The sequence below is a fragment of the Gelidibacter sediminis genome (genome assembly GCF_004364975.1).
In the GTDB taxonomy this organism is placed as follows: Bacteria; Bacteroidota; Bacteroidia; order Flavobacteriales; family Flavobacteriaceae; genus Gelidibacter; species Gelidibacter sediminis.
Genome location: NZ_SOBW01000010.1, coordinates 115,344 through 173,014, shown reverse-complemented (window position 1 = coordinate 173,014; position 57,671 = coordinate 115,344). Strand labels below are relative to the sequence as shown.

At 38.6% G+C, this 57,671-nt stretch carries 56 protein-coding genes (2 of these 56 cut by a window edge); 9 read left to right on the top strand and 47 right to left on the bottom strand.

What is annotated here, in order from left to right; translation table 11 throughout:
* From BXY82_RS14670 to BXY82_RS14635, 8 genes are all read right to left on the bottom strand, one after another.
* Positions 1-624: the 5' portion of a porin gene (locus BXY82_RS14670; protein WP_133758988.1), read on the bottom strand. 744 nt of this gene lie to the left of the window's left edge; only the first 624 of its 1,368 coding nucleotides appear in the window; the start codon lies at positions 622-624; the stop codon falls past the left edge of the window.
* A gap of 4 nt (positions 625-628) precedes the next feature.
* Positions 629-1,078 carry a DMT family transporter gene (locus BXY82_RS14665; protein ID WP_133758987.1) on the bottom strand — a complete coding sequence of 150 codons (450 nt, stop codon included), beginning with the start codon at positions 1,076-1,078 and terminating at the stop codon, positions 629-631.
* Positions 1,079-1,159: 81 nt separating this feature from the next.
* Positions 1,160-1,573, bottom strand: coding sequence for a DoxX family protein (locus BXY82_RS14660; RefSeq protein WP_133758986.1), 414 nt, complete (start codon positions 1,571-1,573; stop codon positions 1,160-1,162).
* A gap of 81 nt (positions 1,574-1,654) precedes the next feature.
* Positions 1,655-2,179, bottom strand: a complete 525-nt coding sequence (locus BXY82_RS14655) for a YceI family protein (RefSeq protein ID WP_133758985.1) — start codon at positions 2,177-2,179, stop codon at positions 1,655-1,657.
* A 58-nt stretch (positions 2,180-2,237) separates the two neighbouring features.
* Complete coding sequence (locus tag BXY82_RS14650; RefSeq protein ID WP_133758984.1) at positions 2,238-2,672, bottom strand: DoxX family protein; 435 nt, start codon at positions 2,670-2,672, stop codon at positions 2,238-2,240.
* Positions 2,673-2,686: 14 nt separating this feature from the next.
* Positions 2,687-4,486, bottom strand: a complete 1,800-nt coding sequence (locus BXY82_RS14645) for an amidohydrolase (RefSeq protein ID WP_133758983.1) — start codon at positions 4,484-4,486, stop codon at positions 2,687-2,689.
* Between the two features lie 59 nt (positions 4,487-4,545).
* Entirely contained in the window at positions 4,546-5,235 is a 690-nt protein-coding gene (locus tag BXY82_RS14640) for a hydrolase (protein ID WP_133758982.1), read from the bottom strand.
* A 56-nt stretch (positions 5,236-5,291) separates the two neighbouring features.
* The gene (locus BXY82_RS14635; protein WP_208293712.1) at positions 5,292-6,008 is read right to left on the bottom strand and encodes a pirin family protein; all 717 of its coding nucleotides are present in this window, start codon (positions 6,006-6,008) and stop codon (positions 5,292-5,294) included.
* 344 nt (positions 6,009-6,352) lie between these two features.
* On the opposite strand from BXY82_RS14635, the gene BXY82_RS14630 reads away from it, so the two are divergent.
* A complete protein-coding gene (locus BXY82_RS14630; RefSeq protein ID WP_133758980.1) occupies positions 6,353-8,461 on the top strand; it encodes a sigma 54-interacting transcriptional regulator in 2,109 nt (702 codons plus the stop codon).
* 178 nt (positions 8,462-8,639) lie between these two features.
* Here the strand turns inward: BXY82_RS14630 and BXY82_RS14625 are convergent, their stop codons facing one another.
* From BXY82_RS14625 to BXY82_RS14590, 8 genes are all read right to left on the bottom strand, one after another.
* Entirely contained in the window at positions 8,640-8,801 is a 162-nt protein-coding gene (locus BXY82_RS14625; protein WP_317128599.1) for a (4Fe-4S)-binding protein, read from the bottom strand.
* 2 nt (positions 8,802-8,803) lie between these two features.
* Positions 8,804-9,379 carry a TMEM175 family protein gene (locus tag BXY82_RS14620; protein WP_133758979.1) on the bottom strand — a complete coding sequence of 192 codons (576 nt, stop codon included), beginning with the start codon at positions 9,377-9,379 and terminating at the stop codon, positions 8,804-8,806.
* A complete protein-coding gene (locus BXY82_RS14615; protein WP_133758978.1) occupies positions 9,376-10,269 on the bottom strand; it encodes a pirin family protein in 894 nt (297 codons plus the stop codon). Before BXY82_RS14615 ends, BXY82_RS14620 begins: the two co-directional genes overlap by 4 nt.
* A gap of 27 nt (positions 10,270-10,296) precedes the next feature.
* Positions 10,297-10,581, bottom strand: a complete 285-nt coding sequence (locus BXY82_RS14610; protein ID WP_133758977.1) for a GNAT family N-acetyltransferase — start codon at positions 10,579-10,581, stop codon at positions 10,297-10,299.
* A 44-nt stretch (positions 10,582-10,625) separates the two neighbouring features.
* A complete protein-coding gene (locus BXY82_RS14605) occupies positions 10,626-11,555 on the bottom strand; it encodes a DUF5996 family protein (RefSeq protein WP_133758976.1) in 930 nt (309 codons plus the stop codon).
* 117 nt (positions 11,556-11,672) lie between these two features.
* Positions 11,673-12,551 (bottom strand): pirin family protein, encoded by an 879-nt coding sequence (locus tag BXY82_RS14600; RefSeq protein WP_133758975.1) that lies wholly within the window; start codon positions 12,549-12,551, stop codon positions 11,673-11,675.
* A 107-nt stretch (positions 12,552-12,658) separates the two neighbouring features.
* Positions 12,659-13,168, bottom strand: coding sequence for a YceI family protein (locus BXY82_RS14595; protein WP_133758974.1), 510 nt, complete (start codon positions 13,166-13,168; stop codon positions 12,659-12,661).
* 185 nt (positions 13,169-13,353) lie between these two features.
* Positions 13,354-13,947 carry a Crp/Fnr family transcriptional regulator gene (locus BXY82_RS14590; protein WP_133758973.1) on the bottom strand — a complete coding sequence of 198 codons (594 nt, stop codon included), beginning with the start codon at positions 13,945-13,947 and terminating at the stop codon, positions 13,354-13,356.
* A 206-nt stretch (positions 13,948-14,153) separates the two neighbouring features.
* On the opposite strand from BXY82_RS14590, the gene BXY82_RS14585 reads away from it, so the two are divergent.
* Positions 14,154-15,821 carry a formate--tetrahydrofolate ligase gene (locus BXY82_RS14585; protein WP_133758972.1) on the top strand — a complete coding sequence of 556 codons (1,668 nt, stop codon included), beginning with the start codon at positions 14,154-14,156 and terminating at the stop codon, positions 15,819-15,821.
* Positions 15,822-15,996: 175 nt separating this feature from the next.
* Here BXY82_RS14585 and BXY82_RS14580 read toward each other — a convergent pair whose 3' ends face one another.
* From BXY82_RS14580 to BXY82_RS14545, 9 genes are all read right to left on the bottom strand, one after another.
* Complete coding sequence (locus BXY82_RS14580; protein WP_133758971.1) at positions 15,997-16,560, bottom strand: outer membrane beta-barrel protein; 564 nt, start codon at positions 16,558-16,560, stop codon at positions 15,997-15,999.
* Positions 16,561-16,778: 218 nt separating this feature from the next.
* Complete coding sequence (locus tag BXY82_RS14575; protein ID WP_133758970.1) at positions 16,779-17,594, bottom strand: SDR family oxidoreductase; 816 nt, start codon at positions 17,592-17,594, stop codon at positions 16,779-16,781.
* 13 nt (positions 17,595-17,607) lie between these two features.
* A complete protein-coding gene (locus tag BXY82_RS14570) occupies positions 17,608-18,096 on the bottom strand; it encodes a hypothetical protein (RefSeq protein WP_133758969.1) in 489 nt (162 codons plus the stop codon).
* Between the two features lie 229 nt (positions 18,097-18,325).
* On the bottom strand, positions 18,326-18,553 hold the full coding sequence (locus tag BXY82_RS15540) for a GNAT family N-acetyltransferase (protein ID WP_208293709.1): 228 nt from the start codon (positions 18,551-18,553) through the stop codon (positions 18,326-18,328).
* A 6-nt stretch (positions 18,554-18,559) separates the two neighbouring features.
* Entirely contained in the window at positions 18,560-18,772 is a 213-nt protein-coding gene (locus BXY82_RS15535) for a hypothetical protein (protein WP_208293708.1), read from the bottom strand.
* Positions 18,773-18,855: 83 nt separating this feature from the next.
* Entirely contained in the window at positions 18,856-19,569 is a 714-nt protein-coding gene (locus BXY82_RS14560; protein WP_133758968.1) for an AAA family ATPase, read from the bottom strand.
* A 247-nt stretch (positions 19,570-19,816) separates the two neighbouring features.
* Positions 19,817-20,611: an endonuclease/exonuclease/phosphatase family protein gene (locus tag BXY82_RS14555; RefSeq protein WP_133758967.1), complete on the bottom strand. Its 795-nt coding sequence runs from the start codon at positions 20,609-20,611 to the stop codon at positions 19,817-19,819.
* Positions 20,612-20,682: 71 nt separating this feature from the next.
* Positions 20,683-21,537, bottom strand: a complete 855-nt coding sequence (locus tag BXY82_RS14550; protein WP_133758966.1) for a hypothetical protein — start codon at positions 21,535-21,537, stop codon at positions 20,683-20,685.
* Positions 21,538-22,030: 493 nt separating this feature from the next.
* Complete coding sequence (locus BXY82_RS14545; protein WP_133758965.1) at positions 22,031-22,516, bottom strand: hypothetical protein; 486 nt, start codon at positions 22,514-22,516, stop codon at positions 22,031-22,033.
* Between the two features lie 487 nt (positions 22,517-23,003).
* Here BXY82_RS14545 and BXY82_RS14540 point away from each other — a divergent pair, with 487 nt between their 5' ends.
* On the top strand, positions 23,004-23,927 hold the full coding sequence (locus BXY82_RS14540) for a DUF302 domain-containing protein (protein WP_133758964.1): 924 nt from the start codon (positions 23,004-23,006) through the stop codon (positions 23,925-23,927).
* Between the two features lie 11 nt (positions 23,928-23,938).
* On the opposite strand, the gene BXY82_RS14535 is transcribed toward BXY82_RS14540, so the two are convergent.
* A complete protein-coding gene (locus BXY82_RS14535) occupies positions 23,939-24,895 on the bottom strand; it encodes a tRNA dihydrouridine synthase (protein WP_133758963.1) in 957 nt (318 codons plus the stop codon).
* 323 nt (positions 24,896-25,218) lie between these two features.
* On the opposite strand from BXY82_RS14535, the gene BXY82_RS14530 reads away from it, so the two are divergent.
* Complete coding sequence (locus BXY82_RS14530; protein WP_133758962.1) at positions 25,219-25,605, top strand: cupin domain-containing protein; 387 nt, start codon at positions 25,219-25,221, stop codon at positions 25,603-25,605.
* A gap of 182 nt (positions 25,606-25,787) precedes the next feature.
* On the opposite strand, the gene BXY82_RS14525 is transcribed toward BXY82_RS14530, so the two are convergent.
* From BXY82_RS14525 to BXY82_RS14495, 8 genes are all read right to left on the bottom strand, one after another.
* Positions 25,788-27,545, bottom strand: a complete 1,758-nt coding sequence (locus tag BXY82_RS14525) for an N-acyl-D-amino-acid deacylase family protein (protein WP_133758961.1) — start codon at positions 27,543-27,545, stop codon at positions 25,788-25,790.
* A gap of 119 nt (positions 27,546-27,664) precedes the next feature.
* Positions 27,665-29,131: an FAD-dependent oxidoreductase gene (locus BXY82_RS14520; protein WP_133758960.1), complete on the bottom strand. Its 1,467-nt coding sequence runs from the start codon at positions 29,129-29,131 to the stop codon at positions 27,665-27,667.
* 352 nt (positions 29,132-29,483) lie between these two features.
* Positions 29,484-30,011: a hypothetical protein gene (locus BXY82_RS14515; protein ID WP_133758959.1), complete on the bottom strand. Its 528-nt coding sequence runs from the start codon at positions 30,009-30,011 to the stop codon at positions 29,484-29,486.
* 10 nt (positions 30,012-30,021) lie between these two features.
* A complete protein-coding gene (locus tag BXY82_RS14510; protein ID WP_133758958.1) occupies positions 30,022-30,234 on the bottom strand; it encodes a hypothetical protein in 213 nt (70 codons plus the stop codon).
* 189 nt (positions 30,235-30,423) lie between these two features.
* Entirely contained in the window at positions 30,424-31,353 is a 930-nt protein-coding gene (locus tag BXY82_RS14505) for a TolB-like translocation protein (RefSeq protein WP_133758957.1), read from the bottom strand.
* 19 nt (positions 31,354-31,372) lie between these two features.
* Positions 31,373-31,675: an SGNH/GDSL hydrolase family protein gene (locus tag BXY82_RS15635; protein ID WP_243835861.1), complete on the bottom strand. Its 303-nt coding sequence runs from the start codon at positions 31,673-31,675 to the stop codon at positions 31,373-31,375.
* A 10-nt stretch (positions 31,676-31,685) separates the two neighbouring features.
* On the bottom strand, positions 31,686-32,006 hold the full coding sequence (locus tag BXY82_RS15630; RefSeq protein ID WP_243835860.1) for a hypothetical protein: 321 nt from the start codon (positions 32,004-32,006) through the stop codon (positions 31,686-31,688).
* 51 nt (positions 32,007-32,057) lie between these two features.
* Positions 32,058-32,882 carry an alpha/beta hydrolase gene (locus BXY82_RS14495; protein ID WP_133758956.1) on the bottom strand — a complete coding sequence of 275 codons (825 nt, stop codon included), beginning with the start codon at positions 32,880-32,882 and terminating at the stop codon, positions 32,058-32,060.
* Positions 32,883-33,348: 466 nt separating this feature from the next.
* Here BXY82_RS14495 and BXY82_RS14490 point away from each other — a divergent pair, with 466 nt between their 5' ends.
* Positions 33,349-33,816 carry a lipocalin family protein gene (locus BXY82_RS14490; RefSeq protein ID WP_133758955.1) on the top strand — a complete coding sequence of 156 codons (468 nt, stop codon included), beginning with the start codon at positions 33,349-33,351 and terminating at the stop codon, positions 33,814-33,816.
* Positions 33,817-34,116: 300 nt separating this feature from the next.
* Complete coding sequence (locus BXY82_RS14485; protein WP_133758954.1) at positions 34,117-34,971, top strand: hypothetical protein; 855 nt, start codon at positions 34,117-34,119, stop codon at positions 34,969-34,971.
* Positions 34,972-35,108: 137 nt separating this feature from the next.
* On the opposite strand, the gene BXY82_RS14480 is transcribed toward BXY82_RS14485, so the two are convergent.
* Entirely contained in the window at positions 35,109-35,471 is a 363-nt protein-coding gene (locus BXY82_RS14480) for a nuclear transport factor 2 family protein (RefSeq protein WP_133758953.1), read from the bottom strand.
* Between the two features lie 40 nt (positions 35,472-35,511).
* Positions 35,512-35,679, bottom strand: coding sequence for a hypothetical protein (locus tag BXY82_RS15625; protein ID WP_243835859.1), 168 nt, complete (start codon positions 35,677-35,679; stop codon positions 35,512-35,514).
* 516 nt (positions 35,680-36,195) lie between these two features.
* Between BXY82_RS15625 and BXY82_RS14470 the strand changes: the two genes are divergently transcribed.
* On the top strand, positions 36,196-38,295 hold the full coding sequence (locus BXY82_RS14470; protein WP_133758952.1) for an amino acid carrier protein: 2,100 nt from the start codon (positions 36,196-36,198) through the stop codon (positions 38,293-38,295).
* A gap of 140 nt (positions 38,296-38,435) precedes the next feature.
* On the opposite strand, the gene BXY82_RS14465 is transcribed toward BXY82_RS14470, so the two are convergent.
* The 11 genes from BXY82_RS14465 to BXY82_RS14415 all read right to left on the bottom strand — a co-directional run bounded on the left by BXY82_RS14465 (position 38,436) and on the right by BXY82_RS14415 (position 53,863).
* Positions 38,436-40,163 carry an efflux RND transporter periplasmic adaptor subunit gene (locus BXY82_RS14465; protein WP_133758951.1) on the bottom strand — a complete coding sequence of 576 codons (1,728 nt, stop codon included), beginning with the start codon at positions 40,161-40,163 and terminating at the stop codon, positions 38,436-38,438.
* A 118-nt stretch (positions 40,164-40,281) separates the two neighbouring features.
* Complete coding sequence (locus tag BXY82_RS14460) at positions 40,282-40,773, bottom strand: DUF305 domain-containing protein (RefSeq protein ID WP_133758950.1); 492 nt, start codon at positions 40,771-40,773, stop codon at positions 40,282-40,284.
* A 19-nt stretch (positions 40,774-40,792) separates the two neighbouring features.
* On the bottom strand, positions 40,793-43,519 hold the full coding sequence (locus BXY82_RS14455; protein ID WP_133758949.1) for a heavy metal translocating P-type ATPase: 2,727 nt from the start codon (positions 43,517-43,519) through the stop codon (positions 40,793-40,795).
* Positions 43,520-43,716: 197 nt separating this feature from the next.
* Positions 43,717-44,172 (bottom strand): heme-binding domain-containing protein, encoded by a 456-nt coding sequence (locus BXY82_RS14450; protein WP_133758948.1) that lies wholly within the window; start codon positions 44,170-44,172, stop codon positions 43,717-43,719.
* Positions 44,173-44,760: a DUF3347 domain-containing protein gene (locus BXY82_RS14445; RefSeq protein ID WP_133758947.1), complete on the bottom strand. Its 588-nt coding sequence runs from the start codon at positions 44,758-44,760 to the stop codon at positions 44,173-44,175. It lies immediately after the preceding gene.
* Between the two features lie 54 nt (positions 44,761-44,814).
* Complete coding sequence (locus tag BXY82_RS14440; protein ID WP_133758946.1) at positions 44,815-45,201, bottom strand: DUF302 domain-containing protein; 387 nt, start codon at positions 45,199-45,201, stop codon at positions 44,815-44,817.
* Between the two features lie 41 nt (positions 45,202-45,242).
* Positions 45,243-47,654, bottom strand: a complete 2,412-nt coding sequence (locus tag BXY82_RS14435; protein WP_133758945.1) for a multicopper oxidase domain-containing protein — start codon at positions 47,652-47,654, stop codon at positions 45,243-45,245.
* Between the two features lie 64 nt (positions 47,655-47,718).
* Positions 47,719-48,285, bottom strand: coding sequence for a helix-turn-helix domain-containing protein (locus tag BXY82_RS14430; RefSeq protein ID WP_133758944.1), 567 nt, complete (start codon positions 48,283-48,285; stop codon positions 47,719-47,721).
* 2 nt (positions 48,286-48,287) lie between these two features.
* The gene (locus BXY82_RS14425) at positions 48,288-49,517 is read right to left on the bottom strand and encodes a TolC family protein (RefSeq protein WP_133758943.1); all 1,230 of its coding nucleotides are present in this window, start codon (positions 49,515-49,517) and stop codon (positions 48,288-48,290) included.
* Positions 49,517-53,311 carry an efflux RND transporter permease subunit gene (locus BXY82_RS14420; protein WP_133758942.1) on the bottom strand — a complete coding sequence of 1,265 codons (3,795 nt, stop codon included), beginning with the start codon at positions 53,309-53,311 and terminating at the stop codon, positions 49,517-49,519. Before BXY82_RS14420 ends, BXY82_RS14425 begins: the two co-directional genes overlap by 1 nt.
* Before the next feature lie 132 nt (positions 53,312-53,443).
* Positions 53,444-53,863 (bottom strand): HYC_CC_PP family protein, encoded by a 420-nt coding sequence (locus BXY82_RS14415; protein WP_133758941.1) that lies wholly within the window; start codon positions 53,861-53,863, stop codon positions 53,444-53,446.
* Positions 53,864-54,153: 290 nt separating this feature from the next.
* Here BXY82_RS14415 and BXY82_RS14410 point away from each other — a divergent pair, with 290 nt between their 5' ends.
* Positions 54,154-56,082: a M1 family metallopeptidase gene (locus BXY82_RS14410; protein ID WP_133758940.1), complete on the top strand. Its 1,929-nt coding sequence runs from the start codon at positions 54,154-54,156 to the stop codon at positions 56,080-56,082.
* A 691-nt stretch (positions 56,083-56,773) separates the two neighbouring features.
* On the top strand, positions 56,774-57,671 hold the 5' portion of the coding sequence (locus BXY82_RS14405; protein ID WP_133758939.1) for a Gfo/Idh/MocA family oxidoreductase. Its footprint extends 518 nt past the window's final position; the window shows 898 of its 1,416 coding nt (coding positions 1-898); the start codon lies at positions 56,774-56,776; the stop codon falls past the right edge of the window.

Here is a 57,671-nt window from a genome sequence, read left to right as displayed (position 1 = left end):
GCCTTCTTTTTGTTGTACCGGGATGGCATAAAATCCAGTTACAGTTGAAATTTGGTTTTTATATTGCAATTGCGCCATATCAAAGGAGAGTCGGACGTTTGGGCCTTCGCGCACATCTATTAATCTCCCAATTCCGTATCGCATATTCTGACGGCCAATGAGCAGGTTGAGATGGTCATTAAAATAATAGCGTGCAAAAAGCTGGTTGATGTTCAGTATGTCCTTATCTACTGGAGCTATATTTTGTTTGCTCAACACGGTGCTAGAATTCAGCTCAGAAAAAATTTCAAAGTTGTTGCCCAATTTTAAATGGGCGTGCAACATGCCGCGGTGTAAATACCAAGCATCGGACTGGTTTTTAGTTTTGTCAAACTGTTCATTAATAAACGCTTCTGTTTGAAAACGGTAGCTGCCGCCAAAACTTAATGAATTAGCTGACTTTAATGGGCTTGATTTTATGCGTTGATAGAAATCTTTTGGTTCAGTAATGGCGATGCTGTCGTTTTGACGAAGAAGTTTAAATTCCAGAATGTTTGCATCAGGAGGTGTAGTTGTTTGTGCTGACAATGGCTGATATAGCGTGCCAATATAAAATAAACCTAAAAAGAATGTCCAGCTTTTCATAGTCTTAAAATTTCCGTATCAGCAAAACACCAACCACCAAAAAAGCCACACCAAGCAAGCGTTGCCAGTTAATTTGTTTCACTGGCAGGCCTAACAAACCGTAATGATCTAGAACCAACGAAACCGTCATTTGTCCTGCAACTACCAATACAAATGTTAATGCGGTGCCCAGTTTGGGTGCAAGGATAATTACAGCTGCAACATAAAAAGCACCCAATAGTCCAGCAATCCAGACAACAGGCGATACAGTTTTGGTTTGCACTATGGTTGAAAAATCGAATTTTAATATAAAAAGATAGATTAGCAAACCTATGGTTCCAATTAAGAAAGAAGCAAATGCTGCAAAAATGGGTTGATGGACAGATTTCCCTAGTTGTACATTGAGGCCGGCTTGTAAGGGCAAAACAGATCCTGCTAGGACTGCTAAAATAATATATAGAAGTTGTGGTTTCATCTGATCATTAAAATTTGAAAAGCAATTAAAATTAGCAATGACAAAAAATTGATTAAGTCATTGGTGTTGCGTTATCATAACTTATTTAAAAAATTTGTGATCTAAACTGTACTTACCAGCGCCCATATAGGCTATAAAACCGAATACTATAGAGTAAATAATGGGTGTGTCTTGGATATTAGCAGGGTCATGTAAGTGGATTAAAAGCAAACCTGATAATGTGAGTGTAATGATGAAAAAAGCAGCAAATCGTGTTAAAAAGCCAAAAGCTACACATAAAGCGCAAATCACGTTGGTGAAGATGGCGTAATAGGTAGAAAATGTGCCTCCGAAACCTAAGGGGTCTGGGATGTGTGCTATAGAAGCTTGAATGTCTAAAAGCTTTGGTAAGCCATGCGCTTTGAGCAAAGCACCTGCCGCAAGTATTCGAAAAACTAGAAGTCCGACATCTACATCAGCTTTACGTATGACAATTTTTTTTAATAAGGACATCATAAGATTTGATTTAAGCTATTATTAAAATTGGGATTGATCAATAAAAATGAGACCAACCCCAATTCAGCTATTAATACTTGCTTATGCTTTAATAAACTGCAAGTCGATAAGAAGTTTCACAGTATCACTTACTACAATACTGCCTGCCTCAGTTACGGCACTCCAAGTAAGGTTAAAGTCTTTTCGGTTAAGACTTCCAGTAGCTTCAAATCCTGCCTTGGTCTGTCCGTAAGGGTCTACTGCAATACCATTGAAGTCGACATCTAATTTGATTTCTTTAGTCACATCTCTGATGGTAAGATCTCCTACTAAAGTGTTGCCGTCAAATGATTTTGATTTAAAAGTCATTTCAGGGTATTTCTCTGCATTAAAGAAATCATCAGATTTTAAATGTGCATCTCTATCTTTATTAGAAGTGTTGATAGATGCTGTTTTTGCTGTAAAGCTGAAATCTGCATTGATAAAATCTTCATTTTCCGTTTCAACTGTTGCATCAAAATCTGTAAAGTGACCAGTCACTGTAGAAATCATCATATGCTTCACTTTAAAGCTGATTTCAGAATGTGCGGTATCTATATTCCATTTTGTTTTTACTGTTGTTTCCATTTTTTTTTATTTTAATGTTGAATAATTATTTTATTTCTATCTGTTTATTTATGCTCGCCTAATGCTTTACTTTATTAAAAATCATTGCATCAATTGAGTACTTACCAGCTCCTAAAACTGCAAGGGCTATATATATGGCAGAGTATAAAAGCGGAAGTTCCTGTTTGCCTAACCCATCGCTACTGTGTATAACAAAGGTTACAATTAACATGGTAATAAGCAGAGGTACGGCCGCTACTCGAGTAGTTAAGCCAAATATCAATAGTATTGAGCAAACAAATTCTGCAAAAACTGTAAGCGCAAGCGATGCTGGTGCACCTACCCCTAGAGGATCGGCAAACTGAATAGGATCGCTGCCAAACAATCTCTCTAATTTACCATAGCCATGAGTGAGCATCAAGATACCTGCAGTTAGGCGAAGTATTAAAAGTGTTATGGCAATTTGGTTACTGTATGCCCCGGGATTAAAAAGGATGTTATTTATTGATTTCATTGACAACTTCTAAATTAATTCTTTTGGTAGCCGCCATAATATTTAATTGGCGACCAATCTGGGGTTATTTCTGGTAATGTTGGACTCAGGTTTTCGTATTCGTTAGAAACATATACAACTTTTCCGCCAACAACGGTTAACACCGATTTGATATTATTGATTTCTTTTTCTGGAACTGTAAAATAATCGTCAGATAAAATGGCGAAATCTGCAAACATGCCGTTTTCTAAGGTTCCTTTTACATTTTCTTCTTTAGATACCCAAGCACTCCCTTTTGTATAAAGGTGTAAGGCTTCTTCTCTGGTCAATTTATTGGCAGCTTCAGCCAATTGGAAATCGCCTACAGTCTTGCCGGTAATTAACCAATACAATGCCGGCCACGGATTGTAGCTTGCTACACGAGTACCATCAGTACCTGCTCCTACAGGGAGGCCCATCTCCATCATCTTTTTAACAGGCGGAGCTTGTTTTGCTTTATCTGCACCATAGCGCTCTACAAAAAATTCTCCTGCATAGGCCATTCTCGCTTGTATGGCAACGCCGCCATTTAAAGCTTTAATACGCTTTAAATCCGCTTCGCTTACCGTTTCGGCATGGTCAAACATCCAACGTTCTGACGCTAATTTTCCATTCGTTTCTGTATTGACTTCTTCAATTACATCTAACATATGACCAATAGTTTCGCCATAGGTAGCGTGAATTCTGAAAGGCCATCCTTTATCAACATGTAATCTTAGGATCTTTTTTAAATCTTCTCTCCAAGTTGGGCGTTCTTCCAACATGGGTTGAGGTGCCAAAAAGTTTTCGAAATCTCCAGCACTCCAAGCTAAAAACTCACCACCGCCTTCTAGTTCATAACCGTGATCTAAATGGATTTCGCCATTGTGACCCACCTCGTTATTTGCCATCCATTCTTGAAACTCGGCATATTCTTCCCCTTTATTTTGTGGAAATAAATAGTAAGATAATCGGATAGGCATTTCTCCTGCCTCAGCCAATACTTTTGTGCCTGTATAATCTTTAGGAAATTTATGGCCTCCACCTCCAGCATCAATGCCGCTGGTAATGCCTAAGCTATTGAGTTCTCTATAAAAATGTTTGGTTCCATTTACCATATCGTCTTCTGATAATGCAGGTAAGGCTCCAATTCTTGCGTATAAAATGCCAGGATTAGGTTCTGCAAGAAGTACACCGGTCAGTTTGCCATTAGGTCCTTTTTCAAAAGAGCTGCCTTCTGGAGCTTTGGTGTTTTCGTCAATATTTAAAGCTTTTAAACCTGCTTGGTTTAGCCAACCTCTACTATACAGAAATAATACAAATGTAGGTACATCTCCTGTGGCTTCATTGATTTCTTCAGGGGTAGGGAAGCGTTGTTCTTCAAATTGGTAAGGGCTCCAGCCACCGATAACTCTAACCCATTGACCTTCAGGTGTTCTTTCGGCCTGTTCTTTCAACAGTTCTAACGCTCGTTTCAAGGTTTTTACACCATCCCAACGCAATTCAGCATTATAAAAACGTCCTCCTCTGGTAAGGTGAAGATGCGAATCATTTAAACCAGGAATAAGTGTTCTACCTTTGGCGTCAATCACTTTTGTATCGTCTGTTTTATACTTCAAAATCTCATCGTTAGATCCTGTAGCTAAAACTTTTCCATCCTTTACAGCAATGGCTTCTGTAGTTGTTCTATTAGCATTCATAACCGCTACCTTTGCATTGGTAACAATTAGATCTGCTGATACGGTATCTTTTTTTGCTTCCTCCTTGCAAGAGGCCAACGTAACCGCAAAAATTAATAGTGCTAAGAGTTGTTTCATTTCATTTAAGTTTAAAAAGCGCTTCACTTAAACTAAGTAAAGCGCTTTGTTAGTTGTTTTTAGTGCTTAAGCATTTTTCTAGCATATTGGATACCAAGACCGTATCCTCCACCAAAACGCATTGCTAATTGGTTAACTGCTTCATAAGTTTCGCCTCTAGCCCAATCACGTTGTAACTCTAGTAAATATTGCATAGAGGTGATAGGTTTAGCGCCAACTTGAATCATTCTTTGTACGGCCATATCATGCGCTTCCTGAGAAATGTCTCCAGATGCATCTGTAATGATATATACCTCATAACCTTCAGCAATAGCAGACATTGCCGGTCCAACTATACAGACACTCGTCCAAAGTCCTGCCATAACAATTTTTTTCTTGTTTTTGCCTGTAATTGCTTTGTGGGCGTTTACATCTTCCCAAGTGTTCATGGTCGTTCTGTCAACATATTCCGCTTCATTAGGGTAAAATTCAGAAATTTCCGGAAAAACTGGCCCAGAAAATGACTCGGCGGCCACTGTTGTCACTACTGTTGGGATGTTGAAGATTTTTGAAGCTCCAGCTACCAAACCAACGTTGTTGCGCAATTGTACCGGGTCTATGCCATTAACTGCAAAGCCCATTTGGCCTTCGTGGTCAATCAGTAATAGGGAATGGTTGGTTGGGGTTAAAAGTTCAGCACTTGGTTTTTGAGCAAAAACACTAGTGGTCATTGCTAAAAGTAATACGAATGTTAATTTAATTGTTTTCATTGTTTTAGTTGTTTAATTTGTATCATTTCTGACGTTTATATTTGGTTAAAAATTACTTACATTGTCATTGGTACTTCCATCAATAGAATTTCAGTATCACTGTCTGCTTTAATATCTAAAGACTCTACTTCCCAGATACCAAGGCCATCCCTTTCATTGAGTGCTTGTCCGTTAATGGTGACATCACCTTTTAAAATAAAAGCGTAAACACCATTTTTTTGTGCATCATTTAACTTGTATTGAAGTTCTTTGCCGTTTTCTAAATTGGTCATATTAAACCAAGCATTTTGGTGGATCCAAACCCCAGCATCAGCTTCGTTAGGCGATAACACTTGTTGTAACTTGTTTTTACGGTCCGCTGTTTCTAGGGTGATTTGATCGTAACGTGGTTTTACATTCTGTTTATTTGGAATTACCCAGATTTGTAAAAATTTTACCGGTTTGTCAGGATTGTTGTTGTATTCAGAATGCATGACGCCTGTTCCGGCACTCATCACCTGAATGTCACCTTCTCTGATTACGGTTTCATTGCCCATATTATCTTGATGCTTAAGATCGCCTTCCAGTGGAATGGAGATTATTTCCATGTCTCTATGCGGATGTGTTCCAAAGCCTTGATTCTCCGAAACCATATCGTCATTTAAAACTCTTAAAACGCCAAAGTTCATACGCTCTGGGTCGTGATAATTTGCAAAACTAAATGTGTGTCTGGATTTTAGCCATCCGTGGTTCGCATTTCCTCTTGTATCTGATTTGTGAAGTACTGTTTTCATAATTTGTCTTTCTTTATTTAGTGATGTTGCCCCTTTATTAGGCAATGTTGTGTTTATATTTTCGTTACGAGTAATTCTTTTTATATTTGAAACACTTGCAAAGGTTGTAGCACCAATAACTGTTAGTGCGCCTCCTGCAATTGCTTTTCTTATAAATTCTTTACGTTTCATTTTTGTAGCATTTGACATATACTAAGCTAATCTTGTGCCAATGATATAAGTTGCTGTAAATCAATTATTTAAATTATAAAAATGGAGATTATATATTCTTAATTAATAGAAATTTCTATTATATGAGAAAATTTATATATATTTTTACGGGGTTAAACAAATGCTAAACTGTTATGTTGCAAGAGACGTTGGTAAAAGATTGGTTGGTGGAAACCTTACCTTATGAGGTTATGTGGTTGGATGAAACAGGAAAACTGTTGTACGCAAACGAAAAATTTCGCAATCGGTTAGGCTATAACAAGGCTGAACTATTGAAGCTATCCATATTTGATATCAATCCTACGGTTACTCAGGAGAGTTGGGCTAAACATTGGGCTACTGTTAAACGTGAACAGACCTATTATTTTAAGGGCTCTCATAAAAGTAAAAGTGGAAAGTTTTACGAAGTTGAGGTTTTTACGCAGTTTTTCTCAAATAACAGAAATAATATCATCTGTGCCATTGTTAATGATATTTCACATTCCAGTTTTTATAAAAGTTTGATGGACAGTACCCAGGATATTGCCAATGTTGGGGGTTGGAAGTTGAACTTACAAGATGGGTCTATCATAGCCACTACTGAAGCCTTGAAAATTTTTAATGCCGAAGATTCTGAAGCACTCACCCCCGCAAATATTATACATCAATTTAAAGATCCAGAAAAAATTAAAAACCTGCTCCGTGGCGTTATGAGAACCTCTGCTGCTTATGATGAAGTCTTGGAAACCAAAGGGCACCCTTCTAAATTTATTAGAGCTGTTGCCAAACCGGTGTTAAAAGGCGATAAGGTCTATAAAATTGTTGGTGTTTATCAGGACATTACCGAACGACAATTAAAGGAAAACAACCTTCAGCTCTTTAAGGAAGTGATCGATAATGTTGAAGATTTAATTTATGTATTCAATAGAAAAGGTGAATTGATCCATTACAGTGTGTCTGTAATGAATCAGTTGGGATATAGCAAAAAGCAATTGGAATCCATCACGATATTTAAATTAGATCCTACAATTACTGAAAAATGGTGGAAAGAGCATTTTAATGAAATTGTGGACAAGGGCTTACTCAGATTTGAATGGTTGGCCCTTAAAACCGATGGCACCAAGTTTCCTGTTGAGATATCAGCAAACCATTTACGCTATAATGGAGAAGACTATAATTGCGCGGTTATCAGAAATGTGACAGAGCGTAAAAAGCGTGATTTAAAATTATATGAGGCCTTAGAAGAAATAAAATCTTTAAAGGAGCGCCTCGAACATGAAAATGAATATTTACAAGAGGAAATTAGCGATAAAATTAATGCGGATAATATTGTATGCAAGAGTGAAATTTATTCCAAAGTTTTAGAACAAGTACACCTTGTAGCTCCTACCGATACAACCGTTTTGATTACAGGGGAGTCTGGTACAGGTAAAGAGTTGTTGGCCAGTGCAATCCACACCAACAGTTTGGGAAAAAACAGAGCGTTAATAAAGGTGAATTGTGCTACCCTGCCAAAAGAACTGATTGAAAGCGAATTGTTTGGTCATAAAAAAGGTGCTTTTACGGGCGCCGTAACGGACAAGGTCGGGAAATTTACCTTGGCAGATGGTGGGACCATTTTTCTTGATGAAATTGGCGAAATGCCCATAGACTTACAATCTAAGTTATTGCGTGTGTTGCAAGAAGGCGAGTTTGACGAATTGGGAGGTACACGCACTATTAAAGTAGATGTAAGGGTGATTGCTGCCACCAATAGAAAATTGGAAGATATGATTAAGGAAGGGACATTTAGGGAAGATCTATATTACCGGTTAAACGTATTTCCTATTTACAATATTCCGCTAAGAGAGCGTAAGGAAGACATTCCGCTATTAGCGCAATTCTTCTTAGAAAAATTTTCATCTAAAGCAGGAAAAGCCTTTAAGCGCTTGTCTAAAAAAACAGTGGATGCTTTGATGGCCTATAATTATCCTGGAAACATTAGAGAATTGGAAAATTTAATTGAACGCGCGGTTATTGTAGAAAATGGTACCACTTTAAATACAGGTAGTTGGATGCCTACCACATCTGGCCCTATTAAAACCGCAGAACTTTTAACTTTCGAGGAAGCTCAGAAACAGCATATTATTGAGGTTTTAAAACGCACGGACGGAAAGGTGAGTGGGGTGAACGGCGCTGCAGGAATTCTAGATATGAATGCCAAAACCTTATTTGCTAAAATGAAGAAATTGGGCATTGAAAAGCAAACCGTTTTTAAAAGTTGAATTACAAAGTCATTACAGAAGTAGTGTAAATATGAAAATGGACAAGAGAGCAGTTTCTAAAAACGCTCCTTGTCCATTATTTATCTCATTACTCAATTCTTAATACTTACATGTAAATTCTTAATACTCACATCAACGCTTAATACTTAAAGCCCCTGACGGACATTTTGAAACTTGATCAATATAGTTCTGGAGTGCTTGCATTTTCAGGTTTTATCCAAGGTCTCTCTTTTGGATTGTAAACTTGAGGCAGCGTTTTTACACATATGCCAGAATGGATGCATTTTTCAGCTTTCCATAAGGTCGTAACGTCTCCGTTGGAATATACTTTTGTGTCCATAATCAATCATTTATCGTTTTTTCAATTCGCTTATCTGGAATAATCCACATTAGGGCAACGGCAAGGTATATGGCCAAACTCAGTATAGGAAAAAAGAAAGATATGACAACTCCTAAAGCATATAATAACAATGATAAATTCATTCGTTTATCCTTACTATAAACCTTTCCAACGTTTGAATCTTTGCCTTCATTCTTAATAACACAATACACCATAATTTTAAAGGCAATAGCTGCCATCAATAATACGATGCCATAAATAGCTGTAGGGTTGGCTTCAAAATGATTTTTTCCCATCCAATCTGTTGCAAATGGAAATAATGATAGCCAAAACAGCAAATTAAGGTTAGCCCACAAAATGGTACCGTTAACCTTATTGACAGCATGTAACAAATGGTGGTGGTTGTTCCAATAAATTCCTAAATAGATAAAACTCAACACGTAGGTTAAAAACACTGGTATTATTGGTTTTAGCGCTTCAAAATGATAATCTTCTGGCGCACTCATACCTAAAACCATAATGGTAATAATGATGGCCAGAACACCATCACTAAAAGCTTCCAATCGTCCTGTTTTCATAATCTACGTGGTTCTGGCAGCGGTACATAGTCATTTTCATCTCCTATTACTTTAGGAAACGCTTCAAGATTCTGGGCTTTCCAATCTTTTTTAGCTTTTTCAATGACTTCTTTGTCAGAATTCACAAAATTCCAATGGATATAGCGTTCTTCCTCAAAAGGAACGCCCCCAAAAATATAAATGGTGGTATCGGGCTCCATTTCAAAGGAACATAAGGTGCTATCTTTGGCCACTAATATTTGTTTTGGCCCGTAATTGTACCCGTCAGCATTGATGCTGCCTTCTAAAATGTATAAAGCGCTTTCACCATACAGGTCTTCTCCAATGGTAATCTGCTGCTTATCGGTGCTTTTTATTTCAATAAAATACAACTCACTATGTACAGGGACGGGTGAGGTTTTATCAAAAGCTTTCCCGGCAATCAATTTAAATTGTGCACCTTGTTCCGTCCATTGTGGAATGTCATTTTCTTCAATATGGAAAAACGTGGGTTCAGATTGCTCCAAGTGTTTTGGCAAGGCCACCCAAATTTGGAGTCCGTGTAATGATTTTTCAGAGTTCCTTAAATATTCTGGTGTTCTCTCAGAATGGACAACGCCTTTACCTGCGGTCATCCAATTAACGGCTCCAGGTTTAATTTCAACATCAGAACCTAAACTATCCTTGTGCTGAATGGAGCCTTCAAACAAATAGGTAAGGGTAGATAGCCCAATATGAGGGTGAGGCGGCACATCTAGATGTTCATCTTTAGTCATGGCTGCAGGTCCCATATGGTCAATAAAGGTAAACGGGCCTACGGCACGCTTTTGTCTGAATGGCAACAATCGGCCCACCATAAAGTTTCCAATATCGGCAGCGCGTTCTTCTATAATTAATTCGGTATTAGACATAGATTTCTGTAATTTTTTATGTTTTTTTTATGCTAAAACGTCTCGTATATTTTCATCGCGATCAAACCTTGCTTTTGCATACGGACAGAGTGGTATGATTTTAGAATCAGTATCACGCGCATAGTCTACACCAGCCATAACGAGTTGTTTGGCGTATCCTTTGCCTTCAAATTTAGGATCAACTTCAGTATGATCAATGATGAATTTTTCTTTTCCGGCCCAAGTAAACGTCATTTCGCCAGCTGCTTCATCATTATCATAAATAACGAATCGTCCTTTCTTCCCGTTGTCTTCTCGTTCTATTTTAGTCATTTTTAAATGTTTAATTGTTGTTATGATTTTTTGAGATTTGATACTTAAAGGTCTTCTAAATCAGGGACTCTAAATTTGTTAATATCCCAATTGGCTTTTTTTGCACCTGCTTGATAGGTGGATTCTAAAAAATTAAGTAAATCCTGTCTTGGGTTTTCTGACTGTAATAGGTCTTTGTATTTTAAAAGTGCCATGGGACTGCCGTTGCTTTCAATCCATTCTGCCGACGAAGGTTTAATGGTTTCCTTGTCTATCCCATCTGGTGAAGGGTAGGTGTAAGAATAAAATGCCGGTTCTGGTACATTTTCATCGCCTGCCCAAAAGCCGAAACTTATACACTCATGCGTGTAGGCATCTTTATCTGAGAGTCGTGCTTCTGCAGGCAAAGGCGGTGCTTCATTGCCGGAGAATCTCGTGACAACTAAATCAAAGGAATGCCAGTACAATTGCACCGGACATGTTTTGCCATAAAATCTTCCACTAAATTCTTCAAATACATTGTTAATCCATAAGAGTGTTCGCCATAGATCTTTAACATAGTTGGCATCATAATGATGGTATTCCTTAATTTTTTTGAAGGGTTTGTCTATATCCAAATCATAAGGAACATCTACAATGGCCACTGGAATGTTGAGCTTCTTAAAAATGTCCATAACATTGGTATAAAACTCGGCCACGGTCAGTTTATCATCCAATGCAAAGTGCTCATAATCGCCTCTACTTGTATTGACTTCCAATTGATGGTTTTGGACATTAATTGTAATGTCAAATTGATCAGCACCTGTATTGTAGGGTACTGGTCCTGTGGTAAAGCCGCGTGTGTTAATATATTCTGTAATGTACCACCAATGATTTTTTCTAGGGGTCATTTTAAGACGAATCTTACCTATAATTTGCAAAAACAGATGTAAAGTCATCTTCGTTTTCACATTTTCTTTATAGGGAATGTTGGGGAGTTGAAGTTTCTTTTCCATAGTTCGCTTATTTAGTTATATATATCCTCAAAAGTTACTCAATCTATGCCATTTTTCCATATTTCTTCTTAATTTTTTCCCAAGAAATTAGGAGGCCTTTGAAGTGACTTAATGATATTAATCTTCTAAATATCCAAATTTCCCAATATTGAAATCATTAAATGCCTCAATCAATTCTGCTCTAGTATTCATCACAAAAGGGCCTTGGGCTGCAATTGGTTCATTGATGGGTTCCCCGCTTAATACCAATACCAAGGCGTCCTCAGTAGCTTCAATATTAAAATTTTCGCCATCATTCGCCATCAGTGCCAAATGGTCTGTAGGTGTTTTTTCTTTGCCGTTAACCACAATTGACCCTTCAAGTACAAGGAGTGCGGTGTTATAATTCTCAGGAAACTGAAATTCTGCTGTTCCGCCTTTATGCAACTTGGCATTGAATAAATGTACAGGGGTAAAAGTTGAAGCTGCTCCTGTGGTCCCTTTATAATCTCCAGCAATAACTTCAACACTTCCAGCACCTTCAGGTAGTGTATGTACAGGAACGTCTTCATTTTTTATAGCTTGGTATTTTGGGTCGGACTTTTTGTCCTTGGCCGGAAGATTTACCCATAGTTGAACCATTTGGAAATCGCCACCTGTTTTGCTCCACTCTTTGTCGTGATATTCTTTATGAAGTATGCCTTTGGCTGCGGTCATCCACTGTATGTCGCCCTCACCAATTACGCCACCACCGCCACTGCTGTCGTGATGTGCAACTTTACCTTTATAGGCAATTGTTACTGTTTCAAATCCTTTATGCGGGTGTACACCAACGCCTTTAGGTTTATTGGATGGAGGAAAAGCATAGGTGGAATTATAATCTAACATTAAAAACGGACTCATGCGTTGCATATCCATTCCGTAGCTGCTAGGTATAAAATTATGAACGCGAAAACCGTCGCCAACAAAATGTGGCTCGCGAGGACTCGCAACTAATTCTACTGTTCTTGTTTTCATAATACATATATTTAATTAAAAAAATAAAGGTCAGAAGTTAGTGTCCCATCAAAATATGAATGATGACTTGCTAACCAACTGACCTTTATTAAAACCTCGGGGGTTATTTATTGTTTGATAAATTGAAGATTAGCAATTAACTTAACTTTATCACTTACTACAATGTTTCCGGCTTCTGTAACGGCGCTCCAGTTTAGATTGAAATCTTTACGATTAATTGTACCTGTAGCTTCAAAACCAGCTTTTGTTTGTCCGTAAGGATCTTCAGCGATACCGTTAAAATCGACATCAAGAGTTACTTCTTTAGTGATGTCTCTAATGGTCAGATCTCCAACCAATTTCTCGCCATCAAAAGACGTCGACTTAAAGGTTAGTTGTGGGAATTTTTCAGCGTTGAAAAAATCGTCTGATTTTAAGTGTGTGTCTCTGTCGCTATTTTTAGTGCTGATAGAATCTATTTTTGCACTAAAATCGAATTGTGCATTTTTGAAGCTGTCATCGGCTGCGTCAACAGTAGCGTCAAATTCGCTAAAGCTTCCAGTTACCGTTGAAATCATCATGTGTTTTACTTTAAATTCAATTTCAGAATGTGTTGGGTCTAATTTCCAGTTTGCCATGTTATTATGTTTTTTTATGTTAAACGTTTTAATTTATTACAAATTTACGGGCAATTAAACTGCTGTGCATTGATGTATGTTAAGAAATGACTTTTTAGTAAAATATGCCAGGTGTGGAAAAGCGAACATGGCATACAGAATCTGTTGTGGAAATTTTAATAGGATAATTACAAGCGAATTAATTTTTAAGACCTGAAGTTTTTTCGCGCCAACTCCTTTCGGACACGGCTCAAACTCTCTGGCGTTATTCCTAAATACGAAGCCACCATGGTTTGGGGTACGCGCAATAAAATGTCAGGATACATGGCCACAAACTCTAAATAGCGCTCTTCTGCATTGGAGCTTAGGAGCATATGGATGCGGTTTTGCAAATGCCGAATATGATTGTGAAGCAGTTTGTTATTGAATTCTGTAAACGCAGGGATTTTTATGGAAAGGTTCTTAATAAAATCTTCATCTATCATGACAATTTCACTATCCTCCAAGGCTTGGATGTAGTAGGCAGAAGAGGCGTTGAAATAAATGCTTTCCCTATCAGATACAAACCAATTTTCAGGAGCAAAGGATATGGTGTGCTCTTTGCCCTTACTGTCTATTGAATACTGTCTTAAAAGTCCTTTTTCAATAAAGTAGGTGTATTTGCTAAATTCATTGGCCCTTAATAAGAACTCGTCCTTTACGACTTTTTTGATAGGGTAGTCGTTTGCCAATAACAAAATCTCCTCTTCATTTATTTTAAGATTGGAGCTCAGGTATTTTATCAGTTTCGGGCTGTTCATTTTAGGTGTATAAAGGTTTTCAAAATCTAAGAATTATTAACGCTATCCAAAGTTACATTTTTAACGATAAGCAAACGCAGTTATTTCAACTTTTGAAACTCATACTTATAGAATTTTGGCCGCATTTTACTTTCAGATGACAATGGTCATATGAATTTAGTGCGTGGTCTTTTACCTTTATTCATCAAAAAAAAATTACACATCCTATGACAGAAATACAGATTGCCCAAAGCGTTAAACCCAAGCATATTAGAGACGTTGCAGAAACATTGGGAATTTCTGAAGCACAGTTGCAATATTACGGTAATGACAAGGCAAAACTTCCGTTACAGCTCATTGATGAACATAAGATAAAAGAGAGTCATCTCATATTAGTTACCGCAATCACGCCCACCCCTCCAGGAGAAGGGAAGACTACCACCTCAATAGGATTGGTAGATGCGCTCAATTTATTAGATAAAAAAGCTACCGTAGTCCTTAGGGAACCAAGTTTAGGTCCTGTATTTGGAATTAAAGGTGGTGCTGCCGGTGGAGGTTGGAGTCAGGTGATTCCTATGGTGGATATAAATCTTCATTTTACAGGCGATTTTCACGCTATTGAAAAAGCGAACAATTTGCTGTCAGCGCTTATTGAAAACAACATCCAAAGTAAAAGCAGGAACTTGGGCATTGACCCCAGAACTGTTATCTGGAAACGCTGTATGGATATGAATGACCGCGGGTTACGCAATATTATTGCCGCCTTAGGAGGAAAAGCAGGAGGCGTACCTAGAGAAACAGGGTTTAATATTACTGCCGCTTCCGAGATTATGGCCATATTATGTATGGCATCTGATTTGGAGGATTTAAAAGAACGCTGCGGAAATATTTATGTAGCAGATACTTGGGAAGGGAAACCGGTATATGCAAAAGATTTAAACGCTGAAGGCGCAATGGCAGTAGTGTTGAAAGATGCGATCAAACCAAATTTAGTTCAAACCTTAGAAGGGAACCCTGCAATTATCCACGGCGGACCTTTCGCTAATATTGCGCAAGGCACAAATTCTATAGTCGCAACAAAAATGGGAATGTCCTTAAGTGATTATACAATTACTGAAGCCGGATTTGGCTCAGATTTAGGCGCGGAGAAGTTTTTGAATATCAAATGTCGCGCCGCAGGAATTTCACCTAAAGCTATTGTCGTGGTTGCCACTATAAGAGCTTTAAAATATCATGGTGGCAAATCCTTAAAAGAAATTACCCAAGAAGATGTGCCAGCCCTCATCAAGGGGTTGCCTAATTTAGATGGCCATATTGCCAGCCTTAAGAGTTTTGGGATTCCTATTGTTGTATCTATAAATGCTTTTAGTTCAGATACCCAAGCTGAAATTCAAATTATAGAAGACCATTGTGAGCTGTTGGGTATTCCTGTTGCATTGAGCTATGGTTGGGAGAAAGGTGGAGAAGGGTGTTTGGATCTCGCTGAGAAGGTGCTTGTTGCCGTGCAGTCGTGTGCCCAGAAATTTCACTCCACTTATAATTTGGCAGACTCAGTACAACACAAATTAAAAATGATCTGTCAAACCATTTACGGTGCCGATGCAGTTGTTTTAAGTGATTTAGCAAAGACGCAACTACGCAAATATGAGGCTATGGGTTATGGCCAATTACCGATATGTATGGCCAAAACTGAGAAAAGTTTTAGTGATGATCAAAAACGATTGGGCAGGCCAGAACATTTTAATATTCACATCAGGGAGTTTGAAATCGCTACGGGTGCTGGTTTTATCATTCCTATTGCAGGCAATATGTTGCGGATGCCAGGATTGCCAGCAACTCCTGCTGCTGAACGCATCACTATAGATAAGGATGGGGTGATAGAAGGCCTATTCTGAATTTGGTCCTTAAATTATTAAATCTACTTATGAACAATTATAAGATTTATCATAAGTAGATTTAAATGGATGTTTTGGTCAATTATATGTTTGTGCAGACGTTACACTTTGCATTTACCATACATAATTTCATATCCAAAAGGAAGGCTGTGGATTGAGCTCAATATCCTATTATTTAAGATTTTAAGGGAATTGAAATCCCGAACGCCAATGCGCCAGCATACTGTTCGACCGTTGGTTGAAAATAATAGGTGAATCCCAAATCAAAATTGTGGTCACGCCCAAACTCTAATCCGAAAGCAAAAGGGATATGATAGATTATACCGCTTTTGTGGATGTTTGTATACGCCGTATAGGTTTCAAATTTTCCAATGGACGTGCCTATTCCAATTTCAACATAGGGTGCAACCCACGGAATTGGCGCTCTCAGTCGAGCTTTACCACCCATTAAAAATGCTTTAGTCTCAGCTTTTTCATTTGTTGGATTTTCATTTAAGTCTTTTCCATTCGAGTTTGTAATAATCAATCCTGCATACGGCCTGAACTCTACCCAAGAAGCTGCTTTTAGAATGTATTCCCCTTGTAGAAAAAAACCACTGTCTACAATGTCATCATTACTATAATAGGGGCCGCTTAAACCATATCCAATTTGGATATTAAGAGATTTCTCCTTTATGAATTGGGCTTGAGCCAAAGCGGAGATCATAAGGATGGCTAGGAAAATAAGGTTTTTTTTCATGTTGGGTTTAAGATTTGGGTAATATGGAGGATGGCATCGCGCTGCAAATTGGGCTTAGCTTCAATTACTATAGCCTTGATGAGCATCACCAAAAATAATAATAGGTTGGTTTAAAATAGTTTAGTATCCAGTGTCAATAAGGCTAAAATTAGGAACTCGAAATATAAATCTTTATATGTTCAGATTCCAAATTTTAGATTCAGAAATATAGAGGTAGGTTATGACATCATCTTTTTGATATTTTGCAGAACGCCGCCATCCACTAAAATATCGGTACTTGTAATAAATCGCGCCGCATCACTCACTAAAAATTGCACCACATCTGCAATCTCTTCGGGCTGACCGTTACGTTTTAATGGTGTTGCCTCTTTCAGCATTTTCATGCGTTCGGGATGCTCTTCTGAGGCTTTTAATGCCATGGGTGTTTCTATAACACCGGGTGAAACCGTGACGACTCTAGCGCCTTTTTCGCCCCATTTTCCAGCATTTTTATGCATGAGTAATTGTACGCCCCGCTTTACAAAATTGTACATGGTGTCAGCATTGTTATTGACATGCTGACTCACGATATCAAAAGAATCTGTTGCTTGCGGATTTTTAAGTGCCTCATCATAGACTCTGTTTGCCGGAACGGTATGTGCCATCATTGAAGAAAGAAGAACGGCTACAGAATCTTTTGCGGCAAGTTCGTAAAAGGCGTCTATTAAAAGTTCAGTAGCGACCAGATCAATCGTAAAAACTTTCTTAAGGTCTTTAGCGCTTCCGCTTACTCCTGCGGTATGGACAAGTGCTTTTAAAGTACCTGCTTTAACGACAAAATTGGTCAGTTTTTTTATATCTTCCTTATTGGTAATGTCACAGCTTATGCCAGTGGCATCGAAGCCTTCAGATTGAAGTGATTTGACGGTTTTATCAACAAGATCTTGTGAATAGTCTGTAATAATTAGAGGTTGATTTTTAAACGTTCTGGCACAGGCTTGGCCGATTCCTCCAGCTCCTCCGGTGATGACGATGACTTTTTTTTCTGTATTCATGATGTTGTGTTTTTTAATTAACGGGTTTGAAATCCTGATTTGTATAGGGCGATGTTTCGGGTATGGTCACCACATTAAATTCCATTTCCACAGCCTGATGACATGTATTACAGGCGTTGGTCAATGATCTGTAGCTCGTTCTAAACAACGCGGCGTTTTTTTGTTCAATAGCTTTAGCAATACTGTCTAATGGTGGAATGATCATAGTCATTAATGGGGTTTCTTGGCGATCACTCTGAAATTTTTGAATGTCTTCAATCGTTTCCATTAACTCATGCACTTCAAAGTCGGCAAGTTTCCAGTTTTTATGTTGCCCGGCAAACCACAATTTAGAGTGGTGTGTTTGAAGGATGCCCATAAAATCGCCAAAACCGGGCTTGTAGGTGTCTGCTAGCTTCAGCTCCAAACTGTCAATGCGATTTTGTAAATCTGTCGTATTGTTGCTCTCTTGGTTGCAAGAAAAAAGCACTAAAGTTATTAGGCTGAATAATAGCGGTCTCATATGATTAGGTTTTAAGTGTTGGACTAATGCTCGCACATGACCTAAATTATGGGTCTATGCGGGATAAAACACTGAAGTTAACAAATTAAAACTGAATGCGAAAGTCTTCAAACTTGTGGGTAATAATTTGATTTTATTAGGACTGGAACTCAGTAAGAACATGGTTTTATAAGCTGATTCGTTAGAATGTAGAAAATTTCGATTTTTACTTCAAAAGTGCTGTAGATGTCTATGCTGTTTTATGGTGCAGTAGCATATGATAGAGGTCAAAGTTTTTTGCCCAATAGTCTTTTTCGATACGCTTCAATTCGAACCCAAATTTTTGATAGTACTTAAAAGCGAGTTGTGAAGTACGCACATCTATCATTTTTACATTTGCGTGGTTTTTAACATGATTTAAGCGGAATTCAAGTAATTTTTTTCCGATGTCTTTGCCATGCATTTTTGGGTCCACCATATCCCATTACATTCGGGCCAGTTGTTTCTCAGGAAAGTAATTGATGCCGCCAGCACCGAGAATTGTGGAATGTGCTTCATACACAAAATAATCTTCCAAGCCGTTTTTAAGATATTCCAAAAAATCCTGTTCCTCAGAAGGGTCAAAAGACGCAGGAATGTTTTGTCTTAAGAGCTCAATAAGCTGTAATTGGTCCTGATGTGTGTAGGCTCTAATCATCCCATTGCTAGTTTTATATAAAAATAAGGCAAATGTGCAAGTAAAGCCTTATGTGTTGGATAAGATTATTATAGAACTAAAAGCTATTGCAGTTTCTTCTTTTCTAGGCTGATAACGTTCGCTTTGATTTGCTGATAGGCGCTGTCTTTAGCCTCAGCATACGAGATGTTATAAGCTCTCTTAATGGTGTTCACATCTTCTGGAAAATGGACTAATATGCTGTCATAATAGCTATCGAGTTGTCCAACGGTTGGCAATTCATAATATAATTTAATTTGAAACCTTCGCAATAGAGCGGTATCAATGATTTCTACATGATTGGTGGCGCAAATCAACAATGAAGTATCCGGTAAATTGTCAATTTGTTGGATAAGAATATTGACTAAGCGTTGCATTTCACCTGAATCTTTAGCGTCATAATCTCTGATCTTACCAATAAAATCAAATTCGTCTATAAATAAAACGGCATTGCCATAGGAGGCTTTTTTAAATATTTCAGCAATATTTTTTCCAGTTTCCCCCAATCTGGAAGATACAAAACCACCTAAATTAAGGGTTATGACTTCCTTTTTTAAGGCGCTCCCAATAGCATGGGCCGTTGCTGTTTTTCCACAACCAGTTTTTCCGTGTAATAAGATTTTATTATCCACGGGAATGTTGAGCTTATTAAGCGCCTCTATAAAGGTGAATTCTTCAATCAGTTGGTTGAGTTTATCCCTAATTTCAGTACTTAAATGCAATTCGTCCAGACTTAACTTTCTGTTATGAGATGTTATTGTGGTGTTGTGGGTAGCCATAATTTTCGTTTCAAAAAACAAAGGTAAATATTTATGAAATTGTAGGGCTTACTCTTGCAGACTGTTTACGGTTATATATATGTGTGTTTCTGAATAGGTAACTGTAAATTTTTAGTGCTAAATCTAAACGTACAATGCTTGTATGAGGGTCAGTGGAAACTCCTCTTTTTATTTTTAAAAAATTGTGGCTTTCTGATCGTCTTGGAGGTGAATTTGATACGAATCAAGAATCATGTCTACATAATAATTAAAAAGTAACTTCCAATTCCACCACTAATGGTCGGTGGTCAGAACCGATGGGTTCGTCAAGTAATTGAATGCTTTTGCTTTTAAATTTTACGAGATCAGAATTTCTATAAATGAGGTGGTCAATTTCAGATGTCTCCTCACCTTGAAAGCTTAAATTGTCCGCTCCTTTTTCTACAAATACAAAACCTTGCTCCGCGAAATACTGCATGGTGGGCGAATCTGGGGTGCAATTGAAATCGCCTGTTATGATGGTTGCTTTTTGTAAGCTGTCAATATAAGCTACAAGTGCTTTGGCCTGATTTAAACGGTTGGCGCTGCCTTCTTTGCCACTAATCCAATCAAAGTGTACATTGGCAAATACAATGGTGCAATCTTTAGCTAGGGCAACTTCATGAACGATAGAGGTGCGTGGCTCATATTTTCCATCCGGTAATTGCAATATTTTTGTTGAGGTTAATGGCTTGGCCGATAAGGTGGCCATCCCATATTCGCCATTTTGATACGCCATAAATTTACCAAAAGTGCCCTTCATTTTCGTCTCTCGGGCCAAATAGCCTGTTTGGTCCACACTATCTGACCGTTTAATAAAATGGTCTACCTCCTGTAAACCGCATAGATCTGGCGCTTGGTTTTTTATAATTGCCGCAGCTCGGGACAAATCGAGTATGGTGTCTAATCCTTTGCCATGACGGATATTATAGGACATGATTTTAAGGTCGATTGTTTGTTCTTGCTTTACTTTACAGGCGCCTAAAAGGCTGAAACAAAGGAGTAGGTAGAGAAGGTTTTTCATATGAGTAGTGGTTACTAATGCGCTAGTAGGAATTGGAAGGCTATAAAATGTAGAGGGTTAAGCAAAACTGTCTAATTGTATCGTGTGATGTCCATAGTAAAATCTTTTGCTTTCATAGCAGTTCTTAAGGTTTCCACTGATACATTGTAAACTACAATAGGCTCTAAGAGGGTGTCTGATAGCGGTTTTACAATTTTATAGGCAGATGGAATAGCATCGGCGTTTAATTTTTCAGTGTATATATAGAAGGTGCAATAGTCCGGATCATTGCAATACGATACCTCTACAAATACATCTCCTAATTTTTTTAAATCATTTTTCACCTTTAGAGTGGTCTCTTCGGTAATTTCACTAGCGTTGAGATAGTCTTTTTTTACTTTTAGGATTGTCATGCCATTATAGGCTTTAATTTTTGTTCTAAAATTTAAACTTCCATAAATAATTCCGTTATGATCTTCAATAATGTTGATAAGCTTTTTCGCGTTTTTCATGGAATTGACTTCAATTCTCAGCTTTTCTAAAGGCTTGAGAAATTTCTCTGGAATTAAAGTCAGCGCTGTACTGAAATCATAATAAGAATCGGACGCCAATAATACACCATTGGAGAGGTCTAATTTACCATTGAAAAGCTGGTCGTTTTTAGCGTCAACTACAGAGATGTCATATTCCGACTTAAAGCCGGTTGGTATGTCTCTCTTATCTTGTATGAATTGGTTTTTGATTTTATTTAGGACGCCTATGTCATCAATATAAAAATTATTATGCTGCCTTTTAAATGTATTGGGCGATTCTGGCGTGACATCCTCTGAAGCAATGAAAATTAATTTGTGCTGTTTTGAATCGAAATCGATGTCATGCATAGGTTTTTGTTGGCATGAAGCACAAACAATACATAATAGAACGATAATAAGGGGTGTAATTTTCATAATGTGCGTAGTTAATGCGTTTAAAATAATATATTTTCGAGTAAAATCCGTTATTACGATACGATATTGACCTTATTTATAATTATACTCTCAATTTTGTTTGAAACGCCATGACCTAAAATTAAATTTTGAAAATATCAATTTGGGCTATCCAGAAGATTTCCGATTCAAAAAATTGGAATTTTGTCTTCATGATTCCGTTAGTTTTATCTTAAGGTTATTTCGTGCTGAATTTTTAGTATGAGCGAAGATTTACGCAAGTGTCCATTTAGCAATTATAAAAATCAAACTGAGTTGAAACAGGTCATATCAGTAACATTAATGTCATTCTGAAATAGGTGTGAGATATATGTTAAATTATAATTGGATTTTTTTTGCTTATGTATCATTTTATAATTCTAATACGAAATCTCAGAAGATAGGTATTAATCATCGCATATGATGTATTTGATAATTCAGTATGTAGTGTCCTCGGCTGTTTGCGGAACAGAGGTCATTCTATTCGTAACATCCTATTTCTGAATTTTTCCAGTGCCATTTCATTACCATCAATGATAAAATGATCCGAATTTTTAAATATGGCAGTAATACCACCTACAAGCCCTCCAAACAGACTTCCACTAACTAATCCGAATAATGTTTTATCAGCAGCGGTAAATGAGATAAACCCTCCCTTATCATCTCCAGATAGTAAGCCAATCAAGGCCAGTGAGCTTCCGCCAATTAAGGCGCCCTTACCTATATTATTACCGGCTGAGCGCTTGGTCTTAATTATTCCAATGGTGTGTAATGGAATGGTTAGGGTATTGCCTCTTGAGTATAATTCTATTGACGATTTAGAAATTGACATTATCTTACCTTTATTTGTTTTTTTACCCTCCACATTATAAATTCGAACAAAGGTGTTGTCATAGACATCATTTTGAGCGGACACATGGAATGTGTACAGAAACATTATGATATACATTATGTAGTTCATGATGTCAAGAATTTTGAGTTATCAATGGCTGCTTATTGACGCGAAACCATTAGCTATAAAATCAGTAAAGGTCTGATGATGAGCTAAGGTACTAAATATTTAAATATGTAATATGTTCATAATCAAATATTTATAAGAATAATCATCTTCTTTGTGGAATGAGAAAATGTCCACAATTATGACTATAAAAATCGTTAGGCTACATTTTACAAGCGTTCAGATCATTCGATTTTTTAAAACGTAGTTCTAACTTGGAAGGGGCGCAATGCATTAGTTTTATGTGGGAAGTGTTCCAATGTACAAATAACGATTCAGGTAAATTCCTGAACCGCATATTACTTGCTACTTGGTGTGATTTGTTTTACAATTAAAATATGATAGATTATGTAATTGATTATATTTCAGTAAGATTGACTAACGTTAAACATCTGTTAAGATTAATTTTAATACGTGAATAGATTTTTAACTTAAAAGAAAAAATTTGACTATGACACGGTTATCACTAGTTTTCGCTTTTGCTTTATTTTTAAATTCCTGCGGAGAGGAGCCCAAAAAAATTAAAACGGAGGCATCTGTAACCCCAACTTCAGCTTCTGGAGTAATGTTTTTTAAAACACCCTCAAAATTAGATTTGATGTACACCAATTTAAAGGCTACACTTTCTAAAAACGAGAACATCGAAATTGTTCAGGAAATTGATCATGGTAAAAATGCAGCTTCAGTCGGAATGGAGTTGCCGCCCACTAAAGTTATTTTATTTGGAAATCCGAAGCTTGGCACATCACTTATGCAAAAAGACCAATTGGCAGGATTAGACTTGCCTTTAAAGGTATTATTCTACGAAGACCAAAATAGCGTTTTTGTAATGTATAATAGTACACAATATTTGGCCTCGCGTTTTGGAGTAGCGGAGGTAGAAAGTCTTTCAAAAATTGCAGATGCACTCAAAAACATAGTTGGGACTGCGGTTAATGGGCAAGGAGAACTCACTACTGAGCAAGATGTTGGTTTGCACAAAGGTGTGGTAAGTATTAAAAGTTCAAATGATTTTGAAACGACCTACAATACATTAAAATTGAGCATAGAAGCTAATGAAAATTTAAGCATTATGGCCGAATTGGACCATCAACAGAATGCGCAAAGTGTGGCTATGGAACTGCGACCTACCAAAGTCATCATGTTTGGAAATCCTAAACTTGGGACCCCTTTAATGCAATCTTCTAGAAGTATCGGGTTAGACTTGCCACAGAAAATGTTAGTTTGGCAAGGTGCTGACGGAACGGTGTTTATATCCTACAACAATCCTGCATTCTTAAAGGCAAAACATCAATTGGAAGGCCATGCTGAGCAATTAGATCAGATTACCCAAGCATTGGAAACTCTAGCGAGTACAGCCGCTGAGGTTAACTAATAAGTTTGTAATTATGACTTTGATGCTTTTAATTCTGTATTGATAATCTGAACAACCGCTTGTCTATATTTTACTGGGTTTGCAGCCTTTTTTATGGCTTTAAAGACTTTTTGCGGATTGGAGGTCGATTGTGAGAAAAACTCCCAAAATCCTAACATCTTCATTTTAATTGGGGTGGGCCCAGACAAGTATGCATCATATTGCTGGTAAATGGTGTCATGAAATTCTGAAAAAATAGCCCATCTGTTTTGTGGGTATTCTGTAGTATTTTTTTTGATCATGCTTGGCAAAAATGGATCGGCAATTAATCCACGACCAATCATAAAGTGATCCATACTTGGAAAACGCTCTTCAATGGCTTTAAAAGCTGTAACACTTGTAATGTCGCCATTATAATATAACTTGTGCTTGGTACTGGTGATGCATTTTTCAAAAGCCTCTAGATTTACAGGGCCTTTGTAGAGTTGTTTTCCAATTCTGGCGTGAATGGCAATATTTTTCAACGGATATTGGTCTAGTATAGGAAATGCATCGAGAATCTCTTCGGCATGTTCATATCCCATCCGCATTTTCATCGAAACTAAAATATCAGTTTCGTTATGTGCTCTATGTAAAATCTCATCGATTCTTGTAGGGTTACAAATTAATCCAGAACCCATGCCCGACTTGGTAACCATTGGGTACGGACAGCCCAAATTCCAATTCAGTTCTTTATAGCCCAAACTTTGCACGTACTTAGCAACAAACAAAAACTCCTCAGCATCATTGGTAATGACTTGCGGAATGACTTCTAGCGTGCTATTATTTTCCGGTAACAAGTCGTTCTGATAAGATTGTTTAATTTTCAGTTTCCCATTGAGTCTGATATAGGGCGCATAATACGTATCAATGCCTCCAAAATAATGATGGAATGCATTGCGAAATCTGAAATCTGTAAATCCCTGTAAAGGTGATGAAAGTAAAACCATCGTATATTTTAGTTGCGCAAAGATAGAATAAATGGTGGATGGTTTTTAATACTGTAATATATTCTCCTTTTCGAGTGTGGTGTGCTATAAGGTCTTTGGGAGCATTACCCATATAAACAAATTATGAACACCAATTCATATTTAAATATGCGGCATATAAATTTAATATATGTTTTAAGGCTTTGATAATGAGCGTAATTCGACTAATTTAGTATTGGGAATAAAAAATCTATTGTGAGGTTGTTTTAAGTGATTTAATCCTCACAATGGAGGTACTACTCTTATAAGGATAATAGTATCCTTATCATTTAATAAGTGTAATTATGAAAGTTGCAAAAGACGACATTCAAGTCAAAATGGAAATTCCTGGCGCTATTATCCGTCAGCAAACGGATTTTGGAGATGCTTCCGGATTAGGAAAAATTAGTGCAGAATATTTTAGTCTTTCTGCAGGTGTAGACACGACGCCTTTATTTATTGGATTGGAAGGTAATTTATGTCAATGTCCGCATTGGGGATTTCTTACAAAAGGACAACTCACAACTACAGATGTAGCTGGCAAAGAAGAAACAGTAGATGCTAACGAGCTTTTTTATTGGCCTCCAGGACATAATGTAAAAGTGATTCAGGATTCTGAAATTATAATGTTCAGTCCTCAGCACGAACATACAAAGGTCATCAATCATATGATTGAGAAGACTAGAAATTAACCAAACAATCAGGCATATGATGTTAATTTTATAAGCTGAAAACCTTTGTGAATTGCAACAGTTGTAATTCACTGGTTTCTTATGGCCTAAAAAGAATCTATTTCTTGAGAATAATTGAAATAATACGATTTTAAGGGGGATGCTACAGCAAAAGCAACAGGAGTTAAAACACTATGTTGACACTAGTTTTGAACCTTTTCTAAAAACCTGCCATAGGTGGTGGTGGTCGCATAATCAGAAACAAACTCATCTTTTGAAAAAATGGTCTTTCCACCCACCATCACTCTTGATACGGTACCGGGATTTCTGTTGACAAGTCTTTCGTAATTATTAAACTCTTCAATCTGGCCCATCTCTACAGTTTCCGTGATGGTATCAAATTTTGAGGGGTCAATGAGTACCAAATCAGCAATTTTCCCTTCGGCCAAATGTCCGCAGTCCAAACCAAACCAATCCCCTTGTTCTTTGGTCAATCGCCAAATACATTTCTCCATACTCATAATGGGTTTGCCACGGTCTATAGATTCCTGAACCACTTTTATCATTTTCAACGGGAAATTATAAAATGCCATATTATTTAAGTGTGCCCCGGCATCTGAAAAACTGATCAGGTTATAGGGGTGGTTATAAATATGATCATATTTTTCCAAGCGGTCATTGGCTATCGTGGTAGTCCATCTGATTTTTTTGTCATAATCAATAATGGCATCTAAGAAATAGTCTACCGGATGCAACTTCTTCTCTTCGGCGAGCTCATAAAAATTTCGTCCTATCATACTGTCATCTGGCGACTCCAAAATCACTGCTTTACTTAAATCTTTATGCCACACTTTAGGGGCAAATTTGTTAGTGATTTCCTTTTTGAAAGAGGCTCTGAATTCAGGATCCTTAATCATGTCATTGCGCTCATCCAATTTTTTAGCCAAATGTCTCATAGCTTCGCCACTCGGGAATTCTTCAAACATGACCGAATCGACACCGTCATAGTAAACAGTAAAAGGCACTGGAGGTGACTGCATCCTAAAGTTGGCGTTGGCCAAACGATTTATAGCGGTACTGGCAGTAGAGATTAAAGGTAAAATATAGCGGTCACCAATAAGGTCCATCATTGCAATCATGGTCGTTTTGAGCGGCTTTCTAAATACGCCTGAACTCGCCAACATATAATTGAGTGCATTCACTCGGGTGACCAAATTTGGCGCGCCTTGTAAAATAGCGTCTCTGTCGCGAAGCAATTCGATGAGGTCTTTACGTTCTTTCCATGATGAATAAAATGATGGGGTTTTGTGTGACCAATACCGGTCGCCATCCATTTTGTCCCACGGATTGTCTATAGTGGACAGGCCTATAAACCCTTCGTCTAATGCGTTACTGAGCATGTTGTTCATAGCCACCTGCTCTGCTTTAGTGGCCGTTTCATTAGCTTTTAATGAACGTTCAATGCCCATGGCTTTCATGCGTAGATCTGAATGGCCTACAAAGGAGGCGACATTGATGCCCAACGGTAGGCTCTTGATGTACGCTTTCCATTCTGAAGCGGTATTCCAGTTTTTTACGCGTTCTAACAAGGGAAGCATTATGTCTCGCGGAATGGCCTCAACTCTTGTAAACGAATCAGAAACATCTTCGGGAGAATTGTAAATAGCACTCACGGAACAGCTGCCCAAAATTATGGAGGTCACACCATGCCGTGCCGACTCTTTAAGACCTGGAGAGGCAATGACTTCAGCATCATAATGGGTATGCGAATCGATAAAACCAGGTACAATCCATTTGCCTGTAGCGTCAATTACTTCAACATCAGCATTGGCATCAAGGCTTCCAATTTTTCCTATCCGACCATCCTCGAGAATTAAAATATCTTTTACGGTGGCTTTTTCAGCTTTGTCTCCTGAGAAAAATAAACCGTTTTTAATAAGTATTTGTCTTTTGGTGGTCATAAAACGTGGCTATTGAGTTGTGTGTGGAGTTAAAAATACACAACTTTTTTTATCCCATGAATACCCATCCTTTTTAATGTGAAATTTTTACTGCCAGATCCTACTACATGCTAATCGCGTTAGAAATCAAGATCTTCAGTGTTTTTCAAACAGCGCCCTCTGGGTTCATCCGCTTTATGCAGGACAATATCAGAGTGTAAAAATTGTGCGGCTGCGGCTGAATCTTTAACCTTGGAAGCGCTGCGGGCCAACATTTCAGACTCAAATTGGATTAAGACACTGTTCCGAATCCCTAGTGATTTCCATCCTGAAAAGGGCCTGCATCCTTTTGAAATGTTTCGGGCTAAAGCCAAGGCGTCTAATAAAGCCTGGTTGGCACCTTGGCCTTTAAACGGACTCATGGGGTGTGCGGCATCGCCAATAAGCGTTACAGGGCCTCCTCTTTCTAATAATTCTGGCTTCAGTATTTCACGATCATATACAGGATAGCCAGTAATATGCGATTCTGGTGTGGCCGCTACAATTTGAGGAATCGGATCGTGCCATTGGGTTCTTTTTATGGCTTCAGCTTTGAGGGCCTCGACACCTTTGTCACTTAATATTTTCGCCTCCTGTTCATGCATTGGGAAACTCAATTGCCACATTACGGAATTGGCGGTATAAGGCATCATATAAATGCGTTCATGACCATTGGCGGTTTGAAAAACTGTTGCCGAATCTAATAGATCGTGTTCAAAACCGTTGAGTGCTTCCAGGGCGCATATCCCTAAGATGACGATACAGTTCAGGTACCGCAACGGCAAATCAACATCACCAATCAACAATCGCCGTACCGCACTTCGTATCCCATCAGCGCCCACGACAAGATCTGCTTTTGCAGTTTTAAAGTCTCCATCCACTTGAAAGGTCAACTGAATGCCATTTTCAGTGCTGTTCTCCAAGGCGACTAAATCATGTCCCCAGCGCACCATATTAGAGCCGCCAAGTTGCTCCAGCAGCGCTAAGCGTAATTCTTGCCGGGCGATGTGCACATTGGTGTGTTTTGGTGCTTTCTTCGTGTCAGCAGCCGTCCATTTACGCATGCCCCATTCGCCCACAATAGTGCCATCCGTTGTATGGACGACATGTCTTGTGGAAACCACCCCTTCTTTTAGAGACGAAATGCCAAAGCCGTTCATGGCTTTATTAGCTTGTTGTAAAGTAAGTCCGTAACCTTGAGATCGGGCATCAAAGCCGCCATCACGCTCAAAGAGTGTAAAGGGGATACCGCGGTGTAAACAGGCTACTGCTAATGCAACGCCGCCAATGCCACCGCCAATAATGGCAACGTGTGGGTAGATTTCATGGTCCGGTATCGGAGGGAGCGCAGCAGCGATGAGTCCTGAGCCGTCACATGTGGCGCACTTTATTTGAGAAGCTTTCAGACGTATTGGAGCGGGGCCTTGGCTACCGTTCTTTTTATAGTGTTCCAGCGCTATTTGATAGCGACGCTTGGCATCTTTTTTTAATCTTCTGCTCTTTTTGCCCTGTCCAAAGCAATCAGGACATAACCTCCAACGTGTCTTTTCATTTTCATTCCCTTTCATTATCTATTTCTTAAATCTGATGATGGTTGTTTTCATAACACGAATTTTACCTTATGTAAATCGTCTCATCGGACTAAGCAAGATGCCCGATAATTGAAGTTTAAGGTGTGATGCTCATAATTTAGGTAGCAAATTTAAAACATACCAAACAGTTTTATGTAATAAATATCAGTGATGTCTATAGGGTTGAAAAAGATGGTCTTATAGATGTGTCAGTTGTAAATGCACAACTGATTTATTAACTGGACTCTAATCAAAAGCGCTATAAATAAAAATTGCTAGCAGATATTTATCCAACCTAAGAGGATAATATGTGCTAGCAACTATGTCAGTCTGATGTGAGCTAAAACAGCTAATCAATTTTATTGAGCTGCTTCTCTAAGTCTTTAACTTCTTTTTTATTGTTTTCAATAAGATCTTTCATCTTTTTAATTTTGTCTTCAGCCTGCTTGATTTTCTCCATTTTCTCCTTTTCAATTTTAGCAGAGATCTGCCCGTCTTTACGTTGCTTTTCAACTCTTTCTTTGGCAACTTTTAAACGTTCTTCATTGTCTCTAATTTTAGCCTCATGACCTTTAATTTTTTGATTCGCATATAGTTTTCGTGCTTCTGCGGTGCGTTTTGCATCATACGCACGCTGTTGCCCAAATTCTTTTCCTTCTAAACCTTCTTTATTTTTTCCATAAGCATGACCTTGAGCAGCATTATGAGATTGCTCTGAGTTTTTATGCGCATCAGATTTTGCGTTTTCACCTTTGTGTTTTCCCTGATTCTGAACTTTTTCAGTTTTTTGCTTTTGATGTCCTTTGCCTTGTTCTTGTGCAACACTGTACGTATTGAAAATAAAGAGTGGTAAGGCGAAAAATAATAGTTTTTTCATGATGACAATGTTATAGGTTATCTAATAATGAATCTATTTCTTTTTGAGTCTGTTCAATTTCAAGTTCTGACGACTCTATAGCGGCATCAAGATTTTCTATAGATGCTTCTAACGCCTCAGTTTGTTCAAGATTGACTTCAACTGTTTCATTAGATTGCTTTTTTTCGCCTGTGCAGGACATCAGCAGTCCTAAAAGGGGAAGGAGATAAAGAATTTTTTTCATGTGTTTAGTTTTAAAATTAATTCTGTGGGTGTGGTTTCTGTGCTATACCTCATTCAGTATTCCTTATATGCTACTACGTCGTATATATTGCTGTAGCATAGGTTCCTGAATTTTATAAGCATTGCTCAATTTACAATTTTCTTGTATATGTTTTAAAAGAAAATTTTAAAGATCCTAGAATTCATAGTGTTAGTCGATTATCAACGATGTTTTATAAATTTTGCTAAGGCCATTATCGCTTTTCATGATATGATTTGTGAAATCTGAAATACTTTCAAATTTTCGCTGTTGTATACTGTTGCGCTTGCTCGTAAAGTATAACATTTGATTTTCCTCGTCGTAGTACGGACAGTAGTCCATAAATTTGGAATTCACAGCATCCCCTAAATTTTTAGGCTTTTGCCAATTGCCATTGGCGTCTTTTTTTGAAATGTACAAATCGCCACTTCCAAGACCGTCAGCTTCATTGTATTTTGAAAAAATGATGAAATCTTCATTGGCTGAAATAAAGGCATTAAATTCATAACCTTCACTGTTGATGTTGGCGTCCAATATAATGGGCTTGGAATAACTGCCGTTTTCCCAGGTGCTGACATAAATATCATCTTTTCCAAAACCAGTAGGAGAGACCATAGTGAAATAGAGATTGTTGTTTTTGCTGACCGAAGGGTAAAATTCGTCCAATTCTGAATTCACTGACAATCCTAAGTTCTTAGGCGCTGACCATGGCGCATGTGCATTGGCTCTATCAACATACCAAATATCAAAATCTTTTTTCTCAGTGCTAGTGGCGTTCAAAGGTCGGTCAGAAGCGAAATATAAACGGTTATTATCATAAGATAAATAGGGTTCTAAATACATGAATGCATCACAAAAGGGGAGGAGTTGAGGTGCTGTCCATGTATTATTTTCCTTTGTGATATACGCCAGTTGCGAAATTTCTTGGTTGGGACTTTGAATCGTGAAAAAAGCCTCTTGGCCATCCTTCGAAATGCAAAAATCGCGCACATTGATAAATTGGTTTAAAATGCTGTCAAATTGAACGGGTTGAGATTGACTTTGGACAAGTCCTACATTCGAAATAAAAATGAAGCATATTATTAATCTGACGATTTTCATAAGGGGTATGTGTTGGTGGTTAGTGTTGCAAAAATAAGGCATTAACAATAACTTTTGCTGCTCTCTTGCTGCCTTCTAATGAGGGGTGAAACCCATCCGGACCATAATATTGGAAATCTTTAGTGCTGTCAAAATGGGTTTTCCAAACTTCACCCACAGGGACTAGCATGGCATTATTAATGGCAGCAGCGTCTGTGTGAGTTTTGATAACGCCGTCAAAGGTGTGGTAGTTGTTTAAGGACGGCCAAACCATAAAATAGCAAAGTTTCGATTCGTTTTGTTGGCCAATACGGTCGAACTTTTTGCCATAGTCTATCAGCATGTCCCTCCCATCAGGTTGAGAAGACGGCCCTTGTTGGAGTATTATAAAATTCGAACGATGTGCTGGCTATGAGTTTTTGAATGTCGCCGTCATTCCAATGGTCTTCAAGCGAGTAATTTGGAAAGGCAACCATTTTATAAGTAAGATGTACACCTTTCTGTTTGGCGTATTTCTTAACCAATTTTGGCAGATTGTTGGTGTAAGTTAGACTGTTTCCAACGAATAATACACTCAGTTCTGAGACAGTGGGTTTAGCACCTTGTTCGTGTTGACTGTAGCTGCCTGAAATCGCAACAATACAAAGGCATAAAATAAGGAGGAACTTATTCATTTTTGAGAAATAACGGCGCATATTTCAGGAGAGTCAATTTTAAACATCAATTTAAGGTGTTGCTACAGATCTAAAATACTCATTAAAAAACAGCAGTTGGTATTTTATGGAATTCGACCAATACTCCCAATTATGATTCCCCGGGCGTTCAATATAGTCATGCGGAATGTTTCTTTCCAATAGCTTTTCATGCAACCTCTTATTGGCATCGTAAAAAAAATCACTAATCCCACAATCAAAAATGAGTTTTAAACTGTCTTTTTTCAATTTATAAACCATATTGATAACGGAATTCTCTTCCCAGTTTTCTTTATGGTCAGCATAGTCTCCCAATCGTTTGTTGAGGTCCCAATTATTCGGAAACGGACGGAGATCCAATCCGCCACTCATACTGCCCGCAGCGCCCCAAATATCCTGATGTTTAAACGCCAAATAAAATGCGCCATGGCCGCCCATACTTAAACCCGTAATGGCTCTCCCAGATTTATCTACGATGGTTTTGTATTTCGAATCAATAACATGCACCAATTCTTTGGAAATATAGGTCTCATATTTCATGCTGTCATCCACCGGGCTATCAAAATACCAGCTTGTAAGTCCGCCGTCAGGGCATACAATTATCATATTATAGGTGTCAGCATACGTTTTCAACTCCGGAACTCTTGTGATCCAATTGGCATACGTGCCGCCAGCGCCATGCAGTACATACACTACAGGGTAATTTTTGTTTTCGGCTGAATAATTATCCGGGGTTATAACCACAGTGGGAATAATTTTATTCATGGAACTACTCACCACCATCACCGTGTCAACTTGAGCTGCATTGGCAAATAAGGTAGTAATGGTAAAAAGAACTAAGAGTAATTTGAATTTCATGGGCTATGATGGGTTTTAATAGTGCAATCCGTTTTCGTTAATCGCCTGGATTATGTTAATGTCGTGCTGTACAAGGGCCTTCGGTGTCTAGTTTGATAAAAGTAATAAATGTAATAATTACAAACGCATTTGAAAAATTTGCGGGATTTTTCATAAATCAATCAATAATGGTCATCTCATAGAAACTAGCCATTATGAAGCATTCGGTTTGTGGTGCTTTCCCAATTGTCTGGATTGTTGTAAGTTAATTCTGTTTCTGTGTTAAAGTGTAAAAATAGAGAACCTGTTCTAATTTGCGGATTAGTATTTTAACTACCTTTAAGTCAGGTTATTAAAATAGTATTAATCATGGTAAATCTACTCAAATTACCAATATCTATACTGAGTTTAATAGTATTGGTTTCATGTACAGCTGATACACCCAATATGCCCCAATCGCCTGTAGTCTCTGGCGGTAATCCCAGGTGTGAAAAATGACGGTAGCACATTAAACGTGTATTTTGGATTTTTGGACGGTGATGTTGATTCTGATACTTATATTGATATGCCAATAGAAAGTTCTCCTTCAAACTTAGTAATTGGAAGATGGAGAATCGTAAAATTGGGCATAGATGCAAACAATGACGGCACAATAAAATATCATAATTATCAAGATTTTGAGCATAAAAGTTGTGGCTTTAGCTTTTTACAATTTAATGACGATGGTGTTGTTTTCGAGAATAGTTATTATAAAAATGATGGCACGTGTACATTGTTTTCAGAAATGGCTAAATGGGAATTGATTGAAGAAAATCGATTCAAAATCTATGTTTACGACATTATCTATCTCATTAAAGTAACTCCAACAGAATTAGTTTTAAAATACGATTGGGATTTTGAAAACTCACTCTACGGCCCAACACAAATGTTTTACTATTATCAAAGGGTTCTATAACCTAATTAATTAATAATTTCTTCATTTTAATAACAGTGACATTTTATCCAGTAAAGCTGATTGAAACTTGGCCGCTTTGGTCATGTAAATCTATTAATTGCAGTTTCCTATAGCAAAGGCAACTGTCCTTCCTCGATTTTTATGAGTGTTTAAAGTTTAAACAGTCACTATCAGCTTTCCTACTATGAATACTTCCCCCTAAGGATAAATTTCTCCAATCAAAATAGGCGATTAAAATTGAAATGCTTGCACTCAAGGCATTCATATTAATCGAATTATTAATTCTTAAAATTTAGTATTATGGAAACACAATTCAAACTATTTAGAAAGTGTTTAATGGTTGTACTTCTTTTTGGTGTATTTGCATGCAGCCAAGATGAAGAAGCACTTTCTAACGATGGCGTTGTGATTGAAAAATCGAACGACTATCTCGCTAACAGGAGCTCCAACGTCATTAATGTTTTTAAAGGGCCGGAAGTTCAGTATGGAAGCGGTAAAGCCCGTTCATGGATTAGCGTCAACAGCGCTGGATTTCCTGAAGAAATAGGCATTGAGCTCACCTCTAAAGTTTTTAACGATTTATCGCTTTTGCATGAGGGACATGAGATGACCGTGGTATTACCATTGCATAAAAAAGCGAAAGAGCTCACACCATTTGAACATTTGGGATTGAACTACCAACCCGAAGGTCACGGTCCCGTATTTTGGGAGGAACATTTCGATTTTCATTTTTACACTATTACCAATGAACAACGGTTGCTCATTCCAGATTATGATGGTAGTAATCAAAGTATTGTAAATGCATTCAATTATTTTCCTGATATGGATAAAATGCCTACTGATTATTTTAAATTCCCAGGACCAGGAGGTGTTTACGGAATGATGGGCAAACATTGGGTTCCTGCAGATTGGCAAACAGGATATAATCCGTTTACCCATGTTATGATATTGGGAACCTATGCCCAAATGAATAATTTTATTGAACCTATGGTGACCGTAGCATATTTATTGTCAGGCGATTCATTTAGTGGCGATTATTCACAACCACGAAAATTCGAAGAGCCAGGGAATAATTATCCAACGAAATACAACATTTTCCGCAACGAAAATACAGGGAATATATATATCACCTTAAGCGATTTTGTGACACGTTAAAAAAATATAGCACTAGCACTAAAAGGAAGCGCCGTTAACAAATACTGTGCTTCCTTTTTCAGGTTTATGACAGGCATTAAAAAATAGGCTTAAAAAAATCAGAGCATAGGTTGAAATAGAAGTCAGCGATTTGTTGTCTAAAACAATCCATAGTGATTAGGGGAGTCTTTAGCAATTACCTGCCCTAAATCCCATAACTCTACAATTTTGTCTCCGCTAAATCGGAAGATATGGACCACCGCGATGTCCATGTCCTCTTTTGTGACGAGCGAATGGGTAATAACCGTGTCTTGATCTCTATAACTAAATTTAATGTCGATGGACTTGTTAGGACTCGTTTGATGGGCATCCGCCATGGCTTTTTGTAAGGCTTTTCGAGTTCCTTCAAAATATTGATTATGATGGATAAAATCGGCGGCAACATGCGTGTCAAATGCTTTTGCCAATTTCCCGCTGCTGGCCAACATTAAAAAGGATTCGGCTATTTCTTTTTTTGTCATAAGGACATTTCGTTTTAAAATATATTGCTTCCTAAATGCATCAATCCATAGGCAGAAAGAACTCCACTTTACCACAATTTTTACAATGGTATACGTCGAAGGCTTCTCTATTTTGGAAGAGTTCAAAGATACTACCATAAACCCCAACACGATCACCTTCATGAAATTTGAAACGCCCAGAATCTTCCATCGGCGTTTCGCATCTCAAACACTTAAGGTCTCGGGTAGGTTTTGTTTATGTAAGTTCTGCTGAGGTCATGACGCGTTGTTCTGAAAAACTATAATTACAGTTCCAACACAGTTCAAAATGAGCGTCTACGTCTGATTTACAATTGGGGCAAGTTTTCATGAGTGTGAGAGCAGAATTCAGCTTTTTTATTAAGCCTGTGTGTTGAAACGTCTAATTTAGCGAAAATGGAATGATCAAGAAGTGCTTTTCTACATTTTATCCTGAGTATTTAGATTGCCGGACAATTATCGCACGTTTAATAGTCTAATCGATTTTTACCAAATCAAAATTGCTGATAGCCATTTATGGGGATATTTTATAAATTTTATAGGTGATAGTATGGAATCATCAATAAATCAGGTATTTAGTTGGTGGTGTATGCATTTTGAATCTTCCGCGATTTTCAAAAAACACTCGGATTGCCTTGGGAGAGCCTCTATTTATTGTTAATATTGTGATTATCCGTATGTAAATCCAAAACTTTTAAATTATTTGATGATAAAATCTAGGCTATTTGCCCTTGTGGCACTGTTGTTCATTGCTTTTTCTAATACTAGTGCTCAAAACGGGTCTTCCAACGGTATGTCGGTTACTATAGCGTTGCACAATCCGTCCTCCGAAATTAATGATGGTGTCGCAAAAGTTGAGGTAACAGGTGGAGTAGCACCTTATCAATACAAATGGAGTAATATCAACACGCCTTTAGATGATGCCGAATCTGTGGGTTTAATTGAGGGGATGACACATTCCGTGATGGTCAGTGATGCCAACGGAACTAAAATCTCCAAGACCTTTAAAATTCCGGCGGAATCCATCACGGAAATTTTTAACAGTAAAGTACAACCTGCAGTTGATGTGTTAGGTGCTGTACTCTTTTGGGATGCTTTTGCAACGGCCGGGCTCTATGATCCTGTTGTATATGCCTCACATCGAAACTTACCATTATCCGCCAAAGACATCACTTCTGATCAGAAATATACATTCAAAAAATGGCTTGTGGCTGATGGTAGTCGCGTAAAGGCTGGCGACAAAATTGCCGTTTTAGAAAGCAATGCCAATCAAGAAATTTTTGTGTATGCCACCGCTGAAGGCACTTTAGAACAAGTGACCAAAGAAGGCACCATCGTTTCAAGAAAGCCGGAAACGGGTTCCTTTAAATCGCCACTTGTAGCGAAAATTAATTTTGATACGCCGCAACCCTTATTGCATCCTAATGGCGATGTAAAAACGAAAAATATTCCGTTCATTGTTATTTGGCTCATCTTAGGAAGTATCTTTTTTACGCTACGATTAAAATTTGTTAATATCCGCGGATTTAAACATTCGCTAGATTTAGCACGAGGAAAGTACGACGATCCTAATGCGCCAGGAACCATAACGCACTTTCAGGCAATGGCTACCGCGGTTTCTGCAACCGTAGGTTTAGGAAATATTGCAGGTGTTGCCGTGGCTATTTCCTTAGGTGGGGCAGGAGCTACTTTTTGGATGTTCCTCGCTGGATTTTTCGGAATGTCGCTAAAATTTGCCGAATGTACCTTAGGCGTAAAATACCGTAGTATTGATGAGGATGGCCGAATTTTTGGTGGACCGATGAACTATTTGCGCTACGGATTGGAGAAAAGAAATCTTAAGAAATTAGGGAAGTTCTTGGCCATATTTTTTGCTGTGCTTGGTGTGGGCGCATCGTTTGGTGGAGGCAATATGCTCCAGTCTAACCAAGCGTTTAAAATTGTTTCTGAAGAACTTCCATTTTTACAAGGCCACGGATTTTGGTTCGGTGTCGGATTTGCATTATTAGTAGGCGCTGTGATTATTGGCGGAATTAAAAGTATTGCTAAAGTAACTGCCAAAGTGGTTCCAATTATGGCCATTTTCTATGTGGTGGGTTGTTTGGTGGTCATCGGGTATCACTTCGAGTTTATTGGCGGTGCTTTTATGGCCATAGTAGATGGTGCTTTTTCTGCGGAAGCATTAAAAGGTGGCTTTATTGGCGTGTTGATTATAGGCTTGCAACGTGCGGCCTTCTCGAGTGAAGCTGGCGTTGGCTCAGCCGCAATCGCCCATAGTGCGTCCAAAACAAATCACCCTATTGCTGACGGATTCACCTCTTTGGTGGAACCTTTTATTGATACGATGTTGGTGTGTACCATGACCGCTTTGGTGCTCATATTTACCGGAATGCACGAAACGAGCAGCGGATTGGGAGGTGTAGAGCTTACTGCCGATGCTTTTGGTAGTGTGGTGTCTTGGTTCCCCTCCGTATTGGCCGTTGCCGTTTTCTTATTTGCATTTTCTACAATGGTATCTTGGTCCTATTACGGGATGCGCTCGTGGAGCTTCCTTTTTGGAAGAAGTAAAAAATTGGAACTGGTTTATAAAATTATGTATTTAGTGTTTGTCGTTTTAGGGGCGTCCGTGAGTTTGGGTGCTGTGTTGAGTTTTGCTGATATGATGATTCTCGCCATGTCCTTTCCAAATATTATAGGCTTGTATATTATGGCACCAGAAGTTAACGCAGATATGAAAGCGTATTGGAAAAAATTAAAAGAAGGAAAACTCTATATCAATCCGAAATTTATCAAATCTAACGATTGATGAAATAAGCTCATTGGAGTGCTGGTTGATCATAATTAAAAAACCGACGCGAACATTTGAGATGCTCCTGTCGGGTTTTTATTTAATTTATGATGTCTGCGTCGCTTTTTATAAGCTCACAATCTTAACGATTTCAACACTTATTTTACGGTTTCAATTACACTTCCGCAGGTCATCATTTGGTCGCCGTAATAGGGATTCCTAACTGTTTCTTCTTTGCTCAACCAGATAGCGCCTTTATCGTTATTGGCCATGGGGCATTTTTGAACGTAAAGTGCCGCGTCTAATATTTTGACGTTCATAGCTATGGGCACTATATTTTCATTTAAGATGACGAAATGTTCACGTTGATTATCCAAATCGTCATTCTTGGAAATGACCTCAACCATTTCAATACTTTTAATCATATGAGCTTTTTCTATCTGTCCTAAATCCTCTAATTTTAATGATTTAAGCGCTTTTAACGTCGTTTTAGCGTGGACTGAAACCTGTTTGGCATCACTCGCTACAAAAGCATCTTTCATTTGTAGATACGGATTGAGAATCTTCATAAACTCTTTTTGGAATTTTTCTGACAATTCAATTTTCATTTCAGAAAGCGGCACTTGAGCCTGTTTTTCCTTCCCTTTATTCATCATCGAATTTTTGCCTTGCAATTGTGCTGCGGCATCTACGGTAAATGTTCCGTTGGTGACAATTTCATCGCCGTTGTTTAAACCTTTTGTGATTGTATATTGTGAGCCATTACGATTCCCAATAGTCACCTCACGCATTTCAAATACCGGTGCATTAGGATCCGTCTTCACATACACCAATGAGCGTTCTCCCGTCCACATAACCGCGCTTGCAGGAACAGTTAACATCTCGCTGCTGGCTGTTGTTGCACCTTTGATCTTTCCTGTCACAAACATTCCAGGTTTAAACAAGTCGTCCGTGTTTTTAAGAGTTGCTCTTACCGTCACCGTACGTGTAGCATTATTTAACATTGGGTCAATAAAAGACACGGTAGCATCAAACTCTTTATTAGGATACGCGTTGGCAACTACCTTAATCTTTTGGCCTTCCTTTAAGTTTGAAATTTGACTTTCATAAGCATCAAATTGTGCCCATACGGAGTTTAAATTACTCACTTTAAGAATAGGTTGTCCTTGCTTTACATAATCACCTTCTCTGGCCATGACTTCTGAAACGGTACCAGAAACAGTGGCATAAATAGGGAAATTCTCTAAAACTTTGCCTGATGTTTCAATGGCGTCAATTTGTTTTTCGGACAGTTTCCAATTTTTTAATTTATTGCGTACTGCTTGGTATAATGCAGGTTGTGATGCCTTTATAGAGGCCGTGGTGATCAATTCCTGTTGTGCGGCAACTAAGTTTGGTGCATAAATGGTGGCTAGTAATTGTCCTCTGTTGACTTGTTGCCCTTCATAACTCACATTCAAGCGTTCAATACGCCCGTCAAAATAGCTCGATTGCACGGACTTGTTTTCTTCGTTGATCGCAATTTTTCCGGATAAAGAAAGCATACCGTCGGCATCATTGGAAGCCACCTCACTTCCTACAACCGTTGTTTGGATATTTGCCAAGGCCATTGCATTTTCGGTCATTTTAATCTCGTTTAGGGCAAGGCCATCAGCGCCAGATTCGGCGGGGATGAGATCCATGCCACATAACGGGCAATCGCCTGGTTCTGGCTGCATAATTTGCGGGTGCATGGAGCAGGTCCATAGTTGCGCTGCAGTTTCACCAGCGTGATCATGTTGGTCAGCGGCATTTTTCGATGCTGCGTTGTTATTGCCAAAAATGAGCCAGCCAACTAAAATGCCTCCAGCTACTGCGAGTAGTATATATGCGATATTTTTATTCATAATTTCTAATTGTCAATAAATTTAACACCCTGCGCTAGGGATGGTAGTGGAAATCCTTTTTGTGAGGTACGATCAAAAAGATTGTAGCGAACAGCCCGCCTGAGCGCCCAAATTAAAATTATTTTGTTTCTAATCTTTTTATCATTTGTTTCATCTCTTCAATTTCTTTTCTCTGAGCCTTGATGATATCCTCAGCCATCTGTTTGACTTCAGGGTCTTTAATGTCAGCACGCTCACTGGTCAGAATGGCAATGGAATGATGCGGAATCATGGCTTTCATCCATAACACATCTCCAACAATTGGTGCTTGTGCGCGCACCAAACTTAAGGCGCCAATAAATAGGGCAATACTCCCAAATATGATAGCCATATTCTTCTTTTTATTCTGATACATATTTCGCATGGCAACAAACATAATGATGGCCATGGCAGAAATACCCAAACACGACATATAAAAACGTGTCAGGCTAAAATATACATGGTCAAAAGCGTAAGTATTTAAATACATCGTGATGTACATCGCTACAAACGAGGCTGCCAACATACCTACAAATTTGGTGTATTGATTTTTCTTCATGTTGTGGTCTTCCATTTTGTTGTGATTTTCCATTTTCTTAAGATTTTAGTGATTAATTAATTGATTTTGAGCGTAGTCTCAGTGCGTTTCCTATAACGGACACAGAACTAAAACTCATAGCCAATGCCGCAATCATTGGCGATAATAATATTCCGAAAAACGGGAATAAAACACCTGCCGCAACAGGAACCCCAAGGGTGTTATAAATCAAAGCAAAAAATAGATTTTGTTTAATATTGCGCATCACGGCATGACTCAAATTCCGTGCTTTAACGATGCCGTGTAAATCGCCTTTTACCAAGGTAATCATGGCGCTTTCAATGGCAACATCGGTTCCTGTGCCCATCGCAATACCCACATCACTTTTTGCAAGCGCAGGCGCATCATTAATACCATCGCCCGCCATCGCTACCACTTTGCCTTGTTGCTGCAGTTTGGTGACTTCCTTCAACTTATCCTCAGGTAGCATGCCTGCCATAAAATTGGTAAGATTCAATTCCGTTGCGACCGCTTGGGCAGTGTCATGATTATCGCCCGTAAGCATAATCACCGCGATGCCTTTGTCCTGTAATTCTTTAATGGCTTTCGCACTGGTTTGTTTGATTTTATCACTAATCACCACATAGCCCGAAACCTTGCCGTCTATAGCCAAATACGAAACGGTTTTCCCTTGTTTTTGGAATGCTTGTGCTTCTGCTTCCATTTCTGGTGAAATTGTCGCATTGGCGTGGGCCATCATCTTGGCGTTTCCTAAATCTAATTTTTCGCCATTAACCGTACCTTCCACGCCTTTTCCGGTGACCGCGCTGAACTTGTCTGTTTTTGAAATGCTGACTTTTTGTTCTTTAGCATATTTTACCGTGGCTTCCGCAAGGGGATGCTCGCTGGAACTGTTCAAGGATGCGATGCGGTGTGCAATATCCATGTCAGACAGACCAGCACTAAAAGAACCCATCTTTTCTACAGTAGGTTTGCCTTCGGTAATCGTGCCTGTTTTATCAACGATTAAGGTGTCCACCTTGTCCATTTTTTCTAGAGCTTCGGCATTTTTAATCAGCACCCCATTTTGCGCACCTTTACCAACACCTACCATAACGGACATTGGTGTGGCCAATCCTAAAGCACATGGGCAGGCAATAATTAATACCGCAATGGCATTGACCAAACCGTACACATAGGCTGGTTCTGGGCCCCAGATTACCCACACGAAAAAGGTTATGACGGAGATAATCACGACCACCGGCACAAAATATCCGGAAACGGTATCAGCTAATTTCTGAATTGGTGCACGACTGCGACTCGCATCATTAACCATATGTATTATTTGGGAGAGTAAGGTCTCGCTCCCCACTTTTTCGGCTTTCATTAAAAATGACTGATTGCCATTAATGGTGCCGCTGCTCACCTTATCGGCTAAGGTTTTGTTTACCGGAATCGGTTCTCCAGAAATCATCGATTCATCAACCGTGGTTTCGCCTTCAGTAATGACGCCATCCACAGGGATTTTATCACCTGGTTTAACGCGTAAAATATCGCCTTTATGAATATGATCAATGGAAACTTCTTCTTCAACACCATCAACAACTCTGATCGCTTTATTCGGGGCGAGTTTTAATAATTCCTTGACGGCAGAATTTGTTTTACTATGCGCACGCGCTTCCAAAACTTGACCCATCAATACCAAGGTAAGAATCACTGTGGCCGCCTCAAAATAGACGTGAACCGCACCAAATTCTGTTTTAAACTGTTCAGGGAAAAAATCAGGAACTAACATCCCGAAGACACTGAATAGCCACGCCACACCGGCACCAATGCCAATGAGGGTAAACATGTTAAGATTCCAGGTTTTGATACTGCGATAGGCGCGTTCAAAGAACATCCAGGTAGCATAAAATACCACAGGAATCGATAATCCGAATTGAATCCAATTCCACATTTTTTGATCCAACACCTCATACAACGGATTGTTTGGAATCATTTCGCTCATGGCGATAAAGAAAATGGGTAGTGTGAATGCCACGGCTATCCAAAACTTCTTCAATAATTTTTTATAGGTCTTTTCTTCAGAGGACAAATCTGGTTCCATAGGTACGAGATCCATGCCGCAAATAGGGCAGGCACCAGCTTCATCCTTAATTACTTCAGGATGCATCGGGCATGTCCATTGTTGAGCTGTCACTGCAGATAGGTTTTGCTCTTCCACCAAATCCATTCCGCATACAGGACAATCGCCAGGTTTGTCGTAGGTTTTATCACCTTCACAATGCATAGGGCAGTAAAAAGTGCCGTTGCCATTTTTTGCAGCTATGGCAGGCGTCTTTTCTGATGGTTTTGTGCCTAGTGGGTGAATGCTATAACTATCACCATCATCTTTTAATGCTTTTTGAAAGGTTTTAAGGGGAATGTGAGCCGTCATGGTAATGGTGGCTTCCGCTTTTTCTAAATCGACCATAGCATTGGAAACACCGTCCACTTTTGATAGTATTTGCTCTACATGGCTACGGCATCCGTTGCAAGTCATGCCTTGAATCAGATAGGTGGTGACCATGTCTCCCTTCTCATCAACCTTTGGTAGGTGAATACTATAATTACCACCATCTTTTTGTAGTGCCTTTTGAAACGTTTCGAGAGAAATATGCGATGCCATTTCTATAGTAGCTTCTGCTTTGTCTAAATCTACTACAGCATTCGTAACCCCATCCACTTTGGAAAGTGTTTGTTCAACATGATTTCTACAGCCATTGCAGGTCATTCCTTGTATGTGATATGTATGTTTCATTTTTTGTAATTAGAGTTGTGAACTAAGCGTTTCAAAAAACCATGATGGGTTTTTATAAATAATTAATGTACTGACCTTCAATGTGGATTTCTTGGTGACTTTTATCTCTAAGATTTCTTAATCGCTAATCAAATCCTGCTTAAATGAGAGAAAGGGCATTAAAAGTTATTTGTTACCGCTTTCTCTCTATTAAGTGCTTATTGTAAGCTATCCTTCAAATGGTTCATGAAATTGATGATGTTGTTAGCATCCTCTTGAGACAGAATGGCCTCTCTATGAAGATACGTGTAGCTTTTTAAAGGCATTTCATCATTTTCAATTTGTTTGATTATTGAGCGTAACTTACTTTTTTTTCTTCTGTCAGAATAGGTGTCCCATTCATTAAAATTAAGTTCAGCCTTGCCTTCTTTAACATGGTCTTCTAAAAACCAAGCAATGGGCTGAACTTTATTGTACCAAGGGTATGCTGTAAAGTTACTATGACAATCATAACAGGACGCTTTCAGTCTCTTCTGAATGTCAGTTGGCACGGTATTCACCAACATAAAATCAGAAGGAGGTACAGTAGAGCTCTCATTTCTATCTGTAGGGAAAAATTGAATCGCTACAAATAGAAAAAGAGCTATCCCTGCTATGATTTTAATAACCTTCATTTAGTTGATTGTACGCTGTACTGAACCACATTTTAACATAGCGCTCCCATGGTAAGGATTTCTAATTTCTTCCTTAGTGCTTAACCATGCAGACCCACGATCGTACATTGGGCAAAACTGCTCATATAAAGTCATTTTTGTACCTGTGATAGCCACCATATCAGTGATGTCTTTGCTTAAGGTTTTAAAATGCTCACGTTGATGTTTAATATCACTTTCTGCAATATGTTCAGCATGTTCAATTGCATCCTCAATAATGTCTTTTAGTTCAGTTTGCTCGTCAGCAGAATAATTGGAACCCTCAAAAGCTTTTAATGAGTTGGTCAAAGTCGCTCCAAATTCTTTCGCTTTTTCTCCATCATCACCTACCAATGCATCCTTTAAGTTAAAATAATCCTTTAAAATAACCTCGGCTTTGGCATCTTGTTTATCAGACGTTGTTACCGATTCTTGTGATGCTACGGTGTTTTCAGTAGTCCTGTCACTAGTTGTAGTGGCCTCAGTTTTGCTTGCATCTTTACATGATACGGTTAACATGAATGTTGCGGCAAGAGCTACGGATCCAATACTTCTTTTAATTGTTTTCATTTGTTAATTGTTTAAGGGTTGTTTTAATTTATAATTGATTACTAGTTGATATTCTTATAATTTAGCAACAATAGCTTCCAGCAGTGCTGTTATTTGGGAAGCAATTTCATGAAGTTCTTCATTTTCTACTGCTTGCATAGAGGCCATCGGATTTACAGCCGCAACCTCGATAACACCTGACTCTATTTCTTGAACAATGACATTGCACGGTAACATCGTCCCAATCTTATCTTCAGCCACCAAAGCTTTATGAGCAAATGGAGGGTTGCATGCACCTAAGATTGTATAGTTCTTAAAATCTACATCGAGTTTTTTCTTGAGGGTTTTCTTTATATCTATTTCCGTGAGAATACCAAAACCTTCTTCCTTCAAGCCTTTTGTGACTTTGTCGATAACTTCTTCAAAAGTTCCTTTGACGGTTTTATTAAAATAATAATTCATAGGGTTAACATTTTATGGTTAATAATTCTATTTAATTTTTATCAAAACCTGAGTGATAGTCCACCGCCAGCCCCAAAACGATTATCATAACTGGCTGTAAGTGAAAAATCTCGTGACAGGTAATATTCTATACCGGCATTCCAACTGACTTCATTGTCAAAATTTTCGCCTGTTGGGAGTGGGTCTACCCAGCCAAAATCTGCTTGATATTCGTAATTGCCGAAAATAGCGGTTCTTGGGAATAGTAATAGTTCTCGGCTCAAACTGATTTGTGGTCTAAGTTTGCTGTCCATTCGCACATCCAAGTTGAATAAGTATGGGGTTAAAAATCGGATTCCTGCAATGGCCGTGGTATTGATCTCGTCCAAACTGTCCTCTAGTTCATTTTCTACATTGACCCCAACAAAAACTCGGAAATAATCATGTAGATAACGCTCATAGGTTACTTCGGCTTCTAAATTTTCATTCCAGCCATATTCCGCTGATACGTTAAACTGATTACGGAGGTTTGAAGTCACAAAATTAAATTCAGACATATGCGACGCCACATCTAAAAGCGACCAAGTGTAATACTGATCCGCCTCATTGATTAAATGTGTTACTGGGTGTTGTTCCATCCTTGGGTCACGTGGTGTATCATAACTAACAATACGCGCCATTCCGCTCATCATATGGTAAAGAATGTGACAGTGAAAAAACCAATCGCCGTTTTCATCCCCATCATTGCCACTAAATTCGATGGTCACTTCTTCCATTGGCGGCACATTTACCGTATGTTTTAGAGGTGAATAGTCGCCATTTTTATTAATAACCCTGAAAAAATGACCGTGAAGATGCATCGGATGGTGCATCATGGTCAGGTTATTAAAAGTGATGCGGGTAACCTCACTACTCTTTATCTTTATGTTGTCGGCTTCGCTTAACGGCACCCCGTTCATACTCCAAATATAGCGTTGCATATTCCCGGTCAGATTTAACAAAATTTCTTTTACGGGCAGGTTGGCATCATAGGCGGTTTTTTCAGCGGATTTCAAATAATTGTAAGTGTACTGAGGCGCCTTATCCATACCGTCCATATCCATACCGGAATGATCTTCTTTAGGTTTGGCATGGTCCATTTTGCTATGATCCATATTCTTGGTGGTTGCAGAATCTTTAGGCATCTCCATGTTGTCGTGGTTCATTTTAGAATGATCCATTTTTTTTGTGGTGGAAGAATCTTTTGATTTTGCCATAGTGTCGTGAGCCATTTTGGAATGGTCCATGGGTTTCGAGGTGTCAGAATCTTTTGGCATTGCCATGCTTCCATGATCCATTTTCATTCCGTATTTCTCCGTCATCTCGTAACGCTCATCTTTTTTAGGTTGGAATTTTATGGCATGGGCACCCATCTTCATATCCATCTTTGCCATGTCTTGCATCATTTTTATTTTGTCTGGTGGACTCAAGGTTTCCGCGGGAAGCAGACTGCCATCTCCAAAATATGCCGTTGCGGTGCCAGACCCATCTTGCGCCATGGCTTTAAATTCGATTTTCCCATCTTCAGGAATGGTGATGATAAAATCGTAAGTCTCTGCCGTTGCAATAAACGATTTGGAGAGCGCCACAGGCACCACATCCAATCCATCCGCAGACACTAATAGTGGCGCTTCACCGCCAAAAGTCATCCAAAATTGAGACGACGCAGAGCCATTTATAATGCGTAAACGCACCTTTTCTCCCGGCTTAAAGTTTGGATACTCCTTAGTAGGTTCTCCATTAATTAAAAATGCAGGGTAATACACATCGGCTATGTCAGCTCCTTCCATGCGCTGTTTCCAAAAGTTGAGTTGCGAACCAAAGGCGCCACGAGCAATCACCTCATTTAAAGGTGTTGAGGTACCTTTTTTCATTTGGTACCACTCATTGCCCCGTTTCAAATTGCGCATCACATCTTTAGGTTGCTCATTAGTCCAATCAGAAAGCATCACTACTAAATCAGTATCATACGCTAATGTTCTTTCTTTTGGATGAATGACCAAAGATCCAAACACGCCGCTTTGTTCCTGTAACATGGTATGCGAATGGTACCAATAGGTGCCGGATTGTCGCAATGGAAACTCATATTTAAAAGTCGTTCCTGGTTTAATGGGTGGCGTGGTTAAATATGGCACGCCGTCCATAAAATTGGGTAATAACAAGCCGTGCCAATGAATGGATGTTTCTACGCTCATCTCATTTGTTACGTAAATCACCGCATATTCACCTTCAGTAAATTCAAGGGTTGGCCCAGGGATACTTCCGTTGACCGTCATTGCTTTAACTTCTTTACCAGTTTTAGAAACCACAGCTTCCCTAATGGTCAGCCTGTGTTCTTGTACTGGTAAATTATCAACGTTACCTTCAAGCTGTTGCGCAACTGTGCCATTCAGCCCCAAAAGTGTGAGAATAAATACTAAATTTAATGTTCTCATAAGATCAGTTTTTTCAAAATTACAATTGATTATCAATAATTTGTTTCATAATCTTGGCTGATTGTTATACAATTTGGTCCAACGAGGTTCTGTCGTTTTTTTGCGCCGATTTATACTCTGATAAACTCATGCCTGTTTCTCTCTTAAACTGTCTGCTCAGATGGTTGATGTTACTATAATTAAGCAGTTGGCTGATTTCTGTAAAATTCAATGCTTGATTTTGGATCAGCTCTTTCACTTTTTCTATTTTTAATTTGATAAAATATTTTTCTATAGTGACACTTTCGTTAGTTGAGAAAAGTTTGCTCATTTTAAAATAATCCTTGTGGAGCTTTGATTCTAAATAGGAGGATAGCTTTTGCTCAATTTGTAATGGTAACTGTTTCAACAACTGAATGAGTTCAATTTTTATTTGTTCTACAAGATGTAGTTCAGGATTGTCAATTAATGAAAATCCATTTTTATCTAATATGGACACCAAAATTTCCGTGGTGTCTGAGTCTTGTACATCTAAAGTGATTCGCCCTAATTCGATGTTCAGGAGTTCGATAGTGTGAGCATTCAGTTCATCTCGTAACACCTTAATGCAGCGATCGCAAACCATATTTTTGATGTAGAAGTCTTTTATCATAATTAGTGAACTAAATAGTTAATGATGGCCGACTGTACATAATACATGTTGATCGATTCAATTTGATTCATTTGAAATTTTAATTGCAACTCCTGAATGTCTAAAACATCATTAAAATCGATAGTGCCTGTTTCATAATTCTTAATCAGGATGCCTTCCGCATCTTCAGCCTGCTTCAGGTTTTTTTGCTGACTGTTGAATTTTATGCGAGATTGGTTGCGCTGCGAAATGGCCTTGGACAAATCGGCGGTCAGCATATTCAAACGTTCATCTTTTTGCGATTGTATTTCCTGTTTTTGAAGCGTATTTTGTCTCGTTCTCGATTTATAAGTGTTATTAAAGATAGGGATGGATAACGAAACCATCGGCATCACCATATCTTGGTAAGAACTCATACTCATCGGGCTCTTTTCTTGATTGATATATTCTACACCAAGTCCGATCATTGGAACACTTTCCTTTAGGTTCATCAATTCTGACTGTTCAACAGATTGGTACAATTTATCATATTTGAGCAACTCAGGGTTGACCGCTAAACTATCGTAACTAAAAATGCTGTCGTTTTCTGGAATTACCAAGGCATCTGACACCTCAACTGCCGCATCATTAGGCTTATTCAACAAGCTGTTCATTGCAGCCTGTATGCCTTTGTTCTGCTGATCTAAAACGTCAATTTCCTGTTGTAATTCGTTCTGTCTAATTTGTAATTTCAAGACATCAACGGCAGATGCTTTATTAACTTCCAAAGAGGTCAGGGCAAGTCGCTCATAAGTCTCTAAAAGCGCAATGTTCTTCTGAAGCACGGCCTGCTTTGCTCTAATTTCATAAAGCGTATAATACAGTTGGGAGACTGAAAGTGCCAGTTTTCGTTTGGTGATGGTCACCTCCACATATTGTGCATCTGCCATGGCCGATGCATAATTTTCTCTTGAGGTGATGGTACCAAACCAAGGCAACATTTGCATCACAGAAACTCTAAAACGTTCCATAGGCATCTCTACTTCTGGCGCTATGGCCATCACACCAAAATTAAACTCAGTATTTGGTAAACTATTGACTTCCTTGATTTTTTCAGTAGCGATTTTGTATTGCAAATCCACTTTCTGAATCTTAGGGTTGTTGGCAATGGCTTCTTTAATATACGATTGCAAATCTTGACCATAACTGTTCAATGACGAAAGGCCAAATGCAAAGCAGATAAAGAGGACGATATATTTATTCTTGTTGCTCATTATTCAGTAATTAGTGTTTTTGATTCCTTTTTAAGTTGTCTTTTTGCTTCACGTTCTTTTTTCCAACTGTAGAGAACAGGAACCAAGAAGTAAGAGGTCGTGTCTATCAACATCCCACCAAAAATAGGAATGGCCATTGGGATCATGATATCGCTTCCTTTTCCTGTTGAGGTCAATACCGGTAATAAAGCGAGCACCGTAGTTACTGTAGTCATCAAACACGGACGGATTCTATTGCCAGCCGCTTCTAAAGTGGCAAGTCTAATGCCTTTTTTATCGGTTGGTTGCTCTCTTTCAAACGTTTGGGTGAGGTACGTGGCCATGACCACGCCATCATCGGTAGCAATACCAAATAGCGCAATAAAACCGACCCACACGGCGACACTTAGGTTGATGGTTTTCATATTGAACAGGTCGCGCATGTTTTCTCCAAAAATGTTGAAATTGAAGAACCAATCTTGACCATACAACCAGATCATGATGAATCCGCCAGCAAAGGCTACCGTAATTCCCGTAAACACCATAAGCGACGTGGTCACTGAGCGGAATTGGAAATAGAGAATAACAAAAATAATTAATAACGCTAATGGCACGACCACGGATAATGTCTTTTCCGCGCGAAGCTGGTTTTCATAAGTCCCCGTAAATCGGTAACTGATGCCTTGCGGTACTACCAAGTCGCCATTATCAATGTGTTTTTGAATGAGGGCTTGTGCATTTTCTACCACATCAACTTCTGCAAACCCGTCAAGTTTGTCAAATAGTACATAGCCGATTAAGAACGTGTCCTCACTTTTAATAACCATAGGACCTTGTTCATATCTAATATCTACCAACTCGCCTAATGGTACAGGGCTTCCTTTTTCAACAGGAACGTGAATGTTTTTAATATCTTCCGGATTAGAACGCAGTTCACGCGGATAACGCACACGTACACCGTAACGCTCACGACCTTCTACCGTTTGGGTCAATGGCATTCCGCCAACCGCAATCTGTAGGATTTCCTGAACCTCCATAATGGTGATGCCATAACGTGCCAACTGCTCTCTCTTGATATCGATAAGCAAATACGGTTTTCCAACAATACGATCAGCAAACACAGCTTGTTCCTTAACACCTTCGGCTTGTTTTAAAATGCCTTCCAATTCCATCCCAAAGGCCTCAATTTGCTCTAAATTCTGACCTTTTACTTTAATACCCATTGGTGCACGCATTCCTGTTTGCAACATTACCAATCGGGTTTCGATCGGCTGTAACTTCGGTGCAGAGGTCACGCCAGGTATTTTGGTGACATTTACAATGGCGTTCCAAATGTCATTCGGACTATTGATTTCTGGTCGCCAATTTCTAAAATACTCGCCATCATCATCCTGTATAAGATCTTTGTCTGATACTGTTATTGCTGAGGAAAGTAGTCCTTTATTACGAGCATTTTCCAGAGCATCATCGCTGACATCACTGTTGGTATTGTGGAATAGGCGTTTGTTTTTCATCACATAAAATCCGTCGTCATTAACTTGATAGCGTTGTCTGTCGCCATCAGCATTTCGCATGTATTCGGACTTGTAAATAATCACATTTTCATACATGGAAAGTGGCGCAGGGTCTAAAGCCGATTCTGTTCTACCCGCTTTACCGACTACAGTTTCAATTTCTGGGATGCTCGACACAGCCATATCGAGCTGTTGTAAAACACGTTTATTTTCTTCCACACCGGCGTGAGGTAGGGAGGTTGGCATTAATAAAAAGGAGCCTTCATTAAGTGCAGGCATAAATTCCTTGCCGGTATTACGCATAATGATGAAGCCTAAAATCAAAACAGTTGTTGGGATGATTAAAAACAGTAATCGATTTTGAAGTGCCCAGCTTAATATAGCGTGGTAATACCTCTGGAAAATGGAGAACACGCCAAGCAATCCAAAGCAAATAATGCCCACAAAAATCAAGTTCATGATGATGCTGCGATCAAATCCGAGCGGTCGCCAATATTCTGCCAGTAAAACGACAATCGCTATAACTGAAATGATAATTTTAATCAGATTGGCACGCTTTTCAGTAACCACATTTCGGATACTTAAAATTCCTACAATGCCAAATGCCATTAAAATACTTCCAAGCCAAAAGCCGTAAGCAATTGCGGTTATACCCAGAATTATAAGAACGCCATTCATGATGTATTTGGTGCGCTCCATAATATTGCTTTTTCTAAACAAAAACGCAGCAAAAGGCGGAATTAAGAACAGTGCCACAATCAATGATGCGGTAAGCGCCATGGTTTTGGTAAACGCTAACGGGCGGAACAATTTACCTTCAGCACCTATCATCGTAAATACTGGAATAAAACTGATGATTGTGGTTAACACCGCAGTTAATATGGCTCCAGAAACTTCAGTGGTCGCATTGTAAATGATTTCGTTTGTGGTGTATTCCGTGCCATCTTCTCGAAGGCGTAACTTTTCACTTTCAATATGTCGGATCATGTTTTCGGCGAGAATCACACCTACATCCACCATGGTGCCAATAGCAATCGCAATACCTGAAAGGGCTACAATATTGGCATCAACATTAAACAGTTTCATCGTAATAAATACCATCAAAACGGCTACGGGTAATAATCCTGAAATAAGGATGGAGGCCCGTAAGTTGAAGACCATCACGATAATCACCAAAATGGTAATCAGGATTTCAAGAATAAGTGCTTCGTTTAGCGTGTATAAAGTTTCCTGAATCAGTTCAGAACGATCGTAGAATGGAACAATAGTTATTTGTGAGGTGCGTCCGTCCGATAATGTTTTACTTGGTAGTCCGGAAGATAAATCTGCAATCTGATCTTTAACATTATTGATAACTTCCAATGGATTGGCACCATATCTGGCAACCACAACACCTCCCACAACTTCAGCGCCTTCTTTATCTAAAATCCCACGTCTGGCTTGTGGCCCGAGGTTGACATTGGCAATATCCTTGATTCTGATGGAGGTGAAATTTTCTGAAGTCACCACCGCATTTTCGATATCCGCCACCGATTTTACATAACCCAGGCCACGCACTAAATATTCCGCCTGATTAATTTCCAAGGTCTGCGCTCCAATATCTTGATTACTTTCCTTAACCGCCTTTACAATAGCGCTCAATCCAATATTGTACTGACGCATCTTTTCAGGGTCCACATCAATTTGATATTCCTGAACATATCCACCAATAGAAGCCACTTCAGAAACACCACTTGCAGAAGACAATCCGTATTTAACATAATAATCTTGAATACTACGCAACTCATGAAGATCCCAACCGCCAGTAACGTTACCCTCTTTATCCCGCCCTTCTAAAGTGTACCAAAATACCTGACCCAATCCTGTTGCGTCTGGTCCTAAGGCAGGATTCACACCCTCTGGCAATAGATTCGCAGGTAGCGAATTTAGCTTTTCAAGGATTCGGCTGCGGGACCAATAAAATTCAACATCTTCTTCAAAAATGATATAAATGCTCGAAAAACCGAACATTGAAGAGCTACGAATAGTTTTTACGCCTGAAATTCCTAACAACGACGTTGTAAGAGGATAGGTGATTTGGTCCTCAATATCTTGTGGAGAACGTCCGTCCCATTTGGTAAATACAATTTGCTGGTTTTCTCCAATATCCGGTATAGCATCTACGGATACGGGGTCAGATGGTAAGAAACCAGTATTTATATCTAAAGGTGCGTTGACTAATCCCCATCCAACAAATAAGGTTAAAAGGAGTACAGCGACTAATTTATTTTCTATAAGAAATTTGATGCTTTTATTGAGCATGAATGGTATTTATTAGACAGTTAAACAAAGCGTTTGCGTTAAGCTCTACAGAAATAGAACAAACAAAACGTGCCCAAAACGGTAATGACCTAGGGCTTGTTTTCCTGATATAGATCAGGACTGACTAATAAATCAAATTAAGAAAGTCTGGTGCAGCACTTGCACATCCCGTTCAATAAAGGGGGGCGCATAATCTACAAAAGGAATACTGTTAGATTCAGTTCCTTCAAAAAGACTGAGATAAGAATACGTAAATGAGGTAATGAAAACTTGTTGCTCGAGCGTTAAGGTATCGAAAGACACTTTAAGATCATCTTGACCTTCCTTAACAATTTGCTTGTCGGTACAGCATGATTTTACAGCAAGATCTGGATTTTCACAACTTGTACTGACCGGAAGTTTTTCCATGCCACAAGTTTCGACTTGCTGCATAAATGAAAAATCGACCATCGTATCTCCACAATAATGCAAATCAACAGCAAATGACGATGTCGTCATCAGAACGACAGATGCCATAAAAAAAGCCATTGATTTTTGTAAAAATTGTTTCATACGTTACAAAATTAGTGAATTTATGAACACACTTCTGTTTTTTTAACGAATTGTTAAAGTTTTACAAATGGAAAGGTGGCAGATTTTATTTTGTAAACATGTTGTGTGTAGATGATTGGGATGGGTAATTGTTAATCTTAGGAATTTAAAATACGCTCAAGTTTAAACATTTGTTGGCTATTAAAATCAGGATGTTAAATAATCCATAAACTCCTCCTCAAGTAAGCGTAGGGCCTGTTTTCTTTCGTTCTAATTAGTATATTCGCATTCCTATCATTAAATTTTTAATTATGAAGTATTTAAAAAATAGCATGTTGCTCATGTTATTCGCTTTTTCCTTGTCTGTAGTTGCTCAAGAAGCAGTAAAGAATAATCAGCATTTATTTGACAATGTGTCTTATCGCCAAGGCAATGTTTATCGCACGGCATCGGGAAAACCTGGTCCAGAATATTGGCAAAATTCGGCCGATTATAATTTGGAGATAGCGTTAGACGATAAAAACCACACGGTATCTGGTACTGTCACCATACAGTATATAAATAATAGTCCCGAAACTTTAGAGTTTATTTGGCTGTATTTGGAACAGAATCGTTTTACAGAAACTTCTAGAGGCACCTTAACGACCTCTGTTTTAGGTAGCCGTTACGCAGGAGATGTTGAAGGCGGATTTGAATTGAACAATGTATCGGCTAAAACAGCAACAGGAACCTCTTCAAAATACTTGGTGACCGATACCCGCATGCAACTTTTTCTTGACAAACCTTTGGCTGCCATTGGAGGAAAAGTGACCATAAGTATGGACTTTAAATTTAAAGTTCCTGTAGAAGGGATGGACCGTATGGGCCGATTGGAAACTGAAGCCGGAATCATTTATGCACTTGCACAATGGTATCCACGTGTAGCGGTTTTTGATGATGTTACGGGTTGGAATACAGAACCGTATTTAGGAGCAGGGGAGTTCTATTGCGAATATGGAACTTTTGATGTTAAAATTACGGCTCCAGCAAATCACACGGTGGTGTGCTCTGGGATTTTACAAAACCCGAAAGAGGTGCTTACAAAAACACAACAAGAGCGTTTTGCAAAAGCAGAAAAAAGTGATGAAACCGTTTATATTATCAAGCCTGATGAGGTAGGTAAAGCTGCGTCGCAAGCAAAACCAAATGGCACGCTGACCTGGCATTATAAAATGGAAAATACGCGTGATGTGGCTTGGGCTTCATCAAAAGCGTTTATTTGGGATGCTGCTCGTATGAATCTTGGTAACGGCAAAACAGGGATGGCGCAGTCTGTATACCCTAAAGAGAGTGCAGGTAAAGCTGCTTGGACACGTTCAACGGAGTTTACAAAAGCGTCGGTAGAATTTTATTCAACCACTTACTTTCCTTATCCATATTACAATGCTATTAACGTAGCGGCAAATGTGGGCGGAATGGAATATCCTGGGGTTAGTTTTTGTCATTATCAAAGTGTAGGATCAGATTTATGGGGCGTTACAGATCATGAGTTTGGACATAATTGGTTCCCGATGATTGTGGGAAGTAATGAGCGTCTTTATCCGTGGATGGATGAAGGTTTTAATACATTTATCAACCATTACAGCACCGCAGCATTCAATAAGGGTGAATTTTCCACCTCAATAGACAAGCCGCGTAATTTGGTGAATTATTTAACTTACGAAAAACGTGAAGGTATTGATACCGCTCCAGATGTTGCCAATGCAAGAAACTTGGCTTATACTGCCTATTACAAACCGGCATCTGGCTTATTTATGCTTCGCGAGTACATTTTAGGGCCTGAGCGTTTTGATAATGCTTTTAATAGTTATATCCGCCATTGGGCCTTTAAGCACCCGCAACCTAATGACTTTTTCAATCATATGGAAAATGTATCTGGTGAAAACTTGTCATATTTTTGGAAAGGATGGTTTTATGGGAATGGTAACATTGATATGGGCATTGCTTCCGTGGAGGAATATCAAGGGAACTATTTGATTACTGTTGAGAATACTGGAGAAATTCCGATGCCTTTAGAACTTCAGGTGATTTATTCAGATAATACTACCGAAAATGTAAGACTTCCTGTTGAAATTTGGCAGCGTGGAAATACATGGAGCCATTTATTAAAAACGACTAAAAGCGTGCAACGCGTCGTTTTAGATCCGAATAAAATGTTGGCAGATGTCAATATGTTAAATGATACTTGGAATAAATTGTAAGTTCTAATTTGTAAATCATTGTTGTTCTAAAAAGAATCAAGACCCTGCCTCACCGGCAGGCAGGGGCTTTGCTTTTAGAATAACGAATCAAGAATGAAGATTTGCTTGTAACTAAATAACAAACAGCGATAATTTAAATTGCAATCTTCCATTTAATCTCGGTAGAAATAATTTCAAAAAAGCAAAGTCAAATTTGAAAAGTGTTATAATGTCTTTTTCTTTAGATGGATTTGTTGCGTTATCATTTGTTTTTACTGGACACTAAGTGATTTAATAATAAAATGTCTCTATGATCTATTGAACGTAGGGGCTTTTTTTATTTTATATTTTTTTAGTTAATTGAAGTACCCACGTGAAACTTATAATTTCATTATTTAAAACCTGCAATTTAAAGATGCAATGAAGATTTAATTCTAAATAACTTTTTCAATGTTCAATAAACAGATTATCTTTATAGGTTAAGCCTATGTTAGGTGAAAACAATGATATAATTCCCAATTTTATTGGCTGTTGATTTGGTATGGAATCGTAAATTGATTCGTTGCTTTACCATAGCATGTGAATCTAAAAAATGTATTTTAATATAAATTACAAGTGTTTCTCATCCAGTTCTAAGCAAGTCTTTGTTCTTTGTTCTAATAGCGGAGCGGTCTTAATTCTTTTAAAAAAATCATATACTAATACCTAAAAAATGAGTAATTCAAATAACAGAAGAAATTTTTTAAAGCTAACGGGGTTAGCAGGACTTGGTGTCGCAACTGGCGGATTTGTAAGCTGCAGTTCCACTTCAGGAATTATAGCGCCGCCAAACATGGGGACCTCTCGCTTTAACATGTCAGGTTACGCGGCGCCTAAAATTGAAACCGTAAAGATTGGTTTTATCGGCTTGGGAATGCGAGGTCCAGGAGCAGTTAAAAGAATGAGTTATATAGACGGTGTGGAAATAAAAGCCTTGTGCGATTTGCGACCTAAGCAGGCTGAAAACGCCAAGAAACTTTTAGACGGTACAAAACACAACCCAAAAGTTTATAGTGGCAGTGAAGATGCTTGGAAACAAATGATCGACACTGAAGACTTAGACTTGATTTATATTGCTACACCGTGGGATTTGCACGTGCCTATGGCCGTATATGGCATGAATGCGGGACGCCATGTGGCCGTTGAGGTGCCAGCAGCAAAAACGATTGACGAGTGCTGGGAATTGGTAGAAACTTCTGAACGCACGAAGATGCATTGTATGATGCTTGAAAATTGTTGTTATGACTTTTTCGAATTATTGACACTCAATATGGCGCGCCAAGGCTATTTTGGTGACATTGTACATGGTGAAGGTGCCTATATCCATGATTTGGTGGATTTAAATTTTGATAAAAACGGTTACGAAGATATGTGGCGTTTAAAAGAAAATATCGGACGTGATGGAAATCTTTATGCTACGCACGGTTTAGGTCCAATCTGTCAGATTATGAATGTGAACAGAGGTGATCAAATGGATTATTTGACCTCACTTTCTAGCGCCGATTTTTCCATGCATAAACGCGCCACCAAATTGGCTGGGGAAGATCCGTTTTTTAACGAATTTAAAAACG

Excerpts from the sequence above, each read along its gene's own strand:
- BXY82_RS14410 (WP_133758940.1), top strand. The coding sequence starts at position 54,154 with ATGAAGTATTTAAAAAATAGCATGTTGCTCATGTTATTCGCTTTTTCC.
- BXY82_RS14460 (WP_133758950.1), bottom strand. The coding sequence starts at position 40,773 with ATGGAAAATCACAACAAAATGGAAGACCACAACATGAAGAAAAATCAA.
- BXY82_RS14630 (WP_133758980.1), top strand. The coding sequence starts at position 6,353 with ATGTTGCAAGAGACGTTGGTAAAAGATTGGTTGGTGGAAACCTTACCT.
- BXY82_RS14665 (WP_133758987.1), bottom strand. The coding sequence starts at position 1,078 with ATGAAACCACAACTTCTATATATTATTTTAGCAGTCCTAGCAGGATCT.
- BXY82_RS14520 (WP_133758960.1), bottom strand. The coding sequence starts at position 29,131 with ATGAAAGGGAATGAAAATGAAAAGACACGTTGGAGGTTATGTCCTGAT.
- BXY82_RS14560 (WP_133758968.1), bottom strand. The coding sequence starts at position 19,569 with ATGGCTACCCACAACACCACAATAACATCTCATAACAGAAAGTTAAGT.
- BXY82_RS15630 (WP_243835860.1), bottom strand. The coding sequence starts at position 32,006 with ATGAATAAGTTCCTCCTTATTTTATGCCTTTGTATTGTTGCGATTTCA.
- BXY82_RS14510 (WP_133758958.1), bottom strand. The coding sequence starts at position 30,234 with ATGAAAAAAATTCTTTATCTCCTTCCCCTTTTAGGACTGCTGATGTCC.
- BXY82_RS14610 (WP_133758977.1), bottom strand. The coding sequence starts at position 10,581 with ATGACTAAAATAGAACGAGAAGACAACGGGAAGAAAGGACGATTCGTT.
- BXY82_RS14530 (WP_133758962.1), top strand. The coding sequence starts at position 25,219 with ATGAAAGTTGCAAAAGACGACATTCAAGTCAAAATGGAAATTCCTGGC.
- BXY82_RS14495 (WP_133758956.1), bottom strand. The coding sequence starts at position 32,882 with ATGAAATTCAAATTACTCTTAGTTCTTTTTACCATTACTACCTTATTT.
- BXY82_RS14470 (WP_133758952.1), top strand. The coding sequence starts at position 36,196 with ATGATAAAATCTAGGCTATTTGCCCTTGTGGCACTGTTGTTCATTGCT.
- BXY82_RS14505 (WP_133758957.1), bottom strand. The coding sequence starts at position 31,353 with ATGAAAATCGTCAGATTAATAATATGCTTCATTTTTATTTCGAATGTA.
- BXY82_RS14535 (WP_133758963.1), bottom strand. The coding sequence starts at position 24,895 with ATGGTTTTACTTTCATCACCTTTACAGGGATTTACAGATTTCAGATTT.
- BXY82_RS14620 (WP_133758979.1), bottom strand. The coding sequence starts at position 9,379 with ATGAAAACAGGACGATTGGAAGCTTTTAGTGATGGTGTTCTGGCCATC.
- BXY82_RS14570 (WP_133758969.1), bottom strand. The coding sequence starts at position 18,096 with ATGAGACCGCTATTATTCAGCCTAATAACTTTAGTGCTTTTTTCTTGC.
- BXY82_RS15540 (WP_208293709.1), bottom strand. The coding sequence starts at position 18,553 with ATGGTGGACCCAAAAATGCATGGCAAAGACATCGGAAAAAAATTACTT.
- BXY82_RS14455 (WP_133758949.1), bottom strand. The coding sequence starts at position 43,519 with ATGAAACATACATATCACATACAAGGAATGACCTGCAATGGCTGTAGA.
- BXY82_RS14555 (WP_133758967.1), bottom strand. The coding sequence starts at position 20,611 with ATGAAAAACCTTCTCTACCTACTCCTTTGTTTCAGCCTTTTAGGCGCC.
- BXY82_RS14590 (WP_133758973.1), bottom strand. The coding sequence starts at position 13,947 with ATGAACAGCCCGAAACTGATAAAATACCTGAGCTCCAATCTTAAAATA.
- BXY82_RS14575 (WP_133758970.1), bottom strand. The coding sequence starts at position 17,594 with ATGAATACAGAAAAAAAAGTCATCGTCATCACCGGAGGAGCTGGAGGA.
- BXY82_RS14480 (WP_133758953.1), bottom strand. The coding sequence starts at position 35,471 with ATGACAAAAAAAGAAATAGCCGAATCCTTTTTAATGTTGGCCAGCAGC.
- BXY82_RS14655 (WP_133758985.1), bottom strand. The coding sequence starts at position 2,179 with ATGGAAACAACAGTAAAAACAAAATGGAATATAGATACCGCACATTCT.
- BXY82_RS14585 (WP_133758972.1), top strand. The coding sequence starts at position 14,154 with ATGACAGAAATACAGATTGCCCAAAGCGTTAAACCCAAGCATATTAGA.
- BXY82_RS14515 (WP_133758959.1), bottom strand. The coding sequence starts at position 30,011 with ATGAAAAAACTATTATTTTTCGCCTTACCACTCTTTATTTTCAATACG.
- BXY82_RS14595 (WP_133758974.1), bottom strand. The coding sequence starts at position 13,168 with ATGGCAAACTGGAAATTAGACCCAACACATTCTGAAATTGAATTTAAA.
- BXY82_RS15535 (WP_208293708.1), bottom strand. The coding sequence starts at position 18,772 with ATGATTAGAGCCTACACACATCAGGACCAATTACAGCTTATTGAGCTC.
- BXY82_RS14420 (WP_133758942.1), bottom strand. The coding sequence starts at position 53,311 with ATGCTCAATAAAAGCATCAAATTTCTTATAGAAAATAAATTAGTCGCT.
- BXY82_RS14580 (WP_133758971.1), bottom strand. The coding sequence starts at position 16,560 with ATGAAAAAAAACCTTATTTTCCTAGCCATCCTTATGATCTCCGCTTTG.
- BXY82_RS14430 (WP_133758944.1), bottom strand. The coding sequence starts at position 48,285 with ATGATAAAAGACTTCTACATCAAAAATATGGTTTGCGATCGCTGCATT.
- BXY82_RS14635 (WP_208293712.1), bottom strand. The coding sequence starts at position 6,008 with ATGAAAACAGTACTTCACAAATCAGATACAAGAGGAAATGCGAACCAC.
- BXY82_RS14600 (WP_133758975.1), bottom strand. The coding sequence starts at position 12,551 with ATGAAAACAAGAACAGTAGAATTAGTTGCGAGTCCTCGCGAGCCACAT.
- BXY82_RS14435 (WP_133758945.1), bottom strand. The coding sequence starts at position 47,654 with ATGAGAACATTAAATTTAGTATTTATTCTCACACTTTTGGGGCTGAAT.
- BXY82_RS14540 (WP_133758964.1), top strand. The coding sequence starts at position 23,004 with ATGACACGGTTATCACTAGTTTTCGCTTTTGCTTTATTTTTAAATTCC.
- BXY82_RS14465 (WP_133758951.1), bottom strand. The coding sequence starts at position 40,163 with ATGAATAAAAATATCGCATATATACTACTCGCAGTAGCTGGAGGCATT.
- BXY82_RS14425 (WP_133758943.1), bottom strand. The coding sequence starts at position 49,517 with ATGAGCAACAAGAATAAATATATCGTCCTCTTTATCTGCTTTGCATTT.
- BXY82_RS14605 (WP_133758976.1), bottom strand. The coding sequence starts at position 11,555 with ATGGAAAAGAAACTTCAACTCCCCAACATTCCCTATAAAGAAAATGTG.
- BXY82_RS14550 (WP_133758966.1), bottom strand. The coding sequence starts at position 21,537 with ATGAAAATTACACCCCTTATTATCGTTCTATTATGTATTGTTTGTGCT.
- BXY82_RS14440 (WP_133758946.1), bottom strand. The coding sequence starts at position 45,201 with ATGAATTATTATTTTAATAAAACCGTCAAAGGAACTTTTGAAGAAGTT.
- BXY82_RS15635 (WP_243835861.1), bottom strand. The coding sequence starts at position 31,675 with ATGCTGATAGACTATGGCAAAAAGTTCGACCGTATTGGCCAACAAAAC.
- BXY82_RS14545 (WP_133758965.1), bottom strand. The coding sequence starts at position 22,516 with ATGAACTACATAATGTATATCATAATGTTTCTGTACACATTCCATGTG.
- BXY82_RS14625 (WP_317128599.1), bottom strand. The coding sequence starts at position 8,801 with ATGGACACAAAAGTATATTCCAACGGAGACGTTACGACCTTATGGAAA.
- BXY82_RS14445 (WP_133758947.1), bottom strand. The coding sequence starts at position 44,760 with ATGAAAACAATTAAAAGAAGTATTGGATCCGTAGCTCTTGCCGCAACA.
- BXY82_RS14650 (WP_133758984.1), bottom strand. The coding sequence starts at position 2,672 with ATGAAATCAATAAATAACATCCTTTTTAATCCCGGGGCATACAGTAAC.
- BXY82_RS14415 (WP_133758941.1), bottom strand. The coding sequence starts at position 53,863 with ATGAAACAATTTTTACAAAAATCAATGGCTTTTTTTATGGCATCTGTC.
- BXY82_RS14640 (WP_133758982.1), bottom strand. The coding sequence starts at position 5,235 with ATGAAAACAATTAAATTAACATTCGTATTACTTTTAGCAATGACCACT.
- BXY82_RS14660 (WP_133758986.1), bottom strand. The coding sequence starts at position 1,573 with ATGATGTCCTTATTAAAAAAAATTGTCATACGTAAAGCTGATGTAGAT.
- BXY82_RS14615 (WP_133758978.1), bottom strand. The coding sequence starts at position 10,269 with ATGTCTAATACCGAATTAATTATAGAAGAACGCGCTGCCGATATTGGA.
- BXY82_RS14525 (WP_133758961.1), bottom strand. The coding sequence starts at position 27,545 with ATGACCACCAAAAGACAAATACTTATTAAAAACGGTTTATTTTTCTCA.
- BXY82_RS14485 (WP_133758954.1), top strand. The coding sequence starts at position 34,117 with ATGGAAACACAATTCAAACTATTTAGAAAGTGTTTAATGGTTGTACTT.
- BXY82_RS14450 (WP_133758948.1), bottom strand. The coding sequence starts at position 44,172 with ATGAAGGTTATTAAAATCATAGCAGGGATAGCTCTTTTTCTATTTGTA.
- BXY82_RS14645 (WP_133758983.1), bottom strand. The coding sequence starts at position 4,486 with ATGAAACAACTCTTAGCACTATTAATTTTTGCGGTTACGTTGGCCTCT.